The following is a 54,055-nucleotide window of genomic DNA, read 5'->3' on the forward strand; positions in this document are numbered from 1 at the left end:
GCCTGGCGGTGGCCAGCGCCAGCGGCCCCGGCATCGAGGCCATGCTCTTCGGCGCCTTCGACACGCCCCTTGGCCCGGCCTTGGAACATGCAGGCCATCGGCGCTTTCACCTGGCCGGCAAGCTGGAGACCAACACCTGGGGCGGACGCTCGCGCGTGCAACTGCGCCTCGACGACGCCGCCGAAGCCTGAGGCCCCGGCTCCCGCCTTTTTCCTCTTGCAGAAGCCGCGCGGCATGGGTAGACACCCGCCACGCCGAAAGCGCGGCCCGTTCGTCTATCGGTTAGGACACCAGGTTTTCAACCTGGGAAGAGGGGTTCGACTCCCCTACGGGCTGCCATTCGAACGTTTTTCCCGTTTGTTCCGGATGAATTCGGGCGTGCTTGCGTCCGGCCTCTCAGACGGGTTGAACAACCTCTGTTCCGCTTCCGGACCGGACAGCCCGACCAGCCCACTGTCTGCAAGCCGCGCACGGACAGGCTTTCTTGCTGCGGGTCGGCGTCGCGCTCAGCTCTCCGTTTCAGGCTTGGCAACTTCGGCGTCATCCGCGCGGGGCCGGAGGCGGCGTCGATGCTCGCCATCATCGGCAGCATCGGCGCAAGCCGTGAAATGCCGGTCACAGACAAGCGCATCTCGCGTGCCGGACTGCGCACCGCTGGCGCCGCCGACTGGACCGCTGGCGCCGCAGACTGGGCGGGTCGTTCGGCCATGCGGCTTCCTCCTGTCACGACTTCGCGAGGCGGGTAACGCGGGTCTCCCTGCCGGCGAAATGCTTGGGGAAGGGCGGCAACCTTGCCCTTCTGGTCTGACAAGGAGATGAACATGACCGCAATGAATCCCCGCCTCGTCCTTGGTGCCTCGCTTGCCTGTGCGCTTGGCGCGATGGCAACGACGCCGGTGCTGGCTCAGGACATGGAAAAGTGCTTCGGCGTCGCTGCGGCCGGGCAGAACGATTGCGCGGCGGGTCCGGGCACCACTTGCGCCGGCACCTCGAAGGTGGATTTCCAGGGCAACGCCTGGAAGATGGTCCCGGCGGGCACCTGCGTCACCATGGAGATCCCGGCCGCTGCCGACGGCACGGCGCGCATGGGGTCGCTGGAGCCGCTGACCCGCGACGTTCCGGCCTGATCCGCCGGGGCGCGGATCGCCTCCGCGCCCCGTCCCTTGTTCCGGAGCGTGACCATGACAGGACTTCCCGCCTTGCCCGGCGTCGGCTTCAAGCCCGACCACTTTGCCGCGATCCGCGCCGACCGCCGACGCGTCGGCTTTTTCGAAGTTCATGCCGAGAACTACATGGGCGCGGGCGGGCTGCCGCATGCCCAGCTGTCGGCGCTGCGCGCCGACCATGCGCTGTCCATCCACGGCGTCGGCCTGTCGATTGGCGGGGCGGGCGGGCTGGATGCCGCGCATCTGCATCGCCTGCGTGGGCTTTGCGACCGCTATCAGCCGGACAGCTTTTCAGAGCATCTTGCCTGGTCCAGCCACGGGGCCGAGTATCTGAACGACCTGCTTCCGCTGCCCTATACCGAAGAGACGCTGGCCACCGTGGCACGCCATGTCGATCAGGTGCAGCAGGCGCTTGGGCGCAGGATGCTGCTGGAAAACCCCGCGACCTATGTGCTGTTCGCGCAGTCCACGATCCCGGAAACGGAATTCCTGGCCGAAGTGGTGCGGCGGACCGGCTGTGGCCTGCTGCTTGACGTGAACAACGTCTTCGTCTCCTGCACCAACCACGCAACCGATCCGCGCACCTACCTTGCGGCCTTTCCGCTGGCCGAGGTGGGTGAAATCCACCTGGGCGGGCACGCCACCGAGGCTCTGCCGTCCGGCCCGCTGCTGATCGATTCCCATGCTGCGCCGGTGGCCGATCCGGTCTGGACGCTGTTCGCCGAGGTGATCGCGCGGACCGGCCCGCTTCCGACCCTGGTCGAATGGGACAACGATCTGCCGGATTGGCCCGTGCTTGCCGCCGAGGCCGACCGCGCGGCGACGATCCTGACCGCAGGGGGGCATGGTCTTGCCCGCGCATGCTGACTTCCTGGCCGCGTTCGATGCGGCGCTTGTCGGCGGTGCGCTGCCCCCGGGGGTAAGGGCCCGCGACCCGGCCGAGGCCGGGCGCCGGTTTGCCGTCTATCAAAACAACGTGGCCTTCGGTCTGACCGAAGCGCTGGCGGCGCGCTTCCCGGTGGTGCGGCGGCTGGTCGGGGATGACTTCTTCCGCGCCGTCGCCGGCCTTTATGCCGTGGCGGACCGGCCGCGGTCGCCCGTCCTGTCGGAATGGGGCGAAAGCTTCGGCCGGTTCCTGTCGCAGTTCCCGCCGCTTGCGGGCTATCCTTACCTTGGCGATGTCGCGCGGATCGAATTCGCGCGCGGACAGGCCTTCCATGCCGCCGATGCGACGCCGGCCGATCCGGCCGTCTTCGCTGCGGTTGATCCCGACAGGACGCGCCTGCGCCTGCACCCTTCGGTCGCCGTGCTGCGGCTGACGCAGCCGGCCGTGTCGATCTGGGCCTGCAATCAGCCGGGCAGCGACCCCCGGCCCATCCCGGCCGGACCGCAAATCGCCCTGATCCTGCGGGATGCGGCCTTCCAGGTGCCGGTCCGGGCGATCGGCGCCGGCGATGCCGCCCTGATCGAGGCCTTGCTGGCCGGTGCGACGCTGACCTCGGCCGCCAGCGATGCGCTGCGGGTCGAACCCGGCCACGGCGCCCAGCCCATTCTTGTTCACCTGATGCGCGCAGGCGCTGTCGTCCGACCGGAGGCATGACCGATGCAGGCCCGTATTGCCCGTCTGAACCGCTTGGCAAACCACATCCCCGGCGATCTGGTTGCCCTTGGCCTGCGGGTCTTTCCGGCCATGGTGTTCTGGCAATCGGGCCGCACCAAGGTCGAGGGGCTGTCGATCAAGGATTCGACCTGGTTCCTGTTCGAGCAGGAATTCGCCCTGCCGCTGATCCCGCCCGAATGGGCTGCGGTCCTGGCGACCCTGGCCGAACACCTGCTGCCCGCGCTGATGATCCTGGGCCTGATGACGCGGCTTTCCGCGCTTGGCCTTCTGGGCATGACCGCGGTGATCCAGGTCTTCGTCTATCCCGGGGCCTGGGTAACGCACGGCCTTTGGGCGGCGGCCCTTCTGGCGCTGGTTGCGCGCGGGCCGGGGCGGTGGTCGCTGGACCACGTGCTGGGGTTAGATCGGCCGAACGACAGGGGGCGCTGAGGTGGACCCGGCCATCGCCTGTGTCGAACCGGTCCTGCCGAATTTTCCGGCAGCCTGCTTTCTGGCCAATCCGCGCGCGCCGGTGGCACTTGCCGTGATCGGCCGCAGCGTCGCCGGCAATGGCAAGGCCCGGATCAGGCCGCTTCCCGACACGGCGCCGTCGGTGGCAGCGGCATGAGTCGTTCCGCCGGCCTTGTGCTGACCGGGGATTGCCCATTGGGTCAGGGGCGGGCTAGCCTTGACCGTGGATCGCTCAGCACAGGGGTGGCAAGGCTGGAGGAGAAAACCGACTGGGAAAGCCTGCTCGCCCGGGCAAATGCAGGCGATGTCGCAGCCTTTGCCCGCTTTCTGATGCGGGCCACCCCCACGATCCGCGCAATCATCCGTGCCCGGGGGGCCAGTCTGCCCCCCGACCAGCATGAGGATGTGCTGCAAGAAGTCCTGCTGGCCATCCATCTGAAACGCCACACCTGGCGGGAAGGGTCTCCGGTTCGGCCCTGGCTCTATGCCGTCACCCGCTACAAGGTGGTGGATGCCTTCCGCCGTCGCGGCGCCGCGGTGCATCTGCCGATCGAAGCGTTTTCCGACATCCTTGAGCAGGCGGCATCCGAGATGCCGCTGGCCGGTCGGGATGCCGATGCCATGCTGGCGCAGATTGACAGTCGGTCGGCCGCGCTGGTGCGCGCCGTCGCGCTGGAGGGGGAAAGCGCCGAGGTCGTCGGAAACCGGCTTGGCCTGACGGCGGGGGCGACGCGGGTGGCCCTGCACCGCGCCATGAAGCGGCTGTCCAGCCTGGCGGAAAGAATGAAGAAATGACGCAGCACCCTTCGACCGAAGACGTCATCCGCACGCTCGCCAGCCGCCCTTCGCCGCGGCCGTTTGGCCCGGCCCTGATCGGCCTGGCAATGGTCGCGGCGGGTGTTGCGGGCCTGGTCCCGTTCTTTCTGGCGCTTGGCTTGCGGGCTGATCTCGCGGCGGCCCTGTCGGTTCCCACGACCCTGGCCAAGTCGGCCTTGCCGCTGCTGCTTGCCCTGCTGGCGCTTCCGCTTGCCCTGGGCTCTGCCCGCCCCGAGGCGCGTCTGCCGCTCTGGCCGCTGCTGCTGCCGCTGGCTCTGGCGCTGCTGCTGGTGGTGGGTCAAGTCGTTGACACGCCAAGAGACCGTCTGTTGCCCGAGATGCTTGGCCACACCGCAACCGCCTGTCTGGCGTTCATCACCGCCCTTTCGATTGCGCCGATGGTCACCGGCATCGCCCTGTCCCGACGGGGGGCGACGACACGGCCGGTGCTGTCCGGCGCGCTGATCGGGCTGGCCGCCGGCGCCGGTGCTGCTACCGGCTATGCCCTGCACTGCACCGAGGATGCGCCGCTGTTCTACGTCGGCTGGTATGGGCTTGCCATTGTAACCAGCGGCGGCCTTGGCGCAGGACTCGGGCATCGGTATCTGCGCTGGTAGGCCGGAACCGCAGGTGGCCGACGGGGCGCCCGTTCAGGCGGCCCGCCTGACCCAGCGACCGCAACAGCCGCAACAGCCGCAACAGCTTCGCGTGGCGAAAAGCCGGCGGTTGGGCTATGCCTTGGGCCGGGATCCCGGTTTCATCTTCAAGGCCACCGAATGACCGCGCCACGGACAAGCAGGACGCATCCGCTTCAGATCGCCGAGGTGCGCGCAGCCCCCGCGCATGGCCGGATCGGAATAACCTTCTGCCCCGGCAAGCATGACCCGGCCGCGGCCACCGGTGCCTGGGCGCGCGATCTTTCCGCCGACCTTGACGTGATTGCGGCCTGGGGCGCGCGGCTGGTGCTGACCCTGGTCGAGCCGGCCGAACTTGCCGCCCTGAAGGTGCCCCATCTTGGCGCAGAAGTCCGGAACCGGGGCCTAGACTGGCGGCATCTGCCGATCCGGGACTACTCGGTTCCCAGCGCGGACTTCGAGCGCGACTGGCTGACCCACGGCCGCGACATCCGCGCCGTCCTGCGCAGCGGCGGCGATGTGGTGGTGCACTGCAGGGGGGGCCTTGGCCGGGCTGGCATGATCGCCGCGCGGCTTCTGGCCGAGCTGGGGGTCGAGCCGGAAGCGGCAATCCGCGAGGTCCGCCGCGCGCGCAAGGGTGCCATCGAGACACCGGCGCAGCTGGCCCTGGTGCGGCGGACGGCATCCGTCTTTGAGACCGATGTTGTCGACACGTCGCGCATGACGAAGATCGGCGCGCAGCTGGGCAGCAATCCGGGCGGCCTTTATCGCGACGCGACCGGGCAGCGGTTCTATGTGAAATCGCTGGACTCGCCCGCGCAGGCGCTGAACGAACGTCTTGCGGCAAGGCTTTACCAGTTGGCCGGGGCGCCGACCCTGCGTTACCTGCCCGCCCGGCACCCCAACGAGGTCGCAACCGCCTTCGTCGATCTCGACAAGCGTCACCTGTCGCAGTTCAGTGCCGAAGAGCGGCGGCAGGCGCAGCGCTGGTTTGGCGTGCATGCCTGGACCGCCAACTGGGATGCGGCCGGTTTCGACGGCGAAAACCAGGGCGTCACGAACGGCGTGGTCCTGACCCTGGACGTGGGCGGCGCGCTGGAATTCCGGGCGGGCGGCGATCCGAAGGGAAAGGCGTTCGGCACCCGGGTGCACGAGCTTGACCGCCTCCGCAGCGACCGCGACAACCCGCACGCGGTCCTGCTGTTCGGCGACATGGACGCGGCCGCAATCGACCAGGCTGTCGGCGTCGTGACAGGCCTTGCGGATGACGCGATCCGGCGGGTCGTTGCCCAGATGGGCGGCAAGATCGACCTGGCCGAGAAGCTGATCGCGCGCAAGGCCGACATGGCGCGCGCGACGGGCTGAGCGCAGCCGCTCGCCAGTCCGCCGCCCCGCACGGACGCGGCGTCACGCCGGCGCGGTCGTCGGCCCGCCCGCGATTTCGCCTTGTGCCAGGGCCAGCAACGCCGGCACCTGCGCCAGGATCGCCTGCGTCACGCCAGGGTCAAGCCGATCAAGCCAGGCCTGCGGGATCGCCTCAAGCCCCCAGGTCGCCCCGGCCAGCATGCCCGCCAGCGCCCCCGTGGAATCGGCATCGCCGCCCTGATTGACCGTGCCGACCAGGCAGTCGGCAAAGCTGGCCGCGCCAAGGTAGTGGTGCAGCACGGTCTGCAGGGTATCGACCACGAAGGCCGAGCACCGCCCCGGATAGGGCGTGAAGCGGAATGCCCTCTGCCGGGCCACCAGCGCCTCGGCCTCGGTCCGCACCGCGTCCTTTCCCTGTCCGGTCAGCAGGCCGTGCATCATCCGCACAAGCGCCAGGCAGGCCGCGTCCGACAGCGGATGGTGATGCGTGGTGCGCGCCTGTGCCAGCGTCCAGGCTTCGGCCCTGTCGGGCTGCCCCAGGGTCGCCAAGGCCACCGGCATCACGCGCATGGCCGCGCCATTGCCGGCATCGCCATCCGAAAACGGGCCCTCCACGCTGCCCTCCGCGACAAAGCGGCGGATGCCACGGCGGCAGGTGTTGCCCACATCGGCCGGCCCCGACTTCAGCCAGGCCGCGAATTCCTGGCACACATCGCGCGGGTCAAGCCCGCCCGTGCGAAGGATCGACCGCCCAAGCGCCAGCGACATGTCGGTGTCGTCGGTCACTTGCCCGGGCTTCAGCTTCAGCCAGCCCCCGCCCACGATGTCCTGGTGCAGGCCGTACTGCGCCGCGATCTCGCCCCTGGTCAGGAATTCGACGGTCGCGCCCAGGGCATCCCCGATTGCGAACCCGAGATAGGCCGCCAGCGCGCGGTTGGTCATGTCCGGCGCGGCGAAAGGCGGGTGCTCAGCCATCGTCCACCCCTACCCGGAATTCGCCGCCGACCGCCAGGAACTCGCGTTCACCCTTCAGCAGATGCCCGGGCAGCAGGCCATCGAAGAACAGGATCTTGCTGACGGGCACCTGTGCGGTCAGGATCCTGTCGCCGAAACAGTCGGCGACACTTCGGTCGGCAGAAAACGACACCAGGTTGTTGAGGCGGATCACCGCCTCGTGCCGGTTCACCCGCTCGACGATCCAGTGATCGTCAAACGCGTTGATCCCGCGGTAAAGCGTGAGATGCGTCCTGTCGGGAAAGGCAAGGCGCCGGATCGCCCACTGGCAGAACTCGAACAGCAGGTCGAGTTGCACCCAGATCGTGTTGTTGTGGAAGCGGCTCGACATCTTCTCTTCCACATAGGTCGCCCAGGCCGGGTCGGAAACCTGCTCGATGATGGTCTTGTGGTAAGACGGGCAAATGCCGAACCGGCTTTCGACCCAGCCTTTCAGAACCGCGCCTTCGGGGCCGTTGCTGTCGAAATTCCAGCCCTGAATCAGCCGCAGGAAGGATGAGCGGAAGCGTCGTTTCCCGCCCGGAGCGGGGTCGCGCTGTTCGGGATCCAGGCCGAACATCGCCGTCATGTAAGCGAAGAACGCCGCGCCCGCCTCGGCAAGGTCGCCCGCCTGACCAAGCATCGCGACAAGGCTGGGGTTCATCTCGCGCACACCCCAGATGTGCAGCGGAACCGGGGCTTCGTTGAAGGCACAACTGGCCAACCACTCCGATGACCTTCCCACGAGGTTGGTCGAATGGCCGATGCCACGCCGCTTGCGGTGTCCCGCGTCATCCATTGTGCCCGCATGATGCGGCCCTGCGCGCCGAAAGGAAAGCCCCGCGCATGCCATCTTGCGCAAACGCCGTGCAGCGGATGATCCCGCCGGCAGTCTTGCCGCCCCGACGCCGCACAGAACCCCGGCCCGCCCGGCACACACCCGACTACCGCTTCGATTTTCAGAGGAGAAGTGGTGCCCAGAGCCGGAATCGAACCAGCGACACGCGGATTTTCAATCCGCTGCTCTACCAACTGAGCTATCTGGGCACCGTTGGGTGGGCGGGTGATACTCAAGGCCGCCGGGGCTGTCCAGAGGGAAAACGCCCTCTGGAACGCCGCCAGGGAACGCCTCTAGTGAGGGGTCGGCGGGGCCGGGTCTTCGGGCGGTTCGTCGTCGCCCGCAGCAGCGTCCGGGATGCGGTAGCTTTCGTTCAGCCAGCGCGCGAGGTCGACGTCGGCGCAGCGGCGGCTGCAGAACGGGCGGTATTTCGGATCGGCGGGCTTGCCGCAGGTGGGGCAGCTCATGCCAGCAGCCCCTTCAGCGCCAGACGGTCGCGGCGACGGGTCAGCTCATAGAGGCCCAGCGTGGTCCAACCGGCCAGGTTGGCCTCGCCGTCGGCCTTGAACGCCGCCTTCATCACCTGGTCCAGGATGTGGCGGTCGCGCTTGGGCACCGGCGCGAAGTCGATCACCACCTGCCCGCCCAGGCCGCGCAGCCGCAACTGCCGCGGCAGGTCGCGGGCGGCGGCCACATTGGCCTTCAGCGCCGCGGCGGGCGAGGTGTCGGGGCCGGTGTTCACATCCACCGAGACCAGCGCGCGGGTCGGCTCGATCATCAGGTGGCCGCCGCCGGGCAGCGCCACGCGCGGCGCAAGCAGCGCCTCGATGGCCTCATGCACGCCGTGGTGGTCAAAGCAGCCCGCGTCGCTGACCACCTCGTCGGGCGCGGGGTCCAGCCAGTCGCGCCAGGCCAGGTCATGCGCGCCGGGGGCATCCAGCAGCAGTTCCGGCCCGCCGTCCAGATCGGCCGCAAGCGTCTGCGCCAGCCCGCGCATCGCGGCGATGTCTTCGGCCACGACCTCGGGTTCCGCCCCCTCGCAGGCCGAGCGCAGGATCAGCCCGAGGCCCGAGTCCGCCCCCGCCATGCCCGCACTGGCCAGCGCCGACAACTCGGCGCGCAGGGCTTCGTCGCGGATGCGGCGGCTGATGTTCAGCCCCGGCGCATCCGGCGTGACGATGGCGAAGCGCGACTTGCAGAGCAGCCGCGCGGTGACCGGGGTGGCCTTGCCGTCCTCGGTCGGGCCGCTGACCTGCACCAGCACCCGCTGGCCGGGGGCCAGGCCGCTGATCTGGCGCAGGAAGCCGCTGCCATGGGGCAGTTTCACGAACATCCCGCCCTGCCCCTTGACCGGCCGGTCCGCCACCGCGCGGTAGATCGCACCGGGCAGGGCCTCGTCGCCCGCCGGGTCGATGGACAGCTCTTCCAGCACGCCATCGACCATCAGCGCGGCTGCCTCGCGGTCGCCGATCCGGTCCAAGAGCACGACGCGACCCTTCATGCCTGCCTCCAGACCGGCCAGCCCGCGGCCACCAGCAAGGCCGCAGTCTCGGCCACCGGCAGGCCCATGATCCCGGTGAAACTGCCGGAAATCCAGGGGATGAAGGCGCCCGCCAGGCCCTGGATGCCGTAGCCGCCCGCCTTGCCCTGCCATTCGCCGCTGGCGAGATAGGCGTTCAATTCGTCATCCGACAGCCGCTTGATCTTGACCGCCGAGACGCTTTCCCGCGCCCAGACCCGATCGCCCCGGCGCACCGCGACGGCGGTGATCACCTCATGCCGCCGCCCGGCCAGCTTGGTCAGGAACGCTGCCGCCTCGGCGGCATCGGCCGGCTTGCCCAGGATGCGCCGACCCAGCGCCACCGTGGTATCGGCACACAGCACCACGTCGTCGGGCCCCGCCGGCACGGCCAGGGCCTTTTCCCGCGCCAGACGGGCCGCATAGGGCCGCGGCAACTCGCCCTTGCGGGGGTCTTCGTCGATGTCGGGGGGAAGGATCAGGTCGGGCACCAGGCCGATCTGCGCCAGAATTTCCTTCCGGCGCGGGCTGGCAGAACCAAGGATCAGCCGCAAGGCGCGATCTTACTTGAAGCGATAGTTGATGCGACCCTTCGACAGGTCGTAGGGGGTCATTTCCACCTGCACCTTGTCGCCGGCCAGAACCCGGATGCGGTTCTTGCGCATCTTGCCTGCCATCGTCGCGATCAGTTCATGGCCATTGTCAAGCTCGACCTTGAACGTCGCGTTGGGCAGGAGTTCCTTCACGACGCCGGGGAATTCGAGAATGTCTTCCTTGGCCATGGTCACTCCGAAAAGGGGTTGGCCCGCGGGAACCGCAGGCCTTTGCCGGCCGCCATATGCGCCCGAAAAAGGCCCATTTCAAGCGGAATCTCGCGCCGCGACGGAAGGCCGCCGCCTGCGGTAAGGCCCAGGCGCAGCTGCTTTTCCACCTCCAGAGCCGCGAAGAAGGCCGCGCCGACGGCGATGATCAGCACCCCGTCGGCCAAGGGCACGGCCCTTGTGCCCAAGACGGCCTGCAGCGGCGGCAGATAGGTGACGGCCTGTTGTGCCAGGGTGATCGAGATCACCACCGCCCGGACCACCCGCTTCCCCTTGACCGCCGCCCAGGTCAGCGAGGTGCCAAGGATGTTGCGGATGAAGAACAGGTGGAACACCTCCAGCACCACCAGCATTTTCATCGCCAGGGTCTGCGCCAGCGCCAGCGGATAGCCGCGGTCCATCGCAAGGTTGCAGACGCCGAACGCCGCCGCCAGGAACAGCCCCGATACCAGCGCCACACGCCAGACCAGTTCCATCGACAGGATCGGCGCGGCGGACGGGCGCGGCGGGCGGGCCATGGTGCCGGCCTCGGTCGGCTCGAAGGCCAGCGCCAGTCCCAGGGCGATGCCGGTGATCAGGTTGATCCACAGGGTCTGCACCGTCGTCACCGGCAGCGCCAGCCCGGCCAGCAGCGCCAGCACCACCGTCAGCGCCTCGCCCGCGCTGGTCGGCACCTCGAAGCTGATCAACTTGCGCAGGTTGTCGAACACCGTCCGCCCCTCGCGCACCGCCGCGGCCAGGGTGGCGAAGTTGTCGTCGGCCAGCACCAGATCGGCCGACTCCTTGGTCGCCTCCGATCCTTTCAGGCCCATGGCGATGCCCACATCCGCTCGCTTCAGTGCCGGCGCGTCGTTCACCCCGTCGCCGGTCATCGCCACCGACAGACCATTGGCCTGCAAGGCGGTGACAAGGCGCAGCTTGAGTTCCGGGCTGGTACAGGCAGAGGCGTCGACGCCGACCGCCTGGCGCGCCAGTTCCGCCTCGTCCAGCCCGTCGATCTGGGGTCCGGTCAACACCGGATGCGGGTTTTCCAGCCCGATCTCGGTGGCAATGGCCGTGCGCAGCCGGCATGGTCGCCGGTGATCCTCTTGACCCTGATGCCTGCCGCCCGGCACTCGGCCACCGCGGCCACCGCCTTGGGGCAGGGCGGGTCGATCAGCCCGACCAACCCCGGAAAGGACAATCCCTGGTCCAGCACCGCCACATCGATCACCGCGCCCGCTGCCGGCCACTCCGCCAGCGCCAGCACGCGAAATCCCCGCCGGGCCATCGCTTCGGCGCGGTCGTGCCAATGCGCCGCGTCCAGCCCGGCGCACATCCGCAGCACCCGCTCCAGAGCGCCCTTGACGTGGATGCGCGGGCTGTCCGGCCCCTCGCTCAGCACCGCCATGAAGCGGTGGCGGCAGTCGAAGGGCATCTCGTCCAGCCGCTTCGCCGGACCTGCCCCGTCCACCTTGGCGGCAATGGCCAGCAGCGCCCCTTCCGTCGGATCGCCTTCTACCGACCTTCGGCCCCGGTGCTCGCGCAGGCTTGCGTCGTCTCACAGCGCGGCGGCACCGGCCAGCCGGGTCGGGTCGCCCGGCGGATTGTTGCGTCCCTCGGGCGCATGGCCCTCGCCGGTCACCGCAAAGGCACCCTCGGGCGTTTCCAACGCCACCACCAGCATCTCGTTGCGGGTCAGCGTCCCGGTTTTTTCGGTGCAGATCACCGAGACCGAGCCGATCGCATCGATCGCCGGCAACCGCCGCACGATGGCCCGGCGCCGCGCCATCGCCTGCACGCCGATGGCGAGCGTGATCGCCATCACCGCCGGCAGGCCTTCGGGAATGGCGGCGGCGGCCAGGCCGACCACCGCCATGCACATCTCGGGGAACGGGTGGTGCCCAACCACCACGCCATAGGCCAGCAAGAGGCCCGCCCCCAGCAGGATGAAGGCCGACAGCCGGCGCGCGAACTGGTCCATCTGCTTGACCAGCGGCTTGGTCAGGTCTTGCACCCCCGCCAGCAGCCCGCCGAACCGCCCGATCTCGGTGCCCTGCCCCGTCGCCACAACCAGCCCGCGCGCAAGATGGCGGCGCGCGGCGCCAGCATGCCTCGGATCGCCGCCATCGCCGCCTCGGCCTTGCCCTCCTGCAGGAAGCCGATCACCGCATTGGCCAGCACCACCGCCCGGATCACCCCGGTATCGAGCCAGTGCTGCAAGGCCCCGGTCACGACCGTGGCCCCCAGCAGTACATGGACCGGCACATTGTGAAACTGCGACAGGCACCGCCGCAGCGGCCCGCGAATCCGCACCTCGGGCAGCCGGTTCGGCCGGTGCCGCGCCAGCCGCTGCGCCGCCCGGGCCAAGGTCAACCCCTGCGCCCCGCCTCCAGTGCGGCCAGCGCCTCGTCGGTCCACAGCGCCTGGAAGACGCGCGGCGCGATACGGGGCTCCTGAAAGCTGGCCTCCGGGCCAGTCAGATCAAAGGGCCCGCAGCCAGAACTGCAAGGGTTTGCGTGACTCTTCCCTGTCGCCCACGTCCTTCCAGCCGAATTCCGCAAGCACCCCGGGCAGCGGTGCATAGCCGCGGCCCAGCCAGAAGGCATCGTTGGTGCGGAAACTGGCGGGGCGCATCGGATGATCGTCCGGCCGCGTGACCGAGCAGAAGGCAACATGGCTGCGCCCCAGCCTGCGGGCGTGCTCTTCGCGCAGGTCAAAGAACCGATGCCCCAGCCCCTGCCCGCGATAGGCCGGCAGCAGCACCGATTCCGCGCCGTACAGGATGCGCTGCACCGGCAGGCCGGTGGCTTTCAGCGGTTCGGCAAAGGCTTCCGCGTGGTCCTCCATCGGGGTCGAGGTCGAGGCCCCGACCAGCCGCCCCTCGGCAAAGGCCGCCACCAGCAGCGCGCCGGGGCTGTCGCGATAGCTGCGCAGGTAGTCCCGCTCATACTCCAGCGTGCCGTCGTAGAGATAGGGCCAGTCGCGGAAGACGGTGATCCGCAGCCGTGCCAGGTCATCCAGCGCGGCTTCCAGGCTCTCGCCGGTCAGGGCGCGGACAGTGACCTCGGCCGTCACTTGGAAACCTGCTGGGTCCAGTCGTTCAGGTTGTAGAAGGTGGTGATGCGTGCGATCCGGCCGCCTTTCACCTCGAAGAACCCACCCGCCGGCAGAACATAGCGCTGGCCATGGGCCGGCGGCAGGCCCGGATCGGTCTTGAGATATTCGCCGTGCACCACGAATTCCGCCGCCGCGCGGTCGCCCGCGTCATTGGCGAAAACCACGATATCCTTCAGCCGCTCCTGGTAGGTCACACCCATATGGGCACAGAACTCGGCGAACCTGATCTTGCCGATCCGGTGTCCGCCCTCGTTCACCCGGTGCTCGACATCCTCGGTCACGCAATCCAGCATGCCCGCCGCATCGCCGGCATTGAAGGCGTCGTAGTAGCGGGCGATCAGGGCCAGGGTCGTCTCGCGGCTCATCGGGGGCCTCCTTCGGTTGCGCCCCCTGCATAGCCCATGGCGCTGCCACGCGCCAAGCCGCCAGGAAGACAGCGCGCGGTCCGAAATCGCCGCCCAAGCCCTTGCCCAAACCCGCCACAGACCTTCGCCACTGCAGACATCGACCTCTTCAATGCAGGGTAACACCCAGGTCGGGCCGGAAAGCGGGGGCGCTGCCCCCGTCTTCGCGCAAGCGCGAAGCCTCCCCCGGGATATTTTCTGGACAGATGAAACAGCAAAGGCCTTCATCTGTCCTCAAATATCCCCGCCGGAGGCATCCCCGGCCCATGCCAGGCGCCACGCCCGGACAGAAGCGTCGCGGTGCGGCCGGGCGGCCGAGCCGGTTGCGCGCTTGCGCGCAGAGGCGAGAGGAAAGGTTTGCGGCGCCTGGCGCCGCTCCGCTGGATCACCGCCAGGGGTCAAGGCGCCTCGGGTTCGGTCGGCGGGCCGAAGCGGGCGATCATCCGGTCGCGGATCTGGTCGCGGGTCTGTCGGTAGGCGGCCAGTTTCGCCTCGCGCGTCTCGCCCAGGCCGGTCGGGTCCAGGATCGGCCAGTATTCCACCTCCAGGTGGTGATAGCGCGTCAGTTCCAGCGCCATCCGCTGGCTGGCCGGCGACAGCGCCACGATCAGGTCGAACTGCCCCAGGTCATCGCCCCACTCCTGCATTTCCTCGAAGCTGCGGGCGCGGTGGCGCGAGATCTCCAGCCCCACCTCCTGGCAGACCGCAATCGAAAAGCCGTCCACCTCCATGTCGTTGCGCACCCCCGCCGACTGCACATAGGCGCGCTGGCCATAGAAGCTTTTCATCATCGCCTCGGCCATCGGCGACCGAACGGCATTGTGATCGCAGCAGAACAGGACGGACTGCGGGAAGTCGCCCACCGCTACCCCCAGTGCAGCACGCAGATCAGGGTGAACAGCCGCCGCGCGGTGTCAGAGTCCACCTCCGCCTTGCCCTCCAGCCGTTCCTGCAGCACCCGCGCGCCTTCGTTGTGGATGCCGCGGCGGGCCATGTCGATGGCCTCGATCTGGCTGGGCGGCAGGCGTTTGACCGCCTCGAAATAGCTTTCGCAGATTTGGAAGTAGTCCTTCACCACCTGCCGGAACGGGCCAAGGGACAGATGGAACTCGCCCACCTTGTCGCCCGTCTCCTGCGCGATGTCGAACACCAGCCGTCCCTCGCGGATCGCCAGGTGCAGCCGGTAGGGGCCGGGCGGAATCTCGCGCCCGTCGCGCAGCGGCAGGCCAAAGCGGTTCTCCTCCAACAGGTCGTAGATCGCGACCCGGCGCTCCTGCTCGATCTCGGGGGTCGGCCGCGCCAGCCCCCGTTCGTCGATCTCGATGTGGCAGATGCGGTTGGTCATGGGCCTTCGTCCGGCAAGAGTATCCGGCCGGTATTGCCCCACGCGCCCCCCGGGTGCAAGCCGTCAGTCGTTCGGTCGGGCGTTCAGCCGGTCCAGCCGCGCCCGCACCGACAGGCCATGCGCCTGCAGGCCCTCGCTGATCGCCAGCCGCTCGGCCGCCGGTCCGATGGCGCGCAGGGCGTCCGGGGTCATCCGGGCCAGGGTGGTTTTCTTCAGGAAATCCAGCACGTTCAGCCCGCTGGAGAACCGCGCCGACCGCGCCGTGGGCAGCACATGGTTCGGCCCGCCGACGTAATCGCCAATCGCTTCCGGCGTCCAGGCGCCCAGGAAGATGGCCCCGGCGTGCAGGCACTTGGCCGCCAGCGCCTCGGGGTCGTCCACGCACAGTTCCAGATGTTCGGGTGCGATGCGGTTGGACAGCGCCGCCGCCTCGTCCAGGTCGCGCGTCACGATCACCGTGCCGTTGTCGCGCCAGCTTGCCCCGGCGATGGCCGACCGCTGCAGTCCCGGCAGCCGCGCCTCCAGCGCCGCTTGCACGCGGGCCGCAAGCCCCGCGTCCGGGGTGATGAGAATGGCCTGCGCGCTGGCGTCGTGCTCGGCCTGGCTCAGCATGTCCAGCGCAATCCAGTCCGGGTCCACCGCGCCCTCGGCGATGACCAGAATCTCGGACGGCCCGGCGATCATGTCGATGCCGACGCGCCCGAACACCCGCCGCTTGGCCGCCGCCACATAGGCGTTGCCCGGCCCGGTGATCTTGTCCACCGGCGCGATGGTTTCCGTGCCGTAGGCCAGCGCCGCCACCGCCTGTGCGCCGCCCACCCGATAGACCGTGTCCACCCCGGCGATCTGCGCCGCCAGCAGCACCAGCGGGTTCACCACGCCACCCGGCGTCGGGCAGACCACCACCAGCCGCCCGACCCCCGCCACCTTGGCCGGAATGGCGTTCATCAGCACCGAGGACGGATAGGACGCCAGCCCCCCCGGCACATACAGCCCCGCCGCCGAAACCGGCGTCCAGCGCCAGCCTAAGCGCGCACCCACGGTGTCGGTCCAGCCGGCATCCTCGGGCCGCTGCCGTTCGTGATAGGCGCGGATGCGCGCGGCGGCCAGGTCCAGCGCGGCGCGGTCCTCGGGGCTGACCTTCGCCACCTCGGCGGCGATCTCGGCGGGTGAGAATGCCAGGCGCTCGGGCGTCAGCGCCAGCCGGTCAAAGCGTTCGGTCAGCTCGATCACCGCCGCGTTGCCGCGGGCGCGGACATCGGCGATGATCGCCGCCACCGCGGCATCCACATCCTCGGCCTCTTCCCGCTTCTGCCCCAGCATCGCGGCAAAGGCGGCCTCGAACCCCTTGTCTTCGGTGGACAGCAGCATCGGCATCGGCAGGCCCCCTTTGGCACATGCGCCCCCGATAGCGCGCGCGCCCCGCAGGGGCAAGCGATGCCCGCTGGCATCCCGGGCCAGCCTTGCTTAGGGTCGCGCCGAACGTACCGGAGTCTCCGATGCCCACCCCGAACCCTGGCCCGAACCCCGCCGCCCTTGCCCACCTGGCCCAGCGCCGCTCGGCCGCGGCCAAGCTCTACACCGATCCGGTCCCCGACCGGGCGGCGCTTGAGGCGATCCTGACCCTTGCCTTTCGCACCCCCGACCATGGCAAGCTGGAGCCCTGGCGGTTGGTCGTGCTGTCCCGGCCCGACATGGCCCGCCTTGCCGATCTGGCCGAGGCGCGGGCGCGCGAGCTGGGCGGCGACGCCGAGAAAATCGCCAAGGGCCGCGGCCAGTATGACGCGGGCCGCCTTGCCGTCGCAGTGATCTCGTCGCCGAAGCCGGCCGAAAAGGTGCCCGCGGCCGAGCAGCGCCTGTCCGCCGGCGCGCTGTGCATGAACATCCTGCACGCCGCCACCGCCTCGGGCTGGGGGGCCTGCTGGCTGACCGGCTGGCCGGCGCATGACGCGACCTTCGCCGCCCGCGCCTTCGCCTGCACCGGCAATGAGACCGTCGCCGGCATCGTCCACATCGGCACCCCGCCCGCCGAACTGCCCCCCGACCGCCCCCGCCCCGACCTTGCGCGCCTTGTCCGCTGGGGTCTGGAATGATCTTCACCGCCTTCTTCCGGGCCCTGGGTCAGACCTTCGACCCGCGCTTTCGCCGCGTGCTTCTGGTTGGCATCGCGCTGGCCTTTGCGCTGCTGGTTGCCGTCTACTCCGTCTTCCTGCTGGGCATCGCCACCCTGACGCCCGAAGCCATCGACCTGCCGGTGATCGGCCGGGTCGAGGGGCTGCACACCCTCTTGGGCTGGACCTCGCTGTTTCTCATGCTGGGGCTGTCGGTCTTTCTCATGGTGCCCGCGGCGGCGGCCTTTGCCGGGCTGTTCCTGGAAGATGTGGTCAAGGCGGTCGAGGACCGGCACTACCCCTTCCTGCCCCCGGCGCGGCCGCTGGCCTTGGGTGAATCGATCAAGGCCTCGGCCAACCTGATCGGGTTGATCGTGGTGGTGAACATTCTTGCGGTGTTCCTCTACCCGCTGGCGGGGCCGGCCGCACCGCTGGTGTTCTGGGCGGTGAACGGGTTCCTTCTGGGCCGCGAATACTTCACCATGGTCGCCCTGCGCCGCATGGCCCCGGCCGAGGCCAAGGCCCTGCGCCGCGCCAACGCGCTGCGCCTCTGGGCCGCCGGCACGCTGATGGCGGTGCCGCTGTCGGTGCCGCTGGTGAACCTGATGGTCCCGGTGATCGGCACCGCCACCTTCACCCACATCTTCCATCGGATCGTGGCGAAGGCCGGCTGACCGCAGGGAACCGGAATTCGAAGTCGAATTCCGTGCACGATTTCCGAATTCGGAAATCGTTTGCTCAGCCCTTCGGCGGCGGCATCAGGCCGAAGATGTCGATGTCGCGGATGCCGATCCAGCCCGACAGGATCACCCCCGCCGCCAGCGCCCAGATCAGCGTGGCCCAGACCGTGGCGATCTTCGCGCTGCGGCCCACATCCTCGCGCGCGGGGGCCCCGGGCGGCGTGCCCGGCACCACCGACCCCTCGTCGCCTTGCGTCCGCGTGCGGACCTGCAACACGATGTAGAAGGTCAGGAACCAGATCACCGCATAGAGGACGATGCCGCCCGTCAGGTTCATGTCCGGCTCATACCTGTTCCAGTTCCACCAGGCAGCCGTTGAAGTCCTTGGGGTGCAGGAACAGCACCGGCTTGCCATGCGCGCCGATCTTCGGCTCGCCCGAGCCCAGCACCCGCGCCCCCGCCTCCTTCAGACGGTCGCGCGCGGCAAGGATATCGTCCACCTCATAGCAGATGTGGTGGATGCCGCCGGCCGGGTTCTTTTCCAGGAACCCCGCGATGGGAGAGGCCTCTCCCAAGGGATACAGCAGCTCGATCTTGGTGTTCGGCAGTTCGATGAAGACCACCGTCACACCATGGTCGGGCTCGTCCTGCGGCTGGCCGACAAGCGCACCCAGCGTGTCGCGGTATTGCGCGGTGGCAGCCGCCAGGTCGGGCACGGCGATGGCGACATGGTTCAGGCGGCCGATCATGGGACACTCCTTGCGAAACGCGGGCTTGCGCGGGTTATGCGGGTGCCGCCGCGCGACGGCAAGAGGGTGTTGCGCCGAAGACCGCGCAAGGGCCGGCATCGCCGGGGTCCGTTAACCCGGCATTCACCCTGCGGCGCCTAGTCTGGCCGGATACCCCCCCAACGTTGCAGGAGCACTGCCATGCCCCGCCCTGACCAGTTTCCCGATCCCGCCGGCTTTGTCACCGCCAGTGGGGCCGCGCGCACCCTGATGCCGCTGCAGGGGCTGACCGTGCTGGCGGTGGAAGACAGCCGCTATGCCTGCGATGCGCTGCGCCTGATGTGCCAGCGGCTGGGCGCGCGGCTGCGCCGGGCCGACAGCCTTGCCACGGCCGAGGCGCATCTGCGCTGCTATCGCCCCGATCTGGTGATCGTCGACCTCGGCCTGCCCGACGGCCGGGGCGAGGCGCTGATCGGCCGGCTGGCATTGTCCGACGGCACTGTGGTTCTGGGCACCAGCGGCGACCCTTGCGGCCGTCCGGCGGCCCTGGCGGCCGGGGCGGCGGGGTTCCTGGACAAGCCCATCGCCTCGCTGGCCGTGTTCCAGGAGACGATCCTTGCACATCTGCCCGACGCTCGCCGGCGCCCGGCGGCGCTTGCGGGCGGGGTCGAGGCCGATCCGCTGGCGCTGACCGACGATCTGATCCACGCGGCCGAGGTGCTGGAAGGCGACCCGGGTCCCGACAGCCGGAACTACCTTGCCGGGTTCCTGTCGGGCCTTGCCCGGCAATCGCAGGACGCGGGTCTTGCCGCCGTTTCGGCCGCGCTGCGCGATCCCGGTTTCGAAGCCGCACGGCTGACCGACGTGCTGCGTGCCCGCATCGTCGGCAACCCGGCCTTCGCTGTCGAGCGGCCCTGAGTCCTGGCGTCCTCGCCGCGCCCGAAGGATCGCCGATCACCCGGAAACGCGACCCGCGCCGAGGGCCACTGCCGCTTTGCCGCCCCCTGCCCCGTCGAGCGTCCCGTCGAACGCCCCGTCAAGCGCACCGTCGAGCGCCTGATGGGCGCCTGATGGGCGCCTGTGCAAGCCAGATCCGCGTACCTTCGCGCGCGTTCCCGGGCGCGCAAGGCACAAGGCAACCAGCGGGCCTCGTTGCCAGGTCCGCCTTGGCAACACCGCCGACAGGTTCTTTCCGTGCCGGCCAGGTGCGAACGGAGGGACACCCGAGGCTGCGACCGGCGGCGCAGCCCCGACATGTCGGAGCAAGGCCCTCACCGCCGCGCCGCAACGGCCCTGCACCGGCGCGCGCCGCAGGCTTGAGGAAGGCAGCCACCTTCCGCCAGTCGGGGCCGATTCCGGCAGCGCGACGGGTGTCCCGCGACAGGCCGGCCCCGGCGACCGTTCGCTGGCGCGGCACGGTTTCGCCGCAACGGGGCCGGATGGCGGCAAGGCTGGCCACCCGGACCGCGCCGAACCCCGCGTGTCGCGGATCAGGCAAGGGGCCGGTCGTCCCAAGGCCTGGCCTGGCCGCTCTGCAGATCAGGGATGCCCGGTGCCAGCGACCGATCCGCGCTGCCCCAGGCCCCTTGGGCGCCCGGGGTGCTTTCCCACAATCCAATGATTTCATTTGATATTATTGCACTCCATCGGCAGCGGCGGGCCAGCGCCTTGACAGCCCGCGGCCCCCGCCGGATAAGCCCGGACAGCGCCCTTTTCCGGAAAGCCGCCCTGATGCCCGCCGCCAACGCCGCACTCGACCTGACCCGCATTCTGCCCGAGGCCCGCATCCCCGAGCTGCCGAACCCCTATTTCGGCAAGGTCCGCGACTGCTATGACCTGCCCGCCTCGCCCGGCTTCCCGATGGGCCGCCGCATCCTGATTTCTTCGGACCGGATCAGCGCCTTCGACCGCATCCTTGCGGCGATCCCGTGGAAGGGCCAGGTGCTGACCCAGACCGCCCGCTTCTGGTTCGACGCGACCGCCGACCTTTGCCCCAACCATGTCGTCGCCTACCCAGACCCCAACGTGGTGATCGGCCGCCGCCTGACCATCCTGCCGGTCGAGGTGGTGGTGCGCGGCTACCTGGCCGGCACCACCTCGACCTCGGTCCTGACCCGCTACAAGGCCGGCGCGCGGCAGATGTATGGCCACAGCCTGCCCGATGGCCTGCGCGACAACCAGGCCCTGCCGCAGGCGATCATCACCCCCACCTCCAAGGCCTTCGACGGTGGCCATGACGAACCCCTGACCGCGGCCGAGATCGTGGACCAGGGGCTGCTGTCGGCCGCGCAATGGGATGAGGTCTCGGCCAGGGCGCTGGCCCTGTTCGCCCGCGGCCAGAAAATGGCGGCCGAACGCGGGCTGATCCTGGTGGACACGAAATACGAATTCGGCACCGATGACGCGGGCCGCATCCTGCTGGCCGACGAGATTCACACGCCGGACAGCAGCCGCTACTGGATCGCCTCCGGCTACCAGGCGGCGCTGGAGGGCGGCACCCGCCCGCCCAGTTTCGACAAGGACGTGATCCGCGCCTGGGTGGCCGCCCGCTGCGACCCCTACAAGGACCCGATCCCCGAAATTCCGGCCGAAATGATCGCCCGCACCGCGCAGGTCTACATCGACGCCTTTCAGGCGATCACCGGCCAGCCCTTCGTGCCCGACACCAGCGGGGAAACCCCGCTGGCCCGGGTGCGCGCGAACCTCGCACCTTACTTCGACGCCTGACCGCCTAGCCGCCTAGCCCTTGGCGATCGGCACCCGCGCAGCCGGCGCCGGCACGGCCTTCTTCGCCACTGTCACGGTCAGCACACCATCCTTCATCGCCGCCTTCACCGCAGCCGGATCGGCGTCCGACGGCAGCCGGAAGCTGCGGCTGAAGCTGCCGAACTGGCGTTCCGAGAAATACCAGGTGTCGCTCTTTTCCTCGCGCTCGCTTCGCTTTTCGCCCTTCACCGTCACCAAGCCGTCCTCCACCGTCAGGTGGATATCGTCCTCGGCCACGCCGGGCAGTTCCATCGCGATGCGGTAGCCGTCCTCGCCATGGCTGGCCTCGGCCGCGGGCGACAGCCAGTCGGCCAGCCGCGTGCCCATCAGCCGGAACGGATCATAGAGCGAGGGCCAGAAGCCCGATTGCGTTTTTTCGACCATATGGAGCCTCCTTTCCGGATAGCGTTCCGAGTGGCGATTTTCGGCCCTCTGCCGCGGCCTTGCAATGACCGGGATCATGGCGGCGGCCGCTGCGGGGGATGTTTGCGCCCCCCCCCTGTCTCGCCTATCTTTCGCGCCGATCCAAACGGGAGCGGCCAAATGATTCTGTCCTGCGGTGAAGCGTTGATCGACATGCTGCCCCGCATCTCGACGGCCGGTGAGGCCTGCTTTGCCCCCTACGCCGGCGGCGCGGTCTTCAACACCGCCATCGCGCTGGGGCGGCTGGGGGCACCCTCGGCCTTCTTCTCGGGTGTCTCGACCGACATGCTGGGGGAAATCCTGGCCGACACGCTGACCGCGTCCAAGGTGGACACGCGGTTCCTGGCGCGGTCGGCGCGGCCCACCACGGTGGCCTTCGTCAAACTGGTGCAAGGCCAGGCGAGCTATGCCTTCTATGACGAGGGCACGGCGGGGCGGATGCTCAGTCCCGACCAGCTGCCCGACCTGCCGACGCAGGTGAATGCGCTGTTCTTCGGCGGCATCAGCCTGGTGAACGACCCCGCCGCCAGCACCTACGAGGCGCTTCAGGCCCGCGAATGCGCGGCGCGGGTGACGATGATCGACCCCAACATCCGGCCCGGCTTCATCGCTGGCCAGGAAGCCGCCTACCGGGCCCGGATCGGCCGGATGATCGGCCGGGCCGACATCGTCAAGCTGTCGGACGAAGACCTGCACTGGCTGGAAGGCACCGGCGATCTGACCGCCCTGGCCCGCGGCATCCTGGCCCGCGGCCCGAAGCTGGTGTTCATCACCGAAGGCGCGCTGGGTGCACGAGCGGTGACCGCGACGCAAGATCGCTTCGTCACCGCAACGCCGGTGACGGTGGCCGACACGGTGGGCGCGGGCGACACTTTCAACGCCGGCGTCCTGGCCGCCTTGGACAGGGCCGGGGCGCTGACCAAGGCGGGCGTGGCGGCGCTGTCCGATGCCGTGCTGGACGCGGCGCTGGCCTTGGGCACCCGCGCGGCGGCGGTAACGGTCAGCCGACCCGGCGCCAACCCGCCCTGGGCGCACGAGGTGTGAGGGCGATCCTCCAGCGCGTCGCCCGGGCCCGGGTGGCGGTGGCCGGCGAGACGGTGGGCCAGTGCGGCCCGGGGTTGCTGATCCTGGTCTGCGCCATGCAGGGCGACAGCGACGAGACGGCGTTGAGGCTGGCCGCGAAGGTGGCAAGGATGCGCATCTTCAAGGACGGCCAGGGCAAGATGAACCTCGCGGTCCGCGACGTCGGAGGGGCGGCCCTGGTGGTCAGCCAGTTCACCCTGGCGGCCGACCTGCGCGGCAACCGGCCCGGGTTCAGCACGGCCGCGGCACCGACCGAAGGCGAGCGGCTCTACCGGCGCTTTGCGGACGCCCTGGCGGCCGAAGGCGTGCCGGTCGAGACCGGCATCTTCGGCGCCGACATGGCGGTCGAACTGGTGAACGACGGGCCGGTGACGATCTGGATCGACACCCAAACCTGAGGCAACCGATTTCCGAAGTCGGAAATCGTGCACGGAATTCGACTTCGAATTCCGTCTCTTACTGGAACGGGTTGCCGGCCGACTGCTGGGTGATCACGTCGCCGCAGTCGATCAGGCTCTGGATCGAAGCCTTGGACCCGGCCAGCGAATAGTTCTGCACGTCCCCGCCATCGGCCGAGCGCAGATACAGCCGGTTGCCCTTGGCCACCTCAAGCAGGAAGTCGATGCCGGCGTCGCTGTCGGGCAGGGTGAACAGCACCGAGTTCATCCGCAGGTTCGCCCCGGTCAGGTTCCAGGGCGAGCGCCGGTCGATCTGCACCTGCAGGTCCGCGGTGTCGCCGGTGTCGCCGAAATCCCATTGCGTGGAATAGAACTGGATCTGCACCGAACTGTCCTGGAAGGTCCAGATCGAGAAGCTCTCGCCGGGGGCCGAAACGGTGCCGACGCAGCCCATCGTGCCGTCGTTCCAGGCCACCATTTCCACGACCCAGGCCTTGTTGCGTTCCAGCACCTCGGCCTCGTAATTCTGTGCCAGCGCGGGGGCGGCGGTGGCAATCAGGGCGGCAGCAAAAATCAATCCGGTCGAATTCATCCCACAAGTCCCGTCGGTTGGTCATGCCCCGGCAGTCTGACCGCAGGCCCGCGATTCCCGCAAATGAAATGTCCTGTCATGCCGGCGCGGGGTCAGGGCTTCCAGTCCCAGGGCCGGGTGAAGCTGCCCAGCACCTCGGCCACCTTGGCCTCGTCCACCTCGCCGTCCTTGACCAGATGCGCGACCAGCCCGCGCTTCTTGTCCTCGACCACCTCGGACACCATGACCGGCAATTCGGCCTTGCGCAGCACGGCGTCATAGACCCGGGTGATGGCCATCCGGCGCAGGTCGGGCTTGAACACCTTGCCGACCGCGGTCTTTGGCAATTCGTGCAGGATTTCCATGTGCTTGGGCACTGCGGCCCGCTCCACGATGTGCTTTTCGCAATGCGCCATCAGCTCTTCGGTCGTGGCCTGTGCCCCGGCCACCAGTTCGACATAGACCGCCGGCAATTCGCCCGCATGGGCATCGGGCTGGCCGATGGCGCCGACCACGGCCACCGCCGGGTGGCTCATCAGCGCCTCTTCGATGATTGCCGGGTCGATGTTGTGGCCGCCGCGGATGATCAGGTCCTTGGCCCGGCCGGTGATGAACAGATAGCCGTCGGCATCCAGCCGGCCCAGATCGCCGGTGCGCAGGAAGCGCCCGTCGGCGAACAGCTCGCGGTTCTTGTCGGCCTCGGTATAGGTCGAGCCCTCGAACACCCCCGGGTTCGACACGCAGATCTCGCCCACCTCGTCCACCGCGCATTCGCGAAAGCCGATGGCGCCCTGGCTGGTCAGGATGCGCACCTGGGTGTGCGGGAACGGCAGCCCGACCGAGCCGATCTTCTTGATCCCCTCGGGCGGGTTGATCGACACAAGGCAGGTCGCCTCGGTCAGGCCATACCCCTCGATCGTCTCGATCCCGGTCTCGCGCTTGAAGCGGTTGAACAGCTCGACCGGCATCGCCGCCGAGCCCGAGAAGGTGTGCCGCAGCGACGAGATGTCGGCGTTGACCTTGCGCTGCATCAGGGCCGCCAGCGCGGTCGGGACGGTGATCAGGTAGGTGACCCTGTAGCGTTCGACCAGCTTCCAGAGGTTGTCGAACACCCCCTCGCCGCGGTAGCCCTGCGGGGTGGGGAAGACCACATGCGCCCCGCTTGCGATCATAGACATCAGGATCGGGTAGCAGGCGAAGACGTGGAACAGCGGCAGCGGGCACATCACCACGTCGTCGGGCTTGAACAACAGCTTCTCGCCCAGCCAGCCGTTGTAGACCATGCCCGAGACCTTGTGCTGCGCCACCTTGGGCATCCCGGTGGTGCCGCCGGTGTGGAAATAGGCGGCAACGCGGTCTTCGGGCGGGTCGTCGAACTGCAGCCGGTCGGCCGGGTGGCGGGCCACCTCGGCGTCGAAGGACTTGACGTCGGCGCGGTGCTGGTGGCGCAGCTTCGGCCGGATCAGCGGCACGATCCAGCGCTTCAGGCCGGTGAGATAGCCCAGCAGGTCCACCTCAAGCACGGTCTGCACGTTCGGGGCGAACTTCACCGCCTCGGCCACCTTGTCGGCCAGGTCGGTCTTGGGAAATGCGCGCAGGGTGACCACGACGCGGGCCTTGGTCTCGCGCAGGATCGAACTGATCTGGTCGGCTTCCAGCAGCGGGTTGATCGGGTTGACGATTCCCGCGACCGAACCGGCCAGCAGGGTGACGGCGGTTTCCATCGTGTTCGGCAGCACGAAGGCCACCACATCGCCCGACCGGATGCCCAGCGCACGGAAGGCGTTGGCGACCTGGGTGACGCGGGCATGCAGTTGCGACCAGGTCAGCGTGACCTTGGGTGCGGTGGCGGCCGAAAGCAGCTGATAGCTGATCGCCGGCCGCGCGCCGTGCGCATCGCGCGCGCGGGTCAGGAATTCATACATCGTTCTGGCGACGTCACGCTCGGGCCAGGACATCTCGGCCTCGATGGCCCGCACCTCGGCCAGCGTGGAAAAACTCCCCATCGTCTCCTCCCCATCTTCGTCGTTTCGCCCCGCTCTTGTGGTGGGGTTATCGGCGAATGTGGGGGGTGCGGGCGGCTTTGCCAATCCTTTTCGTCGCGCGTCAACGCAACGTCAGGGGCGGCACCTGCCGCCCCGGACGGATGCGCGGATCAGGCGGCCAATTTGCCGGCGATTTCGACCAGGCGGCGGACCTGGTGGCCGATGGCCGCCTTGGCCTTGTCGTCCAGTGCCGCGCCCTGGGTGTGGCTGTAGCCATAGGGATTGCCGCCGGCGGCAAAGATCGCAGCATCGGTATAGCCCGGAGCGACGATGATCGCGCCCCAGTGCAGGAAGGTGGTGTACAGGCCCAGGATGGTGGCCTCCTGCCCGCCATGCGGGTTCTGCGCGCTGGTCATCGCGCTGATCGCCTTGTTGGCCAGCCCGCCCTTGAACCAGACCCCGCCCAGCGTGTCGATGAACGACCGCACCTGGCTGGTGGCCTGGCCAAAGCGGGTGGGGCCGCTGAACAGGTAGGCATTGGCCCATTCCATGTCGTCCGGGGTGGCCACCGGCACCGCCTTTTGCGCCTCGGCGGCGGCCTTCCAGCCGTCCTGGGCATTCACCACGGCCTCGGGCGCGGTCTCGGCCACGCGCAGCAGGCGCACCTCGGCGCCGGCGGACCGGGCCGCTTCGGCGGCGATTTCGGCCATGGCATGGTTGGTGCCGTAGGTCGAGTAATAGATGATGGCAAGCTTCACGGCGGACATTGCAGGTTTCCTTCACACATTGCGGTAATCCTTGCCGTGATCTATGCGCAGGCCCACTGGCCCGACCATTCCCGATCCCCGCGCATGCACCGTGCATCCTTGCGCAGGGGTTCACCTTGCTGCGGGGGCCGGATATGGTGGCGCTAACTGACAGGTGCTTTGCATGGCCGAACCCGCCCCGATCCTGACGCTGACGCTGAACCCCGCCCTCGACATGGCGACCGAAGTGCCAGAGATCATCCCCGACCAGAAGCTGCGCTGCTCGGACCCGCTCCTCGACCCGGGCGGCGGCGGGCTGAACGTCAGCCGGGCGATCCGTTCGCTGGGTGGCGAAAGCCTGGCGCTGGTGGCGCTGGGGGGGCTGACCGGCGACCGGCTGGCCGGGCTGATCCGCCAGGCCGGGGTGACGTTCCTGTCGATCCTGGGGCCGGGCGAGACCCGTCTGTCGCTGTCGGTGCGCGAGGAATCCACCGGCAAGCAGTATCGCTTCATGCTGCCGGGCCCGGTCTGGGGCGGCGCGGAGCGGGCGCGGGTCTTCACGCTGTTGCGCGCCACGGCACGGCCCGGCGGCTATTCGGTGATCTCGGGCAGCCAGCCGCCCGGCACCCCGATCGACTTTTCCTCGCAACTGGCGGAATCGATGCCGGACAGCAAGGTGGTGCTGGACACCTCGGGCAAGCCGCTGGTCGAGGCGGTGCGCAACCCGATCCCGGGCCTGGAAGTGCTGCGGATGGACGGCGAAGAGGCCGAAAGCCTGACCGGCCATCCGCTGAAGGACCGCAAGGACACCGCCGACTTCGCGCAGGGTCTGGCGCGCAGGGGCGTGGCCCGCAAGGTGGTGGTGGCGCGCGGGGCGGACGGCAACGTGCTGGCCACCGCCGACCAGCGGCTGTTTTCGCCGGCGCCGAAGGTGCGCGTGCGGTCCACCGTCGGCGCCGGCGACAGCTTCGTCGCCGCCCTTGTGCTGGCGATGTCGCGCGGCCAGCCCGACGATGAGGCGCTTGCCCTTGGCTCGGCCGCGGCGGCGGCGGCGGTCACCACCGACGCCACCCAGCTGTGCCGCCCCGAAGACGTGATGCGCCTGATGCACGAAGCGGTCGCCATCGAGGTCTGACCCGCGCCGGCGGCAGCCCCCGGCGCGCGCGACCGGGCCGGACGGCCCGGGAAGATCAGTCCGCCGACCGGTCCCGCCAGCGCATGGCGATCGGATAGCGGCGGTCCAGCCAGAACGCCTTTTGCGTCAGCCGAACGCCGGGGGCAGACTGGAAGCGCTTGTATTCGGCGATGTAAAGCAGGTGTTCCACCTTCTTCACCGTCGCCAGGTCAAACCCGCGCTCGACCAGATCGGCCACCGACTCCTCACGCTCGACCAGGCCTTCCAGGATGGCATCCAGCACCTCATAGGGCGGCAACGAATCCTGATCGGTCTGGTTCGCCCGCAACTCGGCCGAGGGCGGCTTGTCGATGATCCGCAGCGGAATCACCTCGCCCGCCGGGCCTTTCATCCAGGGCCGGTGATGCTCATTCCGCCAGCGGGCGGTCAGGAACATGCGGGTCTTGTACATGTCCTTGACCGGGTTGTAGCCGCCGTTCATGTCGCCGTAGATGGTGCAGTAACCGACCGCCATCTCGCTTTTGTTGCCGGTGGTCAGCAGCATCTCGCCGAACTTGTTCGACAAGGCCATCAGCAGCAGCCCGCGCAGGCGGGACTGGATGTTTTCCTCGGTGACGCCGGTCTCGGTGCCGGCAAACAGCGGCGCCAACGCCTCCGCCACCGCCCCTTGCGGCCCCGAAATCGGCACCGTGTCATGCCGGCACCCCAGCCGCCGGGCGCAGTCCGCGGCGTCCTCCAGCGAATGCGCAGAGGTGAATTCCGAGGGCAGCATCACGCAGCGCAGGTTTTCCGGCCCCAAGGCGTCGGCGGCGATGGCGGCGACGATGGCGCTGTCGATGCCGCCCGACAGGCCCAGCAGCGCCTTGGAAAACCCGGTCTTGCGCATGTAGTCGCCCAGGCCCATCACGCAGGCGCGGTAATCGGCCTCGCCGATCGGCGGCAGTTCGGCGATCTCGCCCGGGTCGGCCTGCCAGCCCTGCGCCGTGCGGCGAAAGGTGACCAGCGCCGCGGCCTCGTCGAACTGCGGCATCTGCACCGCCAGCCGCCCGCCGGGGTTCAAGACCATGCTGGACCCGTCGAAGACCTGGTCATCCTGCCCGCCGACCATGTTCAGATAGCACAGCGGCAGCCCGGTCTCGACCACCCGCGCGACCATCAGGTTCAGCCGCAGGTTCGGCTTGCCGCGGTGATAGGGGCTGCCATTCGGCACCAGCAGGATTTCCGCCCCGGTTTCCTGCAGGGTCTCGGCCACGTCGGCGTGCCAGGCATCCTCGCAGATCGGCGTGCCGATGCGGACACCGTTGACCACATAAGGCCCGGCGACCTCGGCCGACGAGAAGATGCGCTTTTCGTCAAAGACCGCGTCGTTCGGCAGGTGGTGCTTGAGGATGGTCGCCGTGGCGCGGCCGCCCTGCAGCACCCACCAGGCGTTGAACAGCCGCCCGCCGATGCGCGCCGGACCGCCGATGCCCAACGCCGGGCCGTCGGCGCAATCGCGCGCCAGGGCCTCGACGGCGGCGATGGCCTCGTCCTGGAAGGCAGGCTTCAGGATCAGGTCCTGGGTCTGGTAGCCGGTGACGAACATCTCGGTCAGCGCCACCATGTCGGCGCCGGCCTGCTTGCCTGCCTGCCACTGCGCCCGGGCCTTCGCCGCGTTGCCCGCAATGTCGCCGACCGTGGGGTTGGCCTGCACCAGCATCAGCCGGAAGATGTCGGTCATCGCGGGTCTCCTTGCACGCCTTTGCCGTTCTAGCAGAACCGCCGGGCCAGGCGAAACCCCGGCCAAAGTGCCCGACTTGCCAGCCTGATCGCCCGCCCCTACCCTGTCCGCCGGATTCGACCACTGGGAGCCCCCGCAATGCGCCTTGTTCCGGCCACCCTTGTCGCCGCCGCGCTGGCCCTGTCCGGCCCGGCCCTGGCCCAGTCGGAAGACGAGGTCATCACCAAGCAATACGACGACGGCTCGGTCTACGAGGGCACGTTCAAGAACGGACGCCAGCACGGTCGCGGCACCTACCGGCTGCCGAACGGCTTCGAATACTCGGGCGACTGGGCCGATGGCGAGATCGCCGGTCAGGGCCTGGCGCGTTACCCCAACGGCTCGGTCTATGAAGGCGGCTTTGCCAAGGGGCAACCGGACGGCAAGGGCAAGATCACCTTCGCCGATGGCGGCACCTACGATGGCGACTGGGTGGCGGGCAAGATGACCGGCTCGGGCAAGGCGACCTATCCGAACGGCGCGGTCTATACCGGGGCCTTCGTGAACGGCCAGCACAACGGCAAGGGCGTCCTCGAGAACCCCGGCGGCTATCGCTACGACGGCGACTGGGTGGCGGGCGTGAAAGAAGGGCAGGGCAAGATCGCCTATCCCGACGGCACCACCTACGACGGCGGCCTGGTGAAGGGCGAGAGATCGGGCAAGGGCACGCTGGTCATGCCGAACGGGCTGACCTATGTCGGCGACTGGGCCGGCGGGCAGATCAACGGCTCCGGCAAGCTGACCCAACCCAACGGCGACATCTACGAGGGCGCCTTCGTGAACGGCCAGCGCGACGGCAAGGGCAAGACCACCCATGCCGCGGGCGATGTCTATGAAGGCGACTACCAGGCCGACCGCCGCCACGGCCAGGGCGTCTTTGCCGCCAAGGACGGGTTCAAGTACGAAGGCGCCTGGGTCGAAGGCCGGATGGAGGGGACAGGCAGCGTGACCTATCCCGACGGCTCGGTCTATGTCGGTGCGATGAAGGCCGACCAGGCGCACGGCCAGGGCGCGATCACCTACCCCGACGGATCGACCTACGAAGGCGCCTGGGAAGCCGGGATCATCCAGGGCAAGGGCAAGGCCAGCTATGCCAATGGCCAGGTCTATGAGGGGAATTTCGTTGCCGCCAAACCGGATGGCGCGGGAACCATGACCTATCCGGACGGCTACCGCTACGAGGGCGACTGGAAAGCGGGCAGCCGCGAGGGCGTGGGCACGGCGACCTATGCCGACGGCACCGTCTACAAGGGCGGCTTCCAGGCCGGCTTGCGCGATGGCAAGGGTGAGCTGACCATGACCGACGGCTTCCGCTACACCGGCGACTGGAAGGCGGGCGAGATCGACGGCCAAGGCACCGCGACCTATCCTTCGGGCGACGTCTATGAAGGCGCCTTCCTCAAGGGCAAACGGCACGGCCAGGGCAAGATGACCTATGCCACCGGCCAGCTGGCCGAGGGCATCTGGCAGGACGGCATCCTGACCGCCCCGCCAGAACCTGCGCCAGAACCTGCGCCAGAGCCGGCAGCCGAGGCCCCGGCCGAGGGCGCTGCCCCGGCCGAGCCGCCGCCCGCGAACCCCTGATCCCGCCGCGGCGGTGATCCGGCAGAGCGGCGCCAGAGGCGCCGCATGCCCTTTGCCTCGTCGTCGCGCGCGAAAGCCGCGCGCTCCTCCTCGCCGGCGGGGGCGCTGCCCCCGTCTTCGCGTGCCGCGAAGACTCCCCCGGGGTATTTGGGCCAAGATGAAGACCTTGCCGCTTCATCTTGGTTCAAATACCCCCCGCGCGGAGCGCATCTTGCACGCCGCCGGCAAGAGGCAGGACACTCGGCCTTCTCGCCCGGGGGACCTCAGAAAAAGCTTTGCGGGTCGATGTCCAGCGCGATGCGGACCTGCGGCGGGATCTTCACCTGTGCCACCCAGTCCGCCAGCGCCGGTTGCAGGACAACGCCTTTCGGCGCCTTGACCAGAAGCCGCACCCGGTGGCGGCCGCGGACGCGGGCGATCGGGGCCGGGGCAGGACCGAAGACCTCGGCGCCGGCGCGAGTCAGCGGCTCGGCGCGGCGGGCCAGTTCGCCGCCCAGGTCAAAGACCTGCACCAGATCGGGCCCCGACAGGATGATGCCGGCCATCCGGCCATAGGGCGGCACCCCGGCGGCGCGGCGCTCGGCGGCCTCGGCGCGCCAGAAGGATTCCTCGTCGCCGCCCAGAATCGCCCGGATCACCGGATGTTCCGGCTGGTGGGTCTGCAGCCAGGCCTCGCCCGGCTTTTCCGCCCGGCCCGCCCGGCCCGCCACCTGCCGCATCAGCTGGAAGGTGCGTTCCGCCGCGCGCAGGTCCGACCCCTGCAGTCCCAGATCGGCGTCGATCACGCCGACCAGCGTCAACAGCGGGAAGTTGTGCCCCTTGGCGACGATCTGGGTGCCGATGATGATATCGGCAGCCCCCGCCGCGATGTCCTCGATCTGCGCCTTCAGGGCGCGCGCGCTGCCGAACAGGTCGGACGACAGCACCGCCACCCGCGCCTCGGGGAACCGCTCGGCCACCTCCTCGGCCAGCCGTTCGACCCCCGGACCCACCGCCGCCATCCGCCCTTCGACCCCGCAGGACGGGCAGGCCACCGGCACCGGCTTGGTGGCGCCGCACTGGTGACAGACCAGCCGCTTGAGGAAGCGGTGTTCCACCATCCGCGCGTCGCAATGGTCGCAGCCGACCTGCGCGCCGCAGGCCCGGCAGACCGTGACCGGCGCAAAGCCGCGGCGGTTCAGGAACAGCAGGACCTGTTCGCCGCGGGCGAGCCGCGCCTGCACCCCCTGCGCCAGCGTCGGCGAGATCCAGCGGTTCGCGGGCAGGCTTTCGGCCCGCATGTCGATCGCCTTCATCGCCGGCAGGTCCGCCACCCCGAAGCGCGACCCCAGGTCCAGCCGGGTGTATTTCCCGGCCTCGGCATTGGCCCAGCTTTCCAGCGATGGCGTGGCCGAGGACAGCACCACCGGGCAGCCGCAGATCGAGGCGCGCAGCACCGCCATGTCGCGGGCGTTGTACAGAACCCCCTCCTCCTGCTTGTAGGAGGTGTCGTGTTCCTCATCGACCACGATCAGGCCGAGGTCGCGGAACGGCAGGAACAGCGCGGACCGCGCGCCGACCACCAGCTCGACCCCGCCTTCGGCGCACATCTTCCACAGCCGGCGGCGCTCGGTCTGGGTCACGCCGGAATGCCATTCGCCGGGACGCGCGCCGAACCGGTCCTGAACCCGGTTCAGGAAATCGGCCGTCAGGGCGATTTCGGGCAGCAGCACCAGCGCCTGCCGGCCCTGCCGCAGGCATTCGGCCACGGCTTCGAGATAGACCTCGGTCTTGCCGCTGCCGGTGACGCCTTTCAGCAGGAAGCACTGGTAGTCCCCGGCGGCCGCGGCATGCACCAGCGCGTCGCCCGCCGCCACCTGGTCGCCCTCCAGCCGCTTCAGGCCCAAGGGGTTCAGCCGCGGATAGGGCACGTCCTTGGGCGCCTCTTCCTCGGCCACGACGCCCAGCTTGACCAGGCCCTTGACCACCCCCGCCCCGCAGGCCGCCGCCTCGGCCACCTCGCCCAGCGTCGCTGCCGCTCCGGCAAAGTCGCGCAAGGCATCGACCACCCGCGACCGCGCCTCCGTCAACGTGTTCGGCACCGGCCCGGCCAGCCGATAGACCTTGCGCATCGACGGCGGGGCGAACAGGCCCGGCGCCCGCGTCGCCAGCCGCAGCATCGCCGGCCAGGGCGTCAGGGTGTAGTCCGCCGCGCGGGTCAGGAACGCCCGCAGTTCCGCCCGCATCGGTCGCGCGTCCAGCACCCGCGCGATGGGGCGCACCTTGGCCGGGTCCCAGCGGCCTTCGCCCTTGCCCCAGACCACGCCCAGCACCCGGCGCGGCCCCAGGGGCACCTCGACGAAATCGCCGGTGCCGCAGCCGCCTTCGGGCGCCTTGTAGTCCAGCAGGCGGCCCAGGGGTTCCGTCGTCAGGACCCCGACCACCTCTCCCTCATCGAACACCCGCTCGGCCACGTTAGCGCTCACATTCTTTGCCCCCGCATCTTTCGCCCGGGGCCGTCTTGCGGTAATACCCCCGGCAACCCTGCAACTCCACTGCCTGACGCGCCGGAAGGACACCGCCCATGAGATTCTTCGTCGATACCGCCGATGTGGATGCCATCCGAGAGCTCAACGACCTGGGCATGGTCGACGGGGTGACCACCAACCCTTCGCTCATCCTGAAGGCGGGGCGTGACATCCTGGAAGTCACCAAGGAAATCTGCTCCTTCGTTTCGGGGCCGGTGTCGGCCGAAGTCGTGGCGCTCAAGGCCGACGAGATGATCGCCGAGGGCCGCAAGCTGGCCGAAATCGCGCCGAACATCGCCGTCAAGGTGCCGCTGACCTGGGATGGTCTCAAGGCCTGCAAGGTGCTGACCGGCGAAGGCAAGATGGTCAATGTCACGCTCTGCTTCAGCGTCAACCAGGCGCTCCTGGCCGCCAAGGCCGGCGCGACCTTCATCAGCCCCTTCATCGGCCGGCTGGATGACATCAACCTCGACGGGCTGGAACTGATCGCCGACATCCGGCAGGTCTATGACAACTACGGCTTCGACACCCAGATCCTGGCCGCCTCGGTTCGCACCCTGAACCACGCCTCGCAATGCGCGCTGATCGGCGCCGATGTGATGACCGCGCCGCCCTCGGTCATCAAGGCCATGGCCGGCCATGTGCTGACCGACAAGGGGCTTGAGCAGTTCATGAAGGACTGGGCCAAGACCGGTCAAAGGATCCTTTGACCGCAACGCCCCCTCCACGCCCCCTCCACGCCGCCGTGCCGTCGGCGCAACAGCCGGCCGGCGCGTTCCGCGCCCCGGACGTAGCTCTGGCACGCTTGGACAAATCCCCTATACTGCCCTGCAAATCACCAGAAACTGTCGGGCAGACTTTCAATGATCGAACCTGACCTGCGCGACCGCCTGATCGCTGAGCCGGAAGCCCTCCTGGAAGACCAGGACGTGATGAATGCGCTGGTCGCGGCCAACGAACGCGCCATGGGCGCCAATATCGTCGATCTGCGCGGCATCGCCATGCAGCGGCTGGAGACCCGGCTTGAGCGGCTGGAGGATACCCACCGCAGCGTGATCGCCGCCGCCTATGAGAACCTGGCCGGCACCAACCAGGTGCATCGCGCGCTGCTGCAACTGCTTGACCCGCTCAGCTTCGAGGATTTTCTCAAGGCGCTGACCACCGATGTTGCGGCCACCCTGCGCGTCGACTGCGTGCGGCTGGTGCTGGAAAGCCGGCAGGAAGCCACCGATCCCGCGCTGCGCAAGCTGGGCGAGGTTCTCTATGTCGCCGAGCCGGGCTTCGTGGCCGACTACGTCGCCGGCGGCCGCAACGTGCCGCTGCGCCCGGTCACCCTGCGCCAGGTGATGCCCGAGGGCGATGCGCTTTACGGCGACCGCGCCGGCTTCATCCGCTCCGAGGCGTTGCTGCGGCTGGATTTCGGCAAGGGCCGGCTGCCCGGCATGCTGGTCTTCGGCGCCGAGGACCCGCACCATTTCAAGCCCACCCAGGGCACCGACCTTCTGGCCTTCTTCGCCGGCGTCTTCGAACGGACGATGCGCCGCTGGCTGTCGTGACCGACACACTGGCCCTCGCGCCGCAACTGCGGGCCGCGCTGGCCGACTGGCTGGCACAGCTTTCCGCGCTCAAGGGTGCCTCGCGCCACACCCTCACCGCCTATGCCCATGACCTGCGCGGCTACCTCGCCTTCCTTGCCGCCCACCGCGGCGGCGCCGAGGGTCTGCCCGCCGTGCTGGCCACCACACAGTCCGACCTGCGCGCCTGGATGGCCCACGAACGCGCCCGCGGGCTAGAGGCGCGGTCACTGGCCCGTGCGCTGTCGGCGGTGAAATCCTTCACTGCCTGGGCCGCCGACCGAACCGGCGCCGAGGCCACCCCCGTCCTGTCGGCCCGCGGCCCCAAGTTCCGCCGCAAGCTGCCCCGCCCGCTGACCGAAGACGGCGCGGCCGAGATCATCGAAACCGTCGGCCTGCAGGCGCGCCAGGACTGGCAGCAGGCCCGCGACATCGCCGTGGTGACCCTGCTTTACGGCTGCGGGTTGCGCATCTCCGAGGCCCTTGGCCTGACCGCCGCCGCCCTGCCCTTGCCCGATGTGCTGCGCATCACCGGCAAGGGCGAAAAGACCCGCCTCGTCCCGGTCCTGCCCGCCGCGCGCGCGGCCGTCGCCGCCTACGCCAGGGCCTGCCCCCACGACCTTGCGCCGGACGCCCCGCTGTTCCGCGGCGCCCGCGGCGGTCCGCTGAACCCGCGCCTCATCCAGTTGGCCATGGAGAAGGCGCGGGCCCAACTGGGCCTTCCCGCCACCGCCACGCCGCACGCCCTGCGCCACAGCTTCGCCACCCACCTGTTGTCGGCCGGTGGCGACCTGCGGGCGATCCAGGAGCTGCTGGGCCACGCCTCGCTCTCCACGACCCAGGCCTACACCGCCGTCGACGCCGCCCGCCTGATGGAGGTCTACGACGCCGCCCATCCCCGTGCCACCATGGGCAAATCCTGACGTTTCTCCCCGTTGCACCGCGCTCGAGTTTCGGCCAAGACTGACGCCATGTCCGACCGTCTCAAGGCCCTCTCCGTTCACCTGCTCACCGCCACCGGCGCCGTGCTGTCAATGTTCGCCATGCTGGCGGCGGTCGAGGAGAAGTGGAGCCTGATGTTCCTCTGGCTGGTGGTCGCGCTGATCGTCGACGGCATCGACGGCCCGCTTGCCCGCAAGTACGAGACGCACAAGAATTGGCCCACCTATGACGGGGTCCTGATGGACCTGATCGTCGACTACCTGACCTATGTCTTCATCCCGGCCTATGCGCTGTTCAAGTCCGGCCTCCTGACCGGCTGGATCGGCTGGCTGACGATCATCGTCATCGTCTACGGCTCGGTGGTCTATTTCGCCGATACCCGGATGAAGACCACGGACAAGAGCTTTGCCGGCTTTCCGGCCTGCTGGAACATGGTGGTGCTGGTGCTGTTCGCCACCCAGCCGCCGCAATCGGTGATCCTGTTCGTCGTGGTCGGCCTGACGGTGACGATGTTCACCAACCTCAAGTTCATCCACCCGGTGCGGACGAAGCGCTGGATCCAGGTCTCGCTGCCGGTCTGCATGCTGTGGATCCTGTTTGCCGCCTGGGCCGCCATGGTGGATTTCCAGGAAGGCAGCTTCGCCAAATGGGGCCTGATCCTGACCTCGCTGTATCTGGTTCTGGCCGGCATCGCGCAGCAGATCATTCCAGAAGGCGTGCGGCGAATGCGCTGACGGCCGCCCCGAAGCCGATTTCCGAAGTCGGAAATCGTGCACGGAATTCGACTTCGAATTCCGCCTGTCCTACAGCCGCGTCAGCATCACCCCGGCGACGATGACCGCTGCCGCAACGGCCTTCTCGCCGGTCATCTTCTCGCCGAAGGCCAGCCAGCCGATCAGCACGGCAAACAGGATCGAGGTCTCGCGCAGCGCCGCCACCACCGCGATCGGCGCGAAGGTCATTGCCCAGATCGACACCGCATAGGCCCCGTAGCTGGCCGCCGATGCCAGCGCCCCCATCCGCCAGGCCGGCCAGACCCGCGGGATCACGTCCCAGCCGCGCAGCGCCACCATGCCAACCGTGAAGAACGTTCCGTCCGCCACGAAGACCCAGGCCACATAGGCCGCCGGAGACCCCGAGACCCGCGCGCCCATGCCGTCGATCATCGTATAGGTCGCCGTCGCCACCGCGCTGCCCAGGGCAAACGGCAAGAGCCGCCGGTTCTCGCCGCTGGCGAACACTCCGCGCGCCATCAGCAGGATGCCCAGCGCCAGCACCGCGATGCCGGCGTATTCCATCGCCGTGACCGCATCGGACAGCACGAACAGCCCGACCAGCGTCACGATCATCGGCGCGGCGCCGCGGGCAATCGGGTAGACCCGGCTCAGATCGCCGCGGTCATAGGCGTAGCTCAGAAAGAACTTGTAGCAGAAATGCGTACAGCCCGCGGCAATGACCCAGGGCACCGCGGCCGGGTCGATCGGCGGAGAAACGGCCACCACGCACAATCCGATCGGCACTTCGACGATCGACAGGATCACCATCCCGCCCACCTTCGACGTGCCCAGCTTGATCAGCGCATTCCACAGCGCATGCAGAAAGGCCGCACCCAGCACCGCAAGGAAGACGAAAAGCGACAAGAGGGCGCGTCCGTTACAAATCCGTTGCAGAAAGCGCTACAGGCCAGGCCCGGTCCGCGCAAGCGTGTCAGCGCGCCGTAACCTCGGCGCGGTCCGCCGGCCCGGGCATCCCCCACCGCACGCCCTGGCGAAAGCCCGTCCACACCAGCGCCAACGCCAGCCACGGCGCCAGTTCCGCCCAGAACAGGGGCCAGCGCCGCAGCACCTCGGGGCTTGCTTGCAGGCGCAGGAAGACCGCCGCGAAATCCCCGTCCGTCATCGCCTTGCCCTGCCAGGCCAGCAGGCCCCAGACCGCCGCCACGGCGGCAAGCACCGCCACAACCATCGCAGCCATGGCAAAGCTGGCCGTCTCGGTTCCGGTCGGCGGACGCCCCGCCCGCCGGGCAAAGCCCCGCCCTGCCAGCAGCGCCGCCGCCAGCAGCACCACGATGGCCAGCCCCCCGGGCAAGGGCAGCGCCGGCACCGCCCAGGCCAGCGCGACCGCGGCCGCCCCGCCCGCCACCAGCGCCAGGCCAAAAACCGCCAGGCTGCCGCCCATTCCTCGCCGTTCCGCTCTGTCGCGCATCGCCGCTTCTCCGACCCCGTCCCGACAAAGCTAGCTCGCAGACCGCCTGCGGAAAGCCCCTAGATCAGCAGCCCCGCCGCGCCTTCGTGGCGCAACAGCCAGACCTTCGCCTCGACCCCGCCCGGCGCCGAGAAACCGCCCAGACCGGCCGCGCCCAGCACCCGATGGCAGGGAATCAGGATCGGCACCGGGTTCGCCCCGCAGGCCTGCCCCACCGCCTGCGCCGGGGCGCCGACCTCGCGCGCGATCTGGCCATAGGTCCGCGTCTCGCCGAAGGGAATCGCCGCCATCGCCCGCCGCACCGCCTGGTGCAGGCCCGCCCCCCAGTCCAGCGGCAGGTCGAACTCCTGCCGGGTGCCGGCGAAATACCCGGCCAGCTGGCGCAGCCCCTCGGCCTGCAGTGCCGAGGGCGGGCCATCGCCCGGCCGCCAGTCCAGCGCCACGATCCGGCCGCCGGCCGTGCGCAGCGACACCGGGCCCAGCGGCGTCTCCAGCGTTGCGGTCACGGGAAATGCAGGGTCAGCTGCGGCACCGACTGCCCGTCAAAGCTGGCGTCCACCTCATAGCCGACCAACACCAGCCCGCCATTCTTCAGCACCCAGGTTCCCGCGCTGTAGGCATCGCCCAGCCCGCGCCACAGGCCATAGGCCGACACCTGCCCGGTCGCCGGGTCGAAGCTGGCATTCATCACCGTGGTGTCGGCCGCCCAGCCCAACACCTTGACCTCGGTCACCGCACTGGCCTCGTCGTCGGGGTCGGCATAGACCGCCTCGACCTCGGGCCGCGCCAGAGGCAGCGGGCGGATGCCCTCGAACTTGGTCCTCAGCAAGAAGACATGGATCAGGTTGTAGGCCCCGGCATCGCAGTGGAACTGCCACAGCACCACCGGCTCGGGGTCGCCCCAGGTGACCGGCATCTGCACATCGAAGCGTTGCGGCGGTTCGGTCGGCCGGCCGGCCTCGTCAAAGGCGCCAAGGCAGGCGTCGGGGAAGGCCGCGCGAAAGGCCGTCAGCGCGGCATCGTCATCGGCATCGGCCAGCGCCGGGGCGGCAGCGCCAAGCAGGGCAAGCAGCGGCAGCACGGCAACGGGAGTTTGCGGCATGGGGGCAGGCCTCGCGGCAAAGCGGTCGGGGCGTCCATGGTGCCACAGCGCCGCGCCGGGGCCAATCCCGGCCCGGGTCCCGCTCAGGCCCCTGCGGCGTTGCGGCCGCCGTCGCCGCCGGGGTGGCTGCTGGACAACGGCGCAAAGGCGTCGCGCAGCATCGCGGCCATGCTTTCGATGGCGGGCGAGGTGCCGCGCGGGTTGCGGCACAGCACCAGGCGGGCGCTGTCCACGATGGGAAAGCCGTCCTCGGCCGTCAGCTCCCGGCAGCCCGCCGGGATGGTGCTGCGCGACAGGGGGGCAATCGCCACGCCGTTGCGCACCGCCACCCGGAACCCGCCCGCCATGTCGCCGGTCCAGGCCGGCCGCCAGTCGATGGCCTGCCGGTTCAGCGACTCTTCGGCATAGTCCCGGCTCCAGGCACTGCGGAAGTAGACCGCGACCGGCACCGGGCTGCGCAGGTGCTGGGCATGGGTGACCGAGGTTGCCCAGACCGTCGGGTCTATGCAGAGGACTTCGCCCTCGCGCACATAGGCCCAGTCGTGGATGACGGCCAGGTCGATCAGGTCTTCCTCCAGCGCGCGCAACTGCCCCTCGGCATGGTCGCAGCGGACCGAGACCTGCACCCCCTCGTGCCGCTCATCGAACGCCGCCAGCGCGCGCGGCAGCACGGTGCCCGAGTATTCATCCGGTATCCCCACCCGCACCGGCCCGACCAGCGTCTTTTCCCGCAAGGCCACCGCCGCCTCGTCCAGAAGCGCCACCACCCGGCGGGCATAGGGCACCAGTTGTTCGCCCCGCGGCGTCAGGCTGACCCCGCGCGGCTGGCGGTCGAACAGCGGCTGGCTCAGGCTGTCCTCCAGCCGCTTGATCTGCAGGCTGACCGCCGATTGCGTGCGCAACAGCCGCACGGCGGCCGCCGTGACCGATCCGGTGTCGGCCACCGCCAGGAAACTGCGCATCAGGTCGCTGTCCAGCGGGGCGGCCATGTCCGAGCCATGAGAGATTTCGATGTGACCCATGAAACCTATTCGTTTGTGAAATGTCAATGAGCGTGCGACAAGGTCCTGCAATTCAAGGAGCCTTGCCATGTTCAGCCGTCTCTTCGCCCACATGCAGATGCGCCGCTCGACCGCGTTCCTGCTGTCGCGCGCGGATGACCATCTGCTGAACGACATCGGCCTGTCGCGCGCCGACCTTCGGTCGATGCACTCGGGCCTGCACGGCGCCACCCCGGGCCTTGCGGCCGGCCCGGTTCAATCGCTCGGCTGCGCACTCCCTGTCGCCGGCTGAGAAACCTCGCGCGGGGTGCCACCCGGCACCCCGCCGCCTTCTCTTACCCCAAGGCGTCGTTGCACCGCTTGCAGGTGCCCGGATGCGCATGTGACCCCACATCCGGCAGGATCTGCCAGCAGCGCTGGCACTTCTCGCCCATGGCGCGTTCGAAAACCACGCCCACGCCCGGCACATCGGGCAGGCGGAAGGCCTCTTGCGGCTCGGGGTCGGCGGTCAGCTGCAACCCGCTGGTGATGCAGACCTCGGCGAAATCCACCGACTTCAGCGCCGCCAGAATCGCCGTTTCCGCCACATGCACCACCGGCGCCGCCTCAAGGCTGGCGCCGATCACCTTGGCCGTGCGCTGCACTTCCAGCGCCCCGGTGACCACCTTGCGCGCCGCCCGCACGCCCTCCCACTTCGCCGCCAGCGCGTCATTGCGCCAGGCCGCCGGCGTCTCGGGGAAATCCACCATGTGGACCGACGACCCCTCGCCCGGAGTCCGGCAGAGCCAGACCTCCTCCATGGTGAAGACCAGGATCGGCGCCAGCCAGGTGGTCAGGCGCTGGAACAGCAGGTCCAGCACCGTCCGGCAGGCCCGCCGCCGCAGCGAAGACGCCGCATCGCAATACAGCGCATCCTTGCGGATGTCGAAGTAGAACGCCGACAGGTCGCTGGTCGCGAAGGTGAACAGCTCGGTGAAGACGCCCTGGAAATCGTACTTGGCATAGCCGTCGCGCACCACCGCATCCAGCCCCGCCAGCCGGTGCAGCACCCAAGCCTCCAGTTCCGGCATCTCGGTCGGGCTGACCCGCTCTGCTTCGGCGAACCCGTCCAGGTTCCCCAGCAGGAAGCGCAAGGTGTTGCGCAAGCGGCGATAGCTGTCGGCAACGCCCTTCAGGATTTCCTTGCCGATCCGCAGGTCGACCGTGTAATCGCTCAGCGCCACCCAAAGCCGCAGGATATCGGCGCCGTATTCGCCGATCACCTCTTGCGGGGCCACCGTGTTGCCCAACGACTTGGACATCTTCATGCCCTTCTCGTCCAGCGTAAACCCGTGGGTCAGAACGCCCCGATACGGCGCCCGCCCCTTGGTGCCACAGGCCTGCAACATGCTGGAATGGAACCACCCCCGGTGCTGGTCGGTGCCCTCCAGGTACAGGTCGGCAATCCCGTCCGCGCTGCCGTCCGGCCGGTCGCGCAGCACGAAGGCATGCGTGCTGCCGCTGTCGAACCAGACGTCCAGCACATCCGTCACCTGTTCATAATCGGACGGCTCGACGATGCCCGACAGCACCCGCTCCTTGAATCCTTGCACATACCAGACATCGGCACCGTCCGCCTCGAAGGCCGCCACGATCCGGGCGTTCACTTCCGGGTTCCGCAGCAGGAAATCCGCCGCATCCGGCCGGGCGCCCTTCTTCACGAAGCAGGTCAGCGGCACGCCCCAGGCGCGCTGCCGGCTGAGAACCCAGTCCGGCCGCGCCTCGATCATCGAATGCAGCCGGTTGCGGCCCGTCGCCGGGGTCCATTCCACCAGTTGCGTGATCGACATCAGCGCCCGCTTGCGGATGGTGTCGCCATAGGTGGTCATGCCATCGTCCAGCGCCTTGTCGATGGCGACGAACCATTGCGGCGTGTTGCGATAGATCAGCGGCGCCTTGGACCGCCAGGAATGCGGGTAGGAATGCCGCAGCTTGCCCTTGGCCAGCAGCGCGCCGGCATAGGCCAATTGCTTGATGACCGAGACATTCGCCGGCCCCTCCTTGCCCTCGGGCGTCAGGATCGCCTGCCCGCCGAACAAGGGCAGGTCGGCCCGGAAACAGCCATCCGCCTCGACGTTATACGTCATCGGCAGGCCGAACCTGACCCCCATCTGATAGTCGTCATCGCCATGGCTCGGCGCGGTGTGAACAAACCCCGTCCCCGCGTCGTCGGTGACATGGTCGCCCGGCAGCATGGGCACGTCATAATCCCACTCGCCCGCCGCGCCCTCGACGCCCCGGAACGGATGCGCCAGCACCAGCCCGCGCAGCTCATCGCCCGAAACCCCGCGCAGCCGCCGCCACATCCCCTCGGACAGCTTCGCCGCGGTGAACACGCTTTCGGCCAGCTTGTCCGCCAGCAGATAGGTCGCGCCGATGGTGGCGTTGCTGTCCTCGGGCCGCCCCGTCACCTCATACAAGCCGTAGGAAATCTCGGGGTTGTAGGATACCGCCCGGTTCTGCGGAATGGTCCAGGGCGTGGTGGTCCAGATCACCACCCGCGCCGCCAGCAGGTCGGTGCGGATGCAGGCCCCGGTCTCTTCGAAGCTGTCGGCAGCGACCACCCGGAACGGCACCCAGATCGTGTGGCTGGTATGGTCGTGATACTCGACCTCGGCCTCTGCGAGGGCGGTCTTTTCCACCGGCGACCACATCACCGGCTTCGACCCCTGATACAGACTGCCGTTCATCACGAACTTCATGAACTCGTCGGCGATCACCGCTTCGGCGTGGTAGTTCATGGTCAGGTAGGGGTCGTCCCACTTGCCCGTCACACCCAGCCGCTTGAACTCCTCGCGCTGGACGTCGATCCAGCCTTCCGCGAACTTCCGGCACTCCTGCCGGAAGGCCACCACGTCCACCTCGTCCTTGTTCAGGCCCTTGGCACGATACTGTTCCTCGATCTTCCACTCGATCGGCAACCCGTGGCAGTCCCAGCCCGGCACATAGCGTGCATCGCGGCCCAGCATCTGCTGGCTGCGCACGATGAAATCCTTCAGGATCTTGTTCAGCGCATGGCCGATGTGCAGATGCCCGTTGGCGTAAGGCGGGCCATCGTGCAGCACGAACGGCGCCCGGCCCTTCTGCTCGCGCAGCCGGTCATAGACGCCGATCCGCTCCCACCGCGCCAGCCACTCCGGCTCGCGCTGCGGCAGGCCCGCCCGCATGGGAAACGCGGTTTCGGGCAGGAAGACGGTGTCGCGGTAGTCGGGCGCTTGGGTCGTGTCAGAGGACATCGGTTCTCTCTCGGGAATCAAGGCGGCAATAGGGATCACCCGGCGGCTGAACCCCTCAGCCCGCCGGGCCGCTAATTCGCCGCTGTCCCGTGCCCTCGCATCGCATGGCCGCCTTATAGGCAAGCCCCGCCACAGCGTAAAGCCCGGCCCTGCCCTTCATCTTGGCCCAAATACCCCGGGGTCCGGGGCAGCGCCCCGGGGCCGGGCAAGAAAGACAAAGGCTTTCCTTTCCGCGCCCACCCCCTATCCTGCCCTCAAGGAGACCCGCCATGAAAGAACCCTCGCTCAACGTCCTGGGCGCCCCGCTCGAAGCCTGCTCATCCGCGCCGCTGACCGGCTTCTTCCGCGACGGCTGCTGCAACACCGGCCCTGCCGACCGCGGGTTGCACACCGTCTGCGCCCAGATGACGGCCGAGTTCCTGGCGCTGTCGAAATACCTCGGCAACGACCTTTCCACCCCGCGGCCCGAATACGGCTTTGCCGGGCTGAAACCGGGCGATCACTGGTGCCTCTGCGCCAGCCGCTTCCTGCAGGCGCATGACGAAGGCGCCGCGCCGAAGATCCGCCTCAGCGCAACGCACCAGAACACGCTGCACCTTGTTCCGCTCGAGGTTCTGCGCCAGCACGCCACCGACGCCACCCCCGGCCCGTGATCCCGCCCCGCTTCGACGTCAGCGAAGACCAGATCGCCGCCGTGGTGGCCGAATTCTACACCTGCGTCCGCAGCCACCCCGGCCTTGGCCCGGTCTTTGCCGCCCATGTCGCCGACTGGCCCCGGCATGAGGAGAAGATCACCCGGTTCTGGAAGAACGCGATCCTGTTCGACCGCACTTACGACGGCAACCCGCTGGCCGTCCACCGTGCCGCGGGCGATGTCCGCATCCCGATGTTCGACACCTGGCTTGGCCTCTTCGACAGCGTCCTGAACCGCGAATTGCCGCCACAGACGGCCCAGGCCTGGTCGGCGCTGGCCCACCGCATCGGCCGCGGGCTGGTCTTCGGCCTGGGCCAGTCGGATGGCCCGCCGTCACTTCGCTGAGGCCACCGCCGCAACCGCGGTCATCGGCCGGATCGCCCCGTCGTCGCGCATCAGGTCGTCGATGAACAGGCTGAGAAGCTGCGGCCGCCCGCTCACCCCGGCCTTGCGGTAGATCGCATTGGTCTGCGCCTTGACCGTGCCCTCGGAGGTGGCCCGCAGGCCGGCGATCTCGGCCGTGCTCATCCCCTTGATGGCGAACAGAGCCACGTCGCGCTCGGCGGCCGTCAGGCCCCATTCCCCGAAGCGCTCTTCCAGAAGGTCCATGAACGCGCCCGAGGCCCGGCGCAGCCGCTCTTCGGCCTGGTGACGCTCGCGCATCGTCCGCAGCAGCGCCAACCCGCCCAGCACCAGTCCGGCAATCAGCCCCAGCGCCGCCGCCACCTCCAGCAACTCGCGAATTTCCCAGGGCATCGGCGACACGGGGATCCCCAGCACAGAGGTCAGGATGTCGAACACGAAGAACGAAGCGCACAGGAACTGCGCCAGGAACAGCGCGACCAGGAACCAGCGCCGCCTCACGCGCGCGCCCTTTCGGCAGCGGGGTCAGTCGTCATCGTCCTCACCGCCGCCGCCCGAGCCGGAGTTGTCGCCGTCGTCGCCGTCATCATCGCCGCCGTCATCATCGCCGCCGTCGTCCCCGCCGCCGTCGTCCCCGCCGCCGCCGTCCCCGCCGCCGCCGTCCCCGCCGCCGTCATCGTCGCCGCCGTCCAGCAGGTCACCGCTCCGGCCCGAGTTGTCGGACCGCGTCGTCAGGTCACGCAGGATCTCGCCGGTGGCCGGGTTCAGGATGATTTCGCGGCTGCCCTTCGACCCGCGGCCGACGATCCGCACGCGGCCCAGCAGGGTTCGGCTGACGGTGATCTCGCTATAGCCGCGCTTCTCAAGCTGCCGCACGATCTGGGCCACGATGTCCTTCGCATGCGCAGGCTGCGCCACGGCCAGCGCGGCCGCACCAAGGGCGAGGAATCGTCTGCGGTTCATTTCCGGCCTCCTCGGGGCGTGGCCCCGACGCGGGCGATCTTCGCCCAGTGCAGGCACCCCGGCAAGCCCGGGGTGCCTGTTCGGATCAACCTTCGCCGATCAGTCGTCGTCGCTGCCACGGTCGTCGCCGCTGTCATGGTCCGAGCCGTCGTCGTCGCCACCATGATCGTCGTCGCTGTCATCGCTGTCGTCGTGACCGCTGCTGTCGTCATCGCTGTCGTCATCGCTGTCGTCATCGCTGTCATCATCGCTGTCATCATCGCTGTCATCGTCGTCGTCATCGCTGCCGCCGCTGGTGCGGACGAAGTCGCGGTCGCGATCGCGCACCTGCACGCCCGACCGGCCCTGGTCGCGGGACGAGGCCGTGCTGGTCTCTTGCTTCAGCACCGCGCCGGTCTCGATGTCGATCACGACCTCGACCTTCTCGCCGCCCTTCACCGCCTCGACCTTGATCTGGGTCGGGCCCTTCTTCACCTCGATCCAGTTGTAGCCTTCCGACTGGAACTGGCTGACCACCGCATCGGTGGTCACCGCCGCCATCGCCATCGACCCGGTCAGCACCAGCGCTGCGGTCATCATCATCAGCTTCGTGCGCATCTTCATGTCTCGTCTCTCCTACGGGTGGGGCGGAGTGGGTGATCGCCCGGTGTGGGTGCCGCTCGAACCGGCGACGAGATCAGGACATGCGTTTCCGGCCGGCCTGTGAATTGGACCGGGGTTTAATGCAGGCAAATCAGCAAATGGGTTGTGCGCCTAAACGCAGGTTTATGACCTTGGTCCGGGTCGCATGGGCGATGCTGCCGGACCAAAGTCCGAAACCCGAGGGATTGCACGCGAATCGCTGCCGCGACGGCTGCGGCGACGGCTGCGGCGGCTGGGCCCCAGACCCGCCGCCTTCGGGCGAATCCCGGCCTTGGGGTCAGGCCTCAGGCCTTCATGTCTACGCCCAGGTGGCGCGCCACGGTGAAGATGTCCTTGTCGCCACGGCCGCACATGTTCATCACGATGATGTGGTCCTTGGGCAACTTGGGCGCGATCTTGGTCACATGCGCCAGCGCGTGGCTGGGTTCCAGCGCCGGGATGATGCCCTCCAGCTTGCAGCACAGCTGGAACGCCTCCAGCGCCTCGGCATCGGTGATCGAGACGTAGTGCGCCCGGCCGACGTCGTGCAGCCAGGAATGCTCGGGGCCGATGCCGGGGTAGTCGAGGCCGGCGCTGATCGAGAAGCCTTCCAGGATCTGCCCGTCGCCATCTTGCAGCAGGTAGGTCCGGTTGCCGTGCAGCACGCCGGGGCGCCCGCCGGTCAGGCTGGCGCAATGCTGCATCCGGTCGTCCACGCCCTTGCCGCCGGCCTCGACGCCGATGATGTTGACCGAAGGGTCGTCCAGGAACGGATAGAACAGCCCCATGGCGTTCGACCCGCCGCCGATCGCGGCGACCAGGGTGTCGGGCAGGCGGCCCTCGCCTTCCTGCTCGGCCAGCTGCCAGCGCACTTCCTTGCCGATGATGCTTTGGAAATCGCGCACCATGGCGGGGTAGGGATGCGGCCCGGCCACCGTGCCGATGCAGTAGAAGGTGTCGCGCACGTTGGTCACCCAATCGCGCAGCGCGTCGTTCATTGCGTCCTTCAGCGTGCCGCGACCGCTGGTGACGGGAATCACCTCGGCGCCCAGCAGCTTCATGCGGAAGACATTCGGCGCCTGGCGTTCGACGTCATGCGCGCCCATGTAGACCACGCATTGCAGCCCGAACTTGGCGCAGACCGTGGCGGTGGCCACCCCGTGCTGCCCCGCGCCGGTTTCGGCGATGATCCGGGTCTTGCCCATCCGGCGGGCCAGGATGATCTGGCCCAGCACGTTGTTGATCTTGTGCGCGCCGGTGTGGTTCAGCTCGTCGCGCTTCATGTAGACCTTGGCGCCGCCCAGTTCCGCCGTCAGCCGCGGCGCGAAATACAGCGGCGAGGGGCGGCCGACATAGTGCTTCCACAGATCGTCCATCTCGGCCCAGAAGCTGGGGTCGGTCTTGGCGTGCTCATAGCGCGCCTCAAGGTCCAGGATCAGCGGCATCAGCGTCTCGCTGACGAAGCGCCCGCCGAAGATGCCGAAGCGCCCCGCCTCGTCCGGACCCGACATGAAGCTGTTCAACCCGTCCTCGGCCATGGCGCCCTCCGCAAATCCAACCCGGCCGGGTGTAGCGCCCTTCCCCGCGCGGGGAAAGGGGGCGCTGCCCCCGTCTTCGCTGCCGCGAAGACTCCCCCGGGGTACTTGGGCCAAGATGAAGGGCAAGCAGCTTCATCTTGGCTCAAATACCCCCGCCGGAGGCCCCCCTGTCAGCGGAGAATCGGGATCTCGTCCCGGAATCCCGTCGCCGCCGCCACGAAGGCCGCGATCCTGGCGGGATCCTTGACCCCCGGCGCGCTTTCCACGCCGGATGATACGTCGACCTGCCGCGCATTGGTCAGCCGGATCGCCTCGGCCACGTTCTCGGCCGTCAGTCCGCCGGCCAGCATCCAGGGCCGCAGCCAGCGCCGCTGCGCCACCAGCCGCCAGTCGAAGGCCAGGCCGTTGCCGCCGGGCAGCACCGCGCCTTTCGGCGGCTTGGCATCGACCAGGATCTGGTCGGCCGCCAGCGAAAAGTCGAGCAGGGCCGCAAGGTCGCCCTCGTCGGCCACGCCCACCGCCTTCATCACCGGCAACCCGTAGCGGGCGCGAACCTCGGCCACGCGCCCGGGGCTTTCGTGGCCGTGAAGCTGCAGCATGTCGGTCGGCACCGCCGCGACGATGGCGTCCAAGGTCGCATCGTCGGCATCCACCGTCAGCGCCACCTTGCACAGCCCCTCGGGCGCCGCCAGGGCCGCCGCCCGCGCCTGATCCAGGCTGACGTAGCGGGGCGACCTGGGAAAGAAGTTGAAGCCGACATAGGCCACCCCCGCCGCAGCGCATACCGCCACTTCTGCGGGCGTGCGCAGCCCGCAGACCTTCACCCGGACGGCAGGGATCACCGGCTGCGGCCGCCTTCGACCATGGCCAGCACCTCGTCGCGCGCCGGAACGGTTGTCGTGTCCTTCAGCACCGCAAGCTCGCGCTCCAGCCGGGCGACCTGCCGGGACTTGCCCTTGGCATCGGACCGGATGCGCGCCTCGCGCATCCATTCCCAGACGAAGCCGATCATGACCCCCGCCGCCACGGCCGCGAGAATCACCAGGAACAGCGGAACCTGGAAGACCGGGTCGTACTGCACCACCTTGGCCAGTTCATCCGGCAACAGCCGCAGCGGCACCGGCGCCCGGTTGGCAAGCGCCAGGACCAGCAGCACCAGGCCGGTCAGGATAAGGAAGAGAAGTCTGAAGAGACGCAGCATGGCATGTCACCGCAAAGCCAGTTGGTGGCGCGACTATCCGCCTTCCCGAGGCCGGGCGCAACCCGTCCGGCACGACCCATAGGGTCGCAGGTCCCGGCTTATTTGCCGTTCAGGCGATCGCGCAGCAGCTTTCCGGTCTTGAAGAAGGGCACCTTCTTGTTCTCGACCTGCACGGATTCGCCGGTTCGCGGGTTGCGCCCCAGCCGTGCGTCGCGCGCCTTGACCGAGAATGCGCCAAATCCGCGCAGTTCGACCCGATCACCGCGGGCCAGCGCCTCGATGATCTCTTCGAATACCGTATTCACGATCCGTTCGACGTGGCGCTGTGTCAGATGCGGGTTCTCGTCCGCAATCTTCTGGATCAGTTCCGACCTGATCATCCGTGGTCCCCCTGTTGGCCCGGCCCCCTGCGGCAACCGTCCAGCTTTGCTTTTGGTCGGACTATAGCGGCAGGATTTGCCTGCTGACAAACAAAAACGGGGACTTGGCCCGTTTCAGATGGAAAAGGCCCCGCGCGGGGCGGGGCCTTCCAATCCAGTCACGGGCGCGGCGTTCAGCCGCGGTCGGCCTTCAGGGCGGCGCCGAGGATATCGCCCAGGCTGGCGCCCGAATCGGACGAGCCGTACTGCTCGACCGCTTCCTTCTCTTCGGCGATCTCGCGCGCCTTGATCGACAGGCCCAGCTTGCGGGTCTTGGGGTCGATGTTGGTCACCCGCACGTCGATCTTGTCGCCGACCTGGAACCGCTCGGGGCGCTGGTCGCCCCGGTCGCGGCTCAGGTCGGACCGGCGGATGAACGACTTGGCGCCGTTGTATTCCACCTCGATGCCGCCATCCTCGATCGCCGTCACCGCGACGGTGATGATCGAGCCGCGCTTCACGCCGTCAACCGCGTCCGAGAACGAATCGTCCGACAGCGCCTTGATCGAAAGCGAGATGCGCTCCTTCTCGATGTCGACTTCCGACACCACCGCCTGGACCACGTCGCCCTTGCGGTAGGTCTGGATCGCCTCTTCGCCGCGCTTGTCCCACGACAGGTCGGACAGGTGCACCATGCCGTCGATATCGTTGTCCAGGCCGACGAACAGACCGAATTCGGTGATGTTCTTGACCTCGCCCTCGATGGTCGAGTTGACCGGGTGGTTCTCGGCGAAGACCTCCCACGGGTTGCGCTGGGTCTGCTTCAGGCCCAGCGAAACGCGGCGCTTGGCGCTGTCGATTTCCAGCACCATGACGTCGACTTCCTGGCTGGTCGAGACGATCTTGCCGGGATGCACGTTCTTCTTGGTCCAGGACATTTCCGAAACGTGCACCAGGCCTTCGACGCCCGCTTCCAGTTCGACGAATGCGCCGTAGTCGGTGATGTTGGTGACACGGCCCTTGTGGACCGAGTTGATCGGATAGGCCTTCTCGACCGCATCCCACGGATCGGACTGCAGCTGCTTCATGCCCAGCGAAATACGGTGGGTTTCCTTGTTGATCTTGATGACCTGGACCTTGATGGTCTCGCCGATCGCCAGGATCTCCGAAGGATGGTTCACACGGCGCCAGGCCATGTCGGTCACGTGCAGCAGGCCATCGACGCCACCGAGGTCCACGAAGGCACCGTATTCGGTGATGTTCTTGACCACGCCGTCGACAACCTGGCCTTCGCTGAGGTTGCCGATGACTTCGGCGCGCTGTTCGGCGCGGCTTTCTTCCAGGATGGCGCGGCGCGACACCACGATGTTGCCGCGGCGACGGTCCATCTTCAGGATCTGGAACGGCTGCTTCATGCCCATCAGCGGGCCGGCGTCGCGCACCGGGCGCACGTCAACCTGGCTGCCCGGCAGGAACGCGACGGCGCCCCCGAGGTCGACCGTGAAGCCGCCCTTGACCCGGCCGAAGATCGCGCCTTCGACGCGCTGCTCGCTGGCATAGGCCTTTTCCAGCCGGTCCCAGGCTTCCTCGCGGCGGGCCTTCTCACGGCTGACCACCGCTTCGCCGCGGGCATTTTCCACGCGGTCCAGATAGACCTCGACGGTGTCGCCGACCTTGATCGACGGCGTCTCGCCGGGGTTCGCGAATTCCTTGATGTCGACGCGGCCTTCCATCTTGTAGCCGACGTCGATGATGGCCTGGCCCGCCTCGATGGCGATCACCTTGCCCTTGACGACCGTGCCCTCTTCGGGCGTGTCCATCTCGAAGCTCTCTTTCAGAAGGGCTTCGAATTCGTCCATAGCGTTCTTCGCGCACATATGCAGTCAGTTCCTTTTCATGGTTTTCTGGCCAAGCGGTTGGCTCCGCCGGTCTGTGCTGGCCCCGATATGCAAAATGCCCCCATCCGGCGAACCGGAGGCGGCGTCTTCCTTCAGGATGCGCGGCCTATAGACCGATTGCCCGGTCGGGGCAAGCGAAAGCGCAGCGCCCCTCAGGCTGCCGGACGATCCGGCGGCGCTGTTGCCGGAAGCGCTGTGGCCGCCTTGCGCGCAAGTTGTTTCCGGTAGGCGTCGATCTCATGCCGCATCAGGTGGCGCAGACTGGGAAACTGTTCGTGCGCCTGCATCTCGTCCCTGGATGCCTCCAGGACCGGCTCGAAATAGCGCACATACCAGTGCGGAAACTCGCGGCCGAAGTAATGCCGGATGTAGCGGTTATGCGCCTCTCGGATGGACACGATCAGGTCGAGCTTCTGGTAGAAGTGGTTCAGGCTTGAAATCTTCCGCCATTCGCCGGGCGGCAGGACGCTGTGCAGGGTATCCATCGACCGTGGGGACTGTTGCAGGGCCGCGCGGAAGGCGGCGCCCGCGTCGTTGCGGATCTCGATGAAGGCCGGAGAGGTGTATTCCTCGATCAGTCGCAGGGCAGAGGCGATCTTTTCCTTCCGCCGTTCGGCCAGATAGATCACGAGGCCACTCAGCGTCGCACCCAGGGTGGCACCCAGAACCGCCGCACCTGCGTTGTTGTTGAACACCTCGATGATGCCGGACAGGAAGGCGGAAATGGTGTCGATCACTGGCAACCTGTTGAATCTTCCTCTCTTCTAGGCTAGTTCCTGCCGTCGGGGCGGTCAATGGGCCGGTGCGAGAATGGCCGTCAACATGCTGCTGACAGGTGGGAACGCCGAACTTCTGCCACTCGGACTTCTAGTCGTGGCCGTCCTGGCACTGCCCGCTCTGCTGCTGGCCTGGATCAGCCACCGTTGCACCAGCCGGTTGCGCTAGGGGCTTTCGGATCGGTCCGATCCGTCTTGCAGCCGGGCGGCAACCACCGACAACGCTGCGGCAAGCGCCGCATCCACTGTCAGCGCGCTGGTGTCGATCAGCACCGCGTCAGGGGCGGGTTTCAGCGGCGCATCCGCGCGCCCCATGTCGCGGGCGTCACGCTCTAGGACTTCGGCCAGCACGCGGGCCTCGTCGCCACCCACCTCCAGCCAACGCCGGTGCGCGCGGACTTCGGGACTGGCGGTGACATACAGTTTCACCTCGGCCTCGGGGCAGATCACCGTGCCGATGTCGCGCCCGTCCAGCACCGCGCCGCCCTCGGCCCGGGCAAAGCGACGCTGGAAGTCGACCAGGGCGGCGCGAACCTCGGGGATTGCCGCCGCCCGGCTGGCGGCCTGGCCGGCCTCAAGCGTGCGCAGGTCGTCGCGCAGCAGGTCTTGCGGCGTCAGGTCGCGCGCCGCAGCGACCGGATCGCCGCCCCGCGCGCCGACCGCGCGATACAGCAGGCCGGTGTCCAGATGCGCCAGGCCAAAGCGGTCGGCCACCGCGCGCGACAGCGTGCCCTTGCCCGCCGCCGCCGGCCCGTCGATCGCCACCGTGAAGATCATGCCCCTCGCCCGCCGTGTTGCATGCCGTGCTGCATGCGCGTTTTCCTACCGCATCGGGCAGAAAAGAGGAATCCCCCGCAAACGGCGCCGGGGCACGCAAAGGCCAGCGGCGATGTCGGGCCATTGCCGGGGCCGCCCCCCGGCCCGGTCCGGGGCCTCCGGCGGGGGTATTTCGCGCCAGGATGAAGCTGCTTGCCCTTCATCTTGGTCCAAATACCCCGGGGGAGTCTTCGCGGCACGCGAAGACGGGGGCAGCGCCCCCCGACCGGGCTAAAGCCAGGCGCCAGGGCCGGGCGGTCGCTCCACCGGGTCACCGCTGGTCAGGCCGGCCGGAAAAGTTGACAAATCGTTAATTTGAAGCCGTAACCCATTGATCTACTTGTCTCGCCGAGGTGTCCCATCATGGGACACTCCCTCAACCCCGCCGGACCCGGGCCCCGAGGCCGTTCATCAGCCCCTCGAAAATCGGGAAAGAGGTCATGATCGGGCTGCCATCATCCACCCCGATCTCGGCCCTCGAGGCCATCCCCGCCACCAGGAAACTCATCGCGATCCGGTGGTCGAGGTGGGTCTTGGCCACCGCCCCCCCCGGCACGCCGCCCGGCCCCATGCCGTGAACGATCAGGGTGTCCGCGTCCTCGTCCACCCGCACGCCACAGGCCTCAAGTCCGCGCGCCATGGCGTCGATCCGGTCGCTTTCCTTGACCCGCAACTCCTTGACCCCGCGCATCACCATCCGGCCCTCGGCAAAGGCCGCCACCACCGCCAGGATGGGATACTCGTCGATCATGCTGGGCGCGCGCTCGGGCGGCACCTCGATGCCCTTCATCCCCGGCGAGAACCGCACCCGCAGATCGGCCACCGGCTCGCCCCCTTCTTCCCTGGGGTTCTCGAAGTCGATCAGCGCGCCCATTTCGACCAGCGTCAGGAACAGCCCGTTGCGGGTCAGGTTCTGGCTGACCCCCGGCACCCGGATGTCCGACCCCTCGACGATCAGCGCCGCGCAGACCGGAAAGGCCGCCGAGGACGGATCGCGCGGCACGGCCACGGTCTGCGGCCGCAACTCGGGCCGGCCGACCAAGGTGATGACATGCCCCTCCGGCCCAGTCTCGACGACAAGCTCGGCGCCAAAGCCCCGCAGCATCTGCTCGGAATGATCCCGCGTCGGCTCGCGCTCGATCACCACGGTCTCGCCCGGGGTGTTCAGGCCCGCCAGCA

General features: G+C 68.7%; 64 protein-coding genes and 2 tRNA genes (2 of these 66 cut by a window edge). 25 read left to right on the forward strand and 41 right to left on the reverse strand.

What is annotated here, in order from left to right; genetic code table 11:
- From recJ to LHP98_RS12395, 10 genes are all read left to right on the forward strand, one after another.
- On the forward strand, positions 1–191 hold the 3' portion of the coding sequence (recJ, locus tag LHP98_RS12350; protein WP_227252832.1) for a single-stranded-DNA-specific exonuclease RecJ. 1,552 nt of this gene lie to the left of the window's left edge; 191 of the gene's 1,743 nt are visible here — the last part of the coding sequence; its start codon lies beyond the left edge, outside the window; its stop codon occupies positions 189–191.
- Between the two features lie 73 nt (positions 192–264).
- Positions 265–339 (forward strand) — tRNA-Glu (locus tag LHP98_RS12355).
- 491 nt (positions 340–830) lie between these two features.
- Positions 831–1,127 carry a DUF2282 domain-containing protein gene (locus LHP98_RS12360; protein WP_413687710.1) on the forward strand — a complete coding sequence of 99 codons (297 nt, stop codon included), beginning with the start codon at positions 831–833 and terminating at the stop codon, positions 1,125–1,127.
- Between the two features lie 54 nt (positions 1,128–1,181).
- Entirely contained in the window at positions 1,182–2,033 is an 852-nt protein-coding gene (locus tag LHP98_RS12365; RefSeq protein WP_227252834.1) for a DUF692 domain-containing protein, read from the forward strand.
- Entirely contained in the window at positions 2,017–2,766 is a 750-nt protein-coding gene (locus LHP98_RS12370) for a DUF2063 domain-containing protein (protein ID WP_227252835.1), read from the forward strand. The genes LHP98_RS12365 and LHP98_RS12370 overlap by 17 nt, the downstream gene beginning before the upstream one ends.
- A gap of 3 nt (positions 2,767–2,769) precedes the next feature.
- Positions 2,770–3,216, forward strand: a complete 447-nt coding sequence (locus LHP98_RS12375; RefSeq protein WP_227252836.1) for a DoxX family protein — start codon at positions 2,770–2,772, stop codon at positions 3,214–3,216.
- Position 3,217: 1 nt separating this feature from the next.
- A complete protein-coding gene (locus LHP98_RS12380) occupies positions 3,218–3,394 on the forward strand; it encodes a hypothetical protein (protein WP_227252837.1) in 177 nt (58 codons plus the stop codon).
- A gap of 86 nt (positions 3,395–3,480) precedes the next feature.
- Positions 3,481–4,032: a sigma factor gene (locus tag LHP98_RS12385; protein ID WP_227252838.1), complete on the forward strand. Its 552-nt coding sequence runs from the start codon at positions 3,481–3,483 to the stop codon at positions 4,030–4,032.
- Entirely contained in the window at positions 4,029–4,670 is a 642-nt protein-coding gene (locus tag LHP98_RS12390) for an NrsF family protein (RefSeq protein ID WP_227252839.1), read from the forward strand. Before LHP98_RS12385 ends, LHP98_RS12390 begins: the two co-directional genes overlap by 4 nt.
- A gap of 207 nt (positions 4,671–4,877) precedes the next feature.
- A complete protein-coding gene (locus LHP98_RS12395) occupies positions 4,878–6,053 on the forward strand; it encodes a cyclin-dependent kinase inhibitor 3 family protein (protein ID WP_227252840.1) in 1,176 nt (391 codons plus the stop codon).
- 42 nt (positions 6,054–6,095) lie between these two features.
- Here the strand turns inward: LHP98_RS12395 and draG are convergent, their stop codons facing one another.
- The 16 genes from draG to hisD form a co-directional block, all read right to left on the reverse strand.
- The gene (gene draG, locus LHP98_RS12400) at positions 6,096–7,028 is read right to left on the reverse strand and encodes an ADP-ribosyl-[dinitrogen reductase] hydrolase (protein WP_227252841.1); all 933 of its coding nucleotides are present in this window, start codon (positions 7,026–7,028) and stop codon (positions 6,096–6,098) included.
- Positions 7,021–7,845 carry an NAD(+)--dinitrogen-reductase ADP-D-ribosyltransferase gene (locus LHP98_RS12405; RefSeq protein ID WP_227252842.1) on the reverse strand — a complete coding sequence of 275 codons (825 nt, stop codon included), beginning with the start codon at positions 7,843–7,845 and terminating at the stop codon, positions 7,021–7,023. The genes draG and LHP98_RS12405 overlap by 8 nt, the downstream gene beginning before the upstream one ends.
- Before the next feature lie 172 nt (positions 7,846–8,017).
- Positions 8,018–8,093: transfer RNA gene (locus LHP98_RS12410), tRNA-Phe, on the reverse strand.
- An 84-nt stretch (positions 8,094–8,177) separates the two neighbouring features.
- Complete coding sequence (locus LHP98_RS12415; RefSeq protein WP_227252843.1) at positions 8,178–8,351, reverse strand: DNA gyrase inhibitor YacG; 174 nt, start codon at positions 8,349–8,351, stop codon at positions 8,178–8,180.
- On the reverse strand, positions 8,348–9,385 hold the full coding sequence (locus tag LHP98_RS12420; RefSeq protein WP_227252844.1) for a ribonuclease E/G: 1,038 nt from the start codon (positions 9,383–9,385) through the stop codon (positions 8,348–8,350). The genes LHP98_RS12415 and LHP98_RS12420 overlap by 4 nt, the downstream gene beginning before the upstream one ends.
- Positions 9,382–9,957, reverse strand: a complete 576-nt coding sequence (locus LHP98_RS12425) for a Maf family protein (protein ID WP_227252845.1) — start codon at positions 9,955–9,957, stop codon at positions 9,382–9,384. Before LHP98_RS12425 ends, LHP98_RS12420 begins: the two co-directional genes overlap by 4 nt.
- Positions 9,958–9,966: 9 nt before the next feature.
- Positions 9,967–10,185, reverse strand: a complete 219-nt coding sequence (gene infA / locus LHP98_RS12430) for a translation initiation factor IF-1 (RefSeq protein WP_045389309.1) — start codon at positions 10,183–10,185, stop codon at positions 9,967–9,969.
- A gap of 2 nt (positions 10,186–10,187) precedes the next feature.
- Positions 10,188–11,237 carry an HAD-IC family P-type ATPase gene (locus LHP98_RS19605; protein WP_319638947.1) on the reverse strand — a complete coding sequence of 350 codons (1,050 nt, stop codon included), beginning with the start codon at positions 11,235–11,237 and terminating at the stop codon, positions 10,188–10,190.
- On the reverse strand, positions 11,234–11,752 hold the full coding sequence (locus LHP98_RS19610; RefSeq protein WP_319638951.1) for a hypothetical protein: 519 nt from the start codon (positions 11,750–11,752) through the stop codon (positions 11,234–11,236). The genes LHP98_RS19605 and LHP98_RS19610 overlap by 4 nt, the downstream gene beginning before the upstream one ends.
- A 12-nt stretch (positions 11,753–11,764) precedes the next feature.
- Entirely contained in the window at positions 11,765–12,274 is a 510-nt protein-coding gene (locus tag LHP98_RS19615) for an HAD-IC family P-type ATPase (protein ID WP_319638948.1), read from the reverse strand.
- Positions 12,208–12,573, reverse strand: a complete 366-nt coding sequence (locus LHP98_RS19620) for a cation-transporting P-type ATPase (RefSeq protein ID WP_319638949.1) — start codon at positions 12,571–12,573, stop codon at positions 12,208–12,210. The genes LHP98_RS19615 and LHP98_RS19620 overlap by 67 nt, the downstream gene beginning before the upstream one ends.
- A gap of 114 nt (positions 12,574–12,687) precedes the next feature.
- Entirely contained in the window at positions 12,688–13,281 is a 594-nt protein-coding gene (locus tag LHP98_RS12440; RefSeq protein WP_227252846.1) for a GNAT family N-acetyltransferase, read from the reverse strand.
- Entirely contained in the window at positions 13,278–13,688 is a 411-nt protein-coding gene (locus LHP98_RS12445) for a ketosteroid isomerase-related protein (RefSeq protein ID WP_227252847.1), read from the reverse strand. The genes LHP98_RS12440 and LHP98_RS12445 overlap by 4 nt, the downstream gene beginning before the upstream one ends.
- 437 nt (positions 13,689–14,125) lie before the next feature.
- Positions 14,126–14,590, reverse strand: coding sequence for a low molecular weight phosphatase family protein (locus LHP98_RS12450; RefSeq protein ID WP_227252848.1), 465 nt, complete (start codon positions 14,588–14,590; stop codon positions 14,126–14,128).
- A gap of 2 nt (positions 14,591–14,592) precedes the next feature.
- A complete protein-coding gene (locus LHP98_RS12455; protein WP_227252849.1) occupies positions 14,593–15,072 on the reverse strand; it encodes a UPF0262 family protein in 480 nt (159 codons plus the stop codon).
- Positions 15,073–15,135: 63 nt separating this feature from the next.
- Positions 15,136–16,449, reverse strand: a complete 1,314-nt coding sequence (gene hisD / locus LHP98_RS12460; protein ID WP_227252850.1) for a histidinol dehydrogenase — start codon at positions 16,447–16,449, stop codon at positions 15,136–15,138.
- Positions 16,450–16,571: 122 nt separating this feature from the next.
- Here hisD and LHP98_RS12465 point away from each other — a divergent pair, with 122 nt between their 5' ends.
- Together LHP98_RS12465 and LHP98_RS12470 are read left to right on the forward strand one after the other, a co-directional pair.
- A complete protein-coding gene (locus LHP98_RS12465) occupies positions 16,572–17,165 on the forward strand; it encodes a nitroreductase (protein ID WP_227252851.1) in 594 nt (197 codons plus the stop codon).
- Positions 17,162–17,857: an EI24 domain-containing protein gene (locus LHP98_RS12470; protein ID WP_227252852.1), complete on the forward strand. Its 696-nt coding sequence runs from the start codon at positions 17,162–17,164 to the stop codon at positions 17,855–17,857. Before LHP98_RS12465 ends, LHP98_RS12470 begins: the two co-directional genes overlap by 4 nt.
- A gap of 64 nt (positions 17,858–17,921) precedes the next feature.
- Here LHP98_RS12470 and LHP98_RS12475 read toward each other — a convergent pair whose 3' ends face one another.
- Positions 17,922–18,200 carry a DUF1467 family protein gene (locus LHP98_RS12475; protein WP_227252853.1) on the reverse strand — a complete coding sequence of 93 codons (279 nt, stop codon included), beginning with the start codon at positions 18,198–18,200 and terminating at the stop codon, positions 17,922–17,924.
- Between the two features lie 7 nt (positions 18,201–18,207).
- A complete protein-coding gene (gene mce, locus LHP98_RS12480) occupies positions 18,208–18,612 on the reverse strand; it encodes a methylmalonyl-CoA epimerase (RefSeq protein WP_227252854.1) in 405 nt (134 codons plus the stop codon).
- 180 nt (positions 18,613–18,792) lie between these two features.
- On the opposite strand from mce, the gene LHP98_RS12485 reads away from it, so the two are divergent.
- The gene (locus tag LHP98_RS12485) at positions 18,793–19,509 is read left to right on the forward strand and encodes a response regulator (protein WP_227252855.1); all 717 of its coding nucleotides are present in this window, start codon (positions 18,793–18,795) and stop codon (positions 19,507–19,509) included.
- Between the two features lie 813 nt (positions 19,510–20,322).
- A complete protein-coding gene (locus LHP98_RS12490; protein ID WP_227252856.1) occupies positions 20,323–21,318 on the forward strand; it encodes a phosphoribosylaminoimidazolesuccinocarboxamide synthase in 996 nt (331 codons plus the stop codon).
- 12 nt (positions 21,319–21,330) lie between these two features.
- On the opposite strand, the gene LHP98_RS12495 is transcribed toward LHP98_RS12490, so the two are convergent.
- On the reverse strand, positions 21,331–21,741 hold the full coding sequence (locus tag LHP98_RS12495) for an Hsp20/alpha crystallin family protein (RefSeq protein ID WP_227252857.1): 411 nt from the start codon (positions 21,739–21,741) through the stop codon (positions 21,331–21,333).
- Between the two features lie 159 nt (positions 21,742–21,900).
- Here LHP98_RS12495 and LHP98_RS12500 point away from each other — a divergent pair, with 159 nt between their 5' ends.
- Positions 21,901–22,824, forward strand: a complete 924-nt coding sequence (locus tag LHP98_RS12500; RefSeq protein ID WP_227252858.1) for a carbohydrate kinase family protein — start codon at positions 21,901–21,903, stop codon at positions 22,822–22,824.
- On the forward strand, positions 22,821–23,261 hold the full coding sequence (dtd, locus tag LHP98_RS12505) for a D-aminoacyl-tRNA deacylase (protein WP_227252859.1): 441 nt from the start codon (positions 22,821–22,823) through the stop codon (positions 23,259–23,261). Before LHP98_RS12500 ends, dtd begins: the two co-directional genes overlap by 4 nt.
- Before the next feature lie 58 nt (positions 23,262–23,319).
- On the opposite strand, the gene LHP98_RS12510 is transcribed toward dtd, so the two are convergent.
- From LHP98_RS12510 to wrbA, 3 genes are all read right to left on the reverse strand, one after another.
- On the reverse strand, positions 23,320–23,853 hold the full coding sequence (locus LHP98_RS12510) for a hypothetical protein (protein ID WP_227252860.1): 534 nt from the start codon (positions 23,851–23,853) through the stop codon (positions 23,320–23,322).
- A 92-nt stretch (positions 23,854–23,945) separates the two neighbouring features.
- Positions 23,946–25,838 carry an acyl-CoA synthetase gene (locus LHP98_RS12515; RefSeq protein WP_227252861.1) on the reverse strand — a complete coding sequence of 631 codons (1,893 nt, stop codon included), beginning with the start codon at positions 25,836–25,838 and terminating at the stop codon, positions 23,946–23,948.
- Between the two features lie 149 nt (positions 25,839–25,987).
- Positions 25,988–26,584: an NAD(P)H:quinone oxidoreductase gene (gene wrbA, locus LHP98_RS12520; protein ID WP_227252862.1), complete on the reverse strand. Its 597-nt coding sequence runs from the start codon at positions 26,582–26,584 to the stop codon at positions 25,988–25,990.
- 163 nt (positions 26,585–26,747) lie between these two features.
- Between wrbA and LHP98_RS12525 the strand changes: the two genes are divergently transcribed.
- Positions 26,748–27,698 carry a 1-phosphofructokinase family hexose kinase gene (locus LHP98_RS12525; protein WP_227252863.1) on the forward strand — a complete coding sequence of 317 codons (951 nt, stop codon included), beginning with the start codon at positions 26,748–26,750 and terminating at the stop codon, positions 27,696–27,698.
- 55 nt (positions 27,699–27,753) lie between these two features.
- On the opposite strand, the gene LHP98_RS12530 is transcribed toward LHP98_RS12525, so the two are convergent.
- A complete protein-coding gene (locus LHP98_RS12530; protein ID WP_227252864.1) occupies positions 27,754–29,418 on the reverse strand; it encodes an NAD+ synthase in 1,665 nt (554 codons plus the stop codon).
- 138 nt (positions 29,419–29,556) lie between these two features.
- Between LHP98_RS12530 and LHP98_RS12535 the strand changes: the two genes are divergently transcribed.
- The gene (locus LHP98_RS12535) at positions 29,557–31,041 is read left to right on the forward strand and encodes a 2-isopropylmalate synthase (RefSeq protein ID WP_227252865.1); all 1,485 of its coding nucleotides are present in this window, start codon (positions 29,557–29,559) and stop codon (positions 31,039–31,041) included.
- Between the two features lie 263 nt (positions 31,042–31,304).
- Here the strand turns inward: LHP98_RS12535 and LHP98_RS12540 are convergent, their stop codons facing one another.
- A complete protein-coding gene (locus LHP98_RS12540) occupies positions 31,305–33,506 on the reverse strand; it encodes a primosomal protein N' (protein WP_227252866.1) in 2,202 nt (733 codons plus the stop codon).
- A gap of 98 nt (positions 33,507–33,604) precedes the next feature.
- On the opposite strand from LHP98_RS12540, the gene fsa reads away from it, so the two are divergent.
- From fsa to LHP98_RS12560, 4 genes are all read left to right on the forward strand, one after another.
- Entirely contained in the window at positions 33,605–34,258 is a 654-nt protein-coding gene (gene fsa / locus LHP98_RS12545) for a fructose-6-phosphate aldolase (RefSeq protein ID WP_227252867.1), read from the forward strand.
- Positions 34,259–34,411: 153 nt separating this feature from the next.
- On the forward strand, positions 34,412–35,104 hold the full coding sequence (locus LHP98_RS12550) for a DUF484 family protein (protein ID WP_227252868.1): 693 nt from the start codon (positions 34,412–34,414) through the stop codon (positions 35,102–35,104).
- Complete coding sequence (locus LHP98_RS12555) at positions 35,101–36,045, forward strand: tyrosine recombinase XerC (protein WP_227252869.1); 945 nt, start codon at positions 35,101–35,103, stop codon at positions 36,043–36,045. Before LHP98_RS12550 ends, LHP98_RS12555 begins: the two co-directional genes overlap by 4 nt.
- A gap of 48 nt (positions 36,046–36,093) precedes the next feature.
- Positions 36,094–36,798: a CDP-alcohol phosphatidyltransferase family protein gene (locus tag LHP98_RS12560; protein WP_227252870.1), complete on the forward strand. Its 705-nt coding sequence runs from the start codon at positions 36,094–36,096 to the stop codon at positions 36,796–36,798.
- A 69-nt stretch (positions 36,799–36,867) separates the two neighbouring features.
- Here LHP98_RS12560 and LHP98_RS12565 read toward each other — a convergent pair whose 3' ends face one another.
- The 5 genes from LHP98_RS12565 to LHP98_RS12585 all read right to left on the reverse strand — a co-directional run bounded on the left by LHP98_RS12565 (position 36,868) and on the right by LHP98_RS12585 (position 40,393).
- Positions 36,868–37,704 carry a DMT family transporter gene (locus LHP98_RS12565; RefSeq protein WP_227252871.1) on the reverse strand — a complete coding sequence of 279 codons (837 nt, stop codon included), beginning with the start codon at positions 37,702–37,704 and terminating at the stop codon, positions 36,868–36,870.
- Positions 37,705–37,771: 67 nt separating this feature from the next.
- On the reverse strand, positions 37,772–38,269 hold the full coding sequence (locus LHP98_RS12570) for an ABZJ_00895 family protein (RefSeq protein ID WP_227252872.1): 498 nt from the start codon (positions 38,267–38,269) through the stop codon (positions 37,772–37,774).
- Between the two features lie 59 nt (positions 38,270–38,328).
- A complete protein-coding gene (locus tag LHP98_RS12575; protein WP_227252873.1) occupies positions 38,329–38,775 on the reverse strand; it encodes a methylated-DNA--[protein]-cysteine S-methyltransferase in 447 nt (148 codons plus the stop codon).
- Complete coding sequence (locus tag LHP98_RS12580; RefSeq protein ID WP_227252874.1) at positions 38,772–39,371, reverse strand: DUF1176 domain-containing protein; 600 nt, start codon at positions 39,369–39,371, stop codon at positions 38,772–38,774. Before LHP98_RS12580 ends, LHP98_RS12575 begins: the two co-directional genes overlap by 4 nt.
- 83 nt (positions 39,372–39,454) lie before the next feature.
- Positions 39,455–40,393: a LysR family transcriptional regulator gene (locus LHP98_RS12585; protein WP_264473757.1), complete on the reverse strand. Its 939-nt coding sequence runs from the start codon at positions 40,391–40,393 to the stop codon at positions 39,455–39,457.
- A 67-nt stretch (positions 40,394–40,460) separates the two neighbouring features.
- Here LHP98_RS12585 and LHP98_RS12600 point away from each other — a divergent pair, with 67 nt between their 5' ends.
- Positions 40,461–40,664 carry a DUF1127 domain-containing protein gene (locus tag LHP98_RS12600; RefSeq protein ID WP_227252875.1) on the forward strand — a complete coding sequence of 68 codons (204 nt, stop codon included), beginning with the start codon at positions 40,461–40,463 and terminating at the stop codon, positions 40,662–40,664.
- Between the two features lie 43 nt (positions 40,665–40,707).
- Here LHP98_RS12600 and ileS read toward each other — a convergent pair whose 3' ends face one another.
- A complete protein-coding gene (gene ileS, locus LHP98_RS12605) occupies positions 40,708–43,647 on the reverse strand; it encodes an isoleucine--tRNA ligase (protein ID WP_227252876.1) in 2,940 nt (979 codons plus the stop codon).
- Between the two features lie 269 nt (positions 43,648–43,916).
- Here ileS and LHP98_RS12610 point away from each other — a divergent pair, with 269 nt between their 5' ends.
- Entirely contained in the window at positions 43,917–44,300 is a 384-nt protein-coding gene (locus LHP98_RS12610; RefSeq protein ID WP_227252877.1) for a DUF2237 family protein, read from the forward strand.
- A complete protein-coding gene (locus tag LHP98_RS12615; protein ID WP_227252878.1) occupies positions 44,297–44,686 on the forward strand; it encodes a group III truncated hemoglobin in 390 nt (129 codons plus the stop codon). The genes LHP98_RS12610 and LHP98_RS12615 overlap by 4 nt, the downstream gene beginning before the upstream one ends.
- Here LHP98_RS12615 and LHP98_RS12620 read toward each other — a convergent pair.
- From LHP98_RS12620 to aroA, 11 genes are all read right to left on the reverse strand, one after another.
- Entirely contained in the window at positions 44,675–45,205 is a 531-nt protein-coding gene (locus tag LHP98_RS12620; RefSeq protein ID WP_227252879.1) for a helix-turn-helix transcriptional regulator, read from the reverse strand. The two genes, LHP98_RS12615 and LHP98_RS12620, sit on opposite strands and share 12 nt — an antisense overlap.
- Before the next feature lie 24 nt (positions 45,206–45,229).
- A complete protein-coding gene (locus LHP98_RS12625) occupies positions 45,230–45,667 on the reverse strand; it encodes a hypothetical protein (RefSeq protein ID WP_227252880.1) in 438 nt (145 codons plus the stop codon).
- A gap of 99 nt (positions 45,668–45,766) precedes the next feature.
- Positions 45,767–46,270, reverse strand: coding sequence for a PepSY domain-containing protein (locus tag LHP98_RS12630; protein ID WP_227252881.1), 504 nt, complete (start codon positions 46,268–46,270; stop codon positions 45,767–45,769).
- 323 nt (positions 46,271–46,593) lie between these two features.
- Positions 46,594–47,826 carry a tryptophan synthase subunit beta gene (gene trpB, locus LHP98_RS12635; protein WP_227252882.1) on the reverse strand — a complete coding sequence of 411 codons (1,233 nt, stop codon included), beginning with the start codon at positions 47,824–47,826 and terminating at the stop codon, positions 46,594–46,596.
- Positions 47,827–47,996: 170 nt separating this feature from the next.
- Positions 47,997–48,665 carry a phosphoribosylanthranilate isomerase gene (locus tag LHP98_RS12640; protein WP_227252951.1) on the reverse strand — a complete coding sequence of 223 codons (669 nt, stop codon included), beginning with the start codon at positions 48,663–48,665 and terminating at the stop codon, positions 47,997–47,999.
- The gene (locus LHP98_RS12645; RefSeq protein ID WP_227252883.1) at positions 48,665–49,027 is read right to left on the reverse strand and encodes a LapA family protein; all 363 of its coding nucleotides are present in this window, start codon (positions 49,025–49,027) and stop codon (positions 48,665–48,667) included. Before LHP98_RS12645 ends, LHP98_RS12640 begins: the two co-directional genes overlap by 1 nt.
- Before the next feature lie 98 nt (positions 49,028–49,125).
- Positions 49,126–49,407 carry an integration host factor subunit beta gene (gene ihfB, locus LHP98_RS12650; protein WP_227252884.1) on the reverse strand — a complete coding sequence of 94 codons (282 nt, stop codon included), beginning with the start codon at positions 49,405–49,407 and terminating at the stop codon, positions 49,126–49,128.
- 173 nt (positions 49,408–49,580) lie between these two features.
- Complete coding sequence (gene rpsA / locus LHP98_RS12655) at positions 49,581–51,263, reverse strand: 30S ribosomal protein S1 (protein ID WP_227252885.1); 1,683 nt, start codon at positions 51,261–51,263, stop codon at positions 49,581–49,583.
- A 173-nt stretch (positions 51,264–51,436) separates the two neighbouring features.
- Positions 51,437–52,021 carry a hypothetical protein gene (locus LHP98_RS12660; RefSeq protein WP_227252886.1) on the reverse strand — a complete coding sequence of 195 codons (585 nt, stop codon included), beginning with the start codon at positions 52,019–52,021 and terminating at the stop codon, positions 51,437–51,439.
- Positions 52,022–52,225: 204 nt separating this feature from the next.
- Positions 52,226–52,837, reverse strand: a complete 612-nt coding sequence (locus LHP98_RS12665) for a (d)CMP kinase (protein ID WP_227252887.1) — start codon at positions 52,835–52,837, stop codon at positions 52,226–52,228.
- 415 nt (positions 52,838–53,252) lie between these two features.
- A protein-coding gene (aroA, locus tag LHP98_RS12670; protein ID WP_227252888.1) for a 3-phosphoshikimate 1-carboxyvinyltransferase crosses the window boundary here: on the reverse strand, positions 53,253–54,055 show its 3' portion. It continues 544 nt past the right edge of the window; 803 of the gene's 1,347 nt are visible here — the last part of the coding sequence; its start codon lies beyond the right edge, outside the window — the gene reads right to left on this strand; it ends in the stop codon at positions 53,253–53,255.

The organism is Rhodobacter sp. Har01, assembly GCF_020564565.1.
Lineage (GTDB): Bacteria > Pseudomonadota > Alphaproteobacteria > Rhodobacterales > Rhodobacteraceae > Pseudogemmobacter.

Excerpts from the sequence above, each read along its gene's own strand:
- LHP98_RS12360 (WP_413687710.1), top strand. The coding sequence starts at position 831 with ATGAATCCCCGCCTCGTCCTTGGTGCCTCGCTTGCCTGTGCGCTTGGC.
- LHP98_RS12365 (WP_227252834.1), top strand. The coding sequence starts at position 1,182 with ATGACAGGACTTCCCGCCTTGCCCGGCGTCGGCTTCAAGCCCGACCAC.
- LHP98_RS12375 (WP_227252836.1), top strand. The coding sequence starts at position 2,770 with ATGCAGGCCCGTATTGCCCGTCTGAACCGCTTGGCAAACCACATCCCC.
- LHP98_RS12390 (WP_227252839.1), top strand. The coding sequence starts at position 4,029 with ATGACGCAGCACCCTTCGACCGAAGACGTCATCCGCACGCTCGCCAGC.
- draG (WP_227252841.1), bottom strand. The coding sequence starts at position 7,028 with ATGGCTGAGCACCCGCCTTTCGCCGCGCCGGACATGACCAACCGCGCG.
- LHP98_RS12405 (WP_227252842.1), bottom strand. The coding sequence starts at position 7,845 with ATGGATGACGCGGGACACCGCAAGCGGCGTGGCATCGGCCATTCGACC.
- LHP98_RS12415 (WP_227252843.1), bottom strand. The coding sequence starts at position 8,351 with ATGAGCTGCCCCACCTGCGGCAAGCCCGCCGATCCGAAATACCGCCCG.
- LHP98_RS12420 (WP_227252844.1), bottom strand. The coding sequence starts at position 9,385 with ATGAAGGGTCGCGTCGTGCTCTTGGACCGGATCGGCGACCGCGAGGCA.
- infA (WP_045389309.1), bottom strand. The coding sequence starts at position 10,185 with ATGGCCAAGGAAGACATTCTCGAATTCCCCGGCGTCGTGAAGGAACTC.
- LHP98_RS12445 (WP_227252847.1), bottom strand. The coding sequence starts at position 13,688 with ATGAGCCGCGAGACGACCCTGGCCCTGATCGCCCGCTACTACGACGCC.
- LHP98_RS12455 (WP_227252849.1), bottom strand. The coding sequence starts at position 15,072 with ATGACCAACCGCATCTGCCACATCGAGATCGACGAACGGGGGCTGGCG.
- hisD (WP_227252850.1), bottom strand. The coding sequence starts at position 16,449 with ATGCCGATGCTGCTGTCCACCGAAGACAAGGGGTTCGAGGCCGCCTTT.
- LHP98_RS12465 (WP_227252851.1), top strand. The coding sequence starts at position 16,572 with ATGCCCACCCCGAACCCTGGCCCGAACCCCGCCGCCCTTGCCCACCTG.
- LHP98_RS12470 (WP_227252852.1), top strand. The coding sequence starts at position 17,162 with ATGATCTTCACCGCCTTCTTCCGGGCCCTGGGTCAGACCTTCGACCCG.
- LHP98_RS12475 (WP_227252853.1), bottom strand. The coding sequence starts at position 18,200 with ATGAACCTGACGGGCGGCATCGTCCTCTATGCGGTGATCTGGTTCCTG.
- mce (WP_227252854.1), bottom strand. The coding sequence starts at position 18,612 with ATGATCGGCCGCCTGAACCATGTCGCCATCGCCGTGCCCGACCTGGCG.
- LHP98_RS12485 (WP_227252855.1), top strand. The coding sequence starts at position 18,793 with ATGCCCCGCCCTGACCAGTTTCCCGATCCCGCCGGCTTTGTCACCGCC.
- LHP98_RS12490 (WP_227252856.1), top strand. The coding sequence starts at position 20,323 with ATGCCCGCCGCCAACGCCGCACTCGACCTGACCCGCATTCTGCCCGAG.
- LHP98_RS12495 (WP_227252857.1), bottom strand. The coding sequence starts at position 21,741 with ATGGTCGAAAAAACGCAATCGGGCTTCTGGCCCTCGCTCTATGATCCG.
- LHP98_RS12500 (WP_227252858.1), top strand. The coding sequence starts at position 21,901 with ATGATTCTGTCCTGCGGTGAAGCGTTGATCGACATGCTGCCCCGCATC.
- LHP98_RS12510 (WP_227252860.1), bottom strand. The coding sequence starts at position 23,853 with ATGAATTCGACCGGATTGATTTTTGCTGCCGCCCTGATTGCCACCGCC.
- LHP98_RS12515 (WP_227252861.1), bottom strand. The coding sequence starts at position 25,838 with ATGGGGAGTTTTTCCACGCTGGCCGAGGTGCGGGCCATCGAGGCCGAG.
- wrbA (WP_227252862.1), bottom strand. The coding sequence starts at position 26,584 with ATGTCCGCCGTGAAGCTTGCCATCATCTATTACTCGACCTACGGCACC.
- LHP98_RS12525 (WP_227252863.1), top strand. The coding sequence starts at position 26,748 with ATGGCCGAACCCGCCCCGATCCTGACGCTGACGCTGAACCCCGCCCTC.
- LHP98_RS12530 (WP_227252864.1), bottom strand. The coding sequence starts at position 29,418 with ATGACCGACATCTTCCGGCTGATGCTGGTGCAGGCCAACCCCACGGTC.
- LHP98_RS12535 (WP_227252865.1), top strand. The coding sequence starts at position 29,557 with ATGCGCCTTGTTCCGGCCACCCTTGTCGCCGCCGCGCTGGCCCTGTCC.
- fsa (WP_227252867.1), top strand. The coding sequence starts at position 33,605 with ATGAGATTCTTCGTCGATACCGCCGATGTGGATGCCATCCGAGAGCTC.
- LHP98_RS12550 (WP_227252868.1), top strand. The coding sequence starts at position 34,412 with ATGATCGAACCTGACCTGCGCGACCGCCTGATCGCTGAGCCGGAAGCC.
- LHP98_RS12560 (WP_227252870.1), top strand. The coding sequence starts at position 36,094 with ATGTCCGACCGTCTCAAGGCCCTCTCCGTTCACCTGCTCACCGCCACC.
- LHP98_RS12570 (WP_227252872.1), bottom strand. The coding sequence starts at position 38,269 with ATGCGCGACAGAGCGGAACGGCGAGGAATGGGCGGCAGCCTGGCGGTT.
- LHP98_RS12580 (WP_227252874.1), bottom strand. The coding sequence starts at position 39,371 with ATGCCGCAAACTCCCGTTGCCGTGCTGCCGCTGCTTGCCCTGCTTGGC.
- LHP98_RS12585 (WP_264473757.1), bottom strand. The coding sequence starts at position 40,393 with ATGGGTCACATCGAAATCTCTCATGGCTCGGACATGGCCGCCCCGCTG.
- LHP98_RS12600 (WP_227252875.1), top strand. The coding sequence starts at position 40,461 with ATGTTCAGCCGTCTCTTCGCCCACATGCAGATGCGCCGCTCGACCGCG.
- ileS (WP_227252876.1), bottom strand. The coding sequence starts at position 43,647 with ATGTCCTCTGACACGACCCAAGCGCCCGACTACCGCGACACCGTCTTC.
- LHP98_RS12610 (WP_227252877.1), top strand. The coding sequence starts at position 43,917 with ATGAAAGAACCCTCGCTCAACGTCCTGGGCGCCCCGCTCGAAGCCTGC.
- LHP98_RS12625 (WP_227252880.1), bottom strand. The coding sequence starts at position 45,667 with ATGAACCGCAGACGATTCCTCGCCCTTGGTGCGGCCGCGCTGGCCGTG.
- LHP98_RS12630 (WP_227252881.1), bottom strand. The coding sequence starts at position 46,270 with ATGAAGATGCGCACGAAGCTGATGATGATGACCGCAGCGCTGGTGCTG.
- trpB (WP_227252882.1), bottom strand. The coding sequence starts at position 47,826 with ATGGCCGAGGACGGGTTGAACAGCTTCATGTCGGGTCCGGACGAGGCG.
- LHP98_RS12645 (WP_227252883.1), bottom strand. The coding sequence starts at position 49,027 with ATGCTGCGTCTCTTCAGACTTCTCTTCCTTATCCTGACCGGCCTGGTG.
- ihfB (WP_227252884.1), bottom strand. The coding sequence starts at position 49,407 with ATGATCAGGTCGGAACTGATCCAGAAGATTGCGGACGAGAACCCGCAT.
- rpsA (WP_227252885.1), bottom strand. The coding sequence starts at position 51,263 with ATGTGCGCGAAGAACGCTATGGACGAATTCGAAGCCCTTCTGAAAGAG.
- LHP98_RS12665 (WP_227252887.1), bottom strand. The coding sequence starts at position 52,837 with ATGATCTTCACGGTGGCGATCGACGGGCCGGCGGCGGCGGGCAAGGGC.